At 33.5% G+C, this 57671-nt stretch carries 62 protein-coding genes and 1 riboswitch (1 of these 63 running past the window's edge); of the genes, 28 read left to right on the plus strand and 34 right to left on the minus strand.

Translation table 11 applies throughout. The features are described from left to right. Positions 1 to 185: 185 nt before the first annotated feature. The 3 genes from AC1DCY_RS00930 to AC1DCY_RS00940 all read left to right on the plus strand — a co-directional run bounded on the left by AC1DCY_RS00930 (position 186) and on the right by AC1DCY_RS00940 (position 1484). A complete protein-coding gene (locus AC1DCY_RS00930; protein ID WP_477346602.1) occupies positions 186 to 368 on the plus strand; it encodes a hypothetical protein in 183 nt (60 codons plus the stop codon). A gap of 422 nt (positions 369 to 790) precedes the next feature. After that, on the plus strand, positions 791 to 1282 hold the full coding sequence (locus AC1DCY_RS00935) for an SRPBCC family protein (RefSeq protein WP_477346604.1): 492 nt from the start codon (positions 791 to 793) through the stop codon (positions 1280 to 1282). Positions 1283 to 1337: 55 nt separating this feature from the next. Beyond that, positions 1338 to 1484: a hypothetical protein gene (locus tag AC1DCY_RS00940; protein WP_477346606.1), complete on the plus strand. Its 147-nt coding sequence runs from the start codon at positions 1338 to 1340 to the stop codon at positions 1482 to 1484. A gap of 143 nt (positions 1485 to 1627) precedes the next feature. On the opposite strand, the gene AC1DCY_RS00945 is transcribed toward AC1DCY_RS00940, so the two are convergent. Continuing rightward, complete coding sequence (locus tag AC1DCY_RS00945; protein WP_477346608.1) at positions 1628 to 2026, minus strand: hypothetical protein; 399 nt, start codon at positions 2024 to 2026, stop codon at positions 1628 to 1630. Between the two features lie 158 nt (positions 2027 to 2184). Between AC1DCY_RS00945 and AC1DCY_RS00950 the strand changes: the two genes are divergently transcribed. Continuing rightward, on the plus strand, positions 2185 to 3042 hold the full coding sequence (locus AC1DCY_RS00950) for an endo alpha-1,4 polygalactosaminidase (RefSeq protein WP_477346610.1): 858 nt from the start codon (positions 2185 to 2187) through the stop codon (positions 3040 to 3042). A gap of 71 nt (positions 3043 to 3113) precedes the next feature. Here the strand turns inward: AC1DCY_RS00950 and AC1DCY_RS00955 are convergent, their stop codons facing one another. Then, entirely contained in the window at positions 3114 to 3626 is a 513-nt protein-coding gene (locus tag AC1DCY_RS00955; RefSeq protein ID WP_477346612.1) for a DNA-deoxyinosine glycosylase, read from the minus strand. A gap of 356 nt (positions 3627 to 3982) precedes the next feature. Here AC1DCY_RS00955 and AC1DCY_RS00960 point away from each other — a divergent pair, with 356 nt between their 5' ends. The 3 genes from AC1DCY_RS00960 (at position 3983) to AC1DCY_RS00970 (ending at position 7712) form a co-directional block, all read left to right on the plus strand. Further along, on the plus strand, positions 3983 to 5602 hold the full coding sequence (locus tag AC1DCY_RS00960; protein WP_477346614.1) for an ATP-binding protein: 1620 nt from the start codon (positions 3983 to 3985) through the stop codon (positions 5600 to 5602). Beyond that, the gene (locus AC1DCY_RS00965; protein ID WP_477346616.1) at positions 5571 to 6284 is read left to right on the plus strand and encodes a response regulator; all 714 of its coding nucleotides are present in this window, start codon (positions 5571 to 5573) and stop codon (positions 6282 to 6284) included. Before AC1DCY_RS00960 ends, AC1DCY_RS00965 begins: the two co-directional genes overlap by 32 nt. A gap of 105 nt (positions 6285 to 6389) precedes the next feature. Continuing rightward, positions 6390 to 7712 (plus strand): CitMHS family transporter, encoded by a 1323-nt coding sequence (locus AC1DCY_RS00970; protein ID WP_477346618.1) that lies wholly within the window; start codon positions 6390 to 6392, stop codon positions 7710 to 7712. A 4-nt stretch (positions 7713 to 7716) separates the two neighbouring features. On the opposite strand, the gene AC1DCY_RS00975 is transcribed toward AC1DCY_RS00970, so the two are convergent. Next, positions 7717 to 7920, minus strand: coding sequence for a hypothetical protein (locus AC1DCY_RS00975; RefSeq protein ID WP_477346620.1), 204 nt, complete (start codon positions 7918 to 7920; stop codon positions 7717 to 7719). A gap of 103 nt (positions 7921 to 8023) precedes the next feature. Beyond that, positions 8024 to 8815, minus strand: coding sequence for a DUF2268 domain-containing putative Zn-dependent protease (locus tag AC1DCY_RS00980; protein ID WP_477346622.1), 792 nt, complete (start codon positions 8813 to 8815; stop codon positions 8024 to 8026). Between the two features lie 107 nt (positions 8816 to 8922). Between AC1DCY_RS00980 and AC1DCY_RS00985 the strand changes: the two genes are divergently transcribed. Beyond that, a complete protein-coding gene (locus AC1DCY_RS00985; RefSeq protein WP_477346624.1) occupies positions 8923 to 9189 on the plus strand; it encodes a hypothetical protein in 267 nt (88 codons plus the stop codon). 98 nt (positions 9190 to 9287) lie between these two features. On the opposite strand, the gene AC1DCY_RS00990 is transcribed toward AC1DCY_RS00985, so the two are convergent. Further along, positions 9288 to 10025, minus strand: a complete 738-nt coding sequence (locus AC1DCY_RS00990; RefSeq protein ID WP_477346626.1) for a polysaccharide deacetylase family protein — start codon at positions 10023 to 10025, stop codon at positions 9288 to 9290. Positions 10026 to 10328: 303 nt separating this feature from the next. Between AC1DCY_RS00990 and AC1DCY_RS00995 the strand changes: the two genes are divergently transcribed. Further along, positions 10329 to 10451: a hypothetical protein gene (locus AC1DCY_RS00995; RefSeq protein WP_256469487.1), complete on the plus strand. Its 123-nt coding sequence runs from the start codon at positions 10329 to 10331 to the stop codon at positions 10449 to 10451. Positions 10452 to 10656: 205 nt separating this feature from the next. Here AC1DCY_RS00995 and AC1DCY_RS01000 read toward each other — a convergent pair whose 3' ends face one another. Continuing rightward, the gene (locus tag AC1DCY_RS01000; RefSeq protein ID WP_477346629.1) at positions 10657 to 11544 is read right to left on the minus strand and encodes an RNA polymerase sigma-70 factor; all 888 of its coding nucleotides are present in this window, start codon (positions 11542 to 11544) and stop codon (positions 10657 to 10659) included. Between the two features lie 19 nt (positions 11545 to 11563). Continuing rightward, on the minus strand, positions 11564 to 12745 hold the full coding sequence (locus AC1DCY_RS01005; protein ID WP_477346631.1) for an NAD(P)/FAD-dependent oxidoreductase: 1182 nt from the start codon (positions 12743 to 12745) through the stop codon (positions 11564 to 11566). Positions 12746 to 12937: 192 nt separating this feature from the next. Between AC1DCY_RS01005 and AC1DCY_RS01010 the strand changes: the two genes are divergently transcribed. After that, the gene (locus tag AC1DCY_RS01010; RefSeq protein WP_049663111.1) at positions 12938 to 13240 is read left to right on the plus strand and encodes a YunC family protein; all 303 of its coding nucleotides are present in this window, start codon (positions 12938 to 12940) and stop codon (positions 13238 to 13240) included. Between the two features lie 119 nt (positions 13241 to 13359). Further along, a complete protein-coding gene (locus AC1DCY_RS01015) occupies positions 13360 to 14010 on the plus strand; it encodes an SIMPL domain-containing protein (protein ID WP_477346633.1) in 651 nt (216 codons plus the stop codon). 136 nt (positions 14011 to 14146) lie between these two features. Here AC1DCY_RS01015 and AC1DCY_RS01020 read toward each other — a convergent pair whose 3' ends face one another. From AC1DCY_RS01020 to AC1DCY_RS01035, 4 genes are all read right to left on the minus strand, one after another. Further along, positions 14147 to 14689 (minus strand): histidine phosphatase family protein, encoded by a 543-nt coding sequence (locus tag AC1DCY_RS01020; protein WP_477346634.1) that lies wholly within the window; start codon positions 14687 to 14689, stop codon positions 14147 to 14149. Positions 14690 to 14786: 97 nt separating this feature from the next. After that, positions 14787 to 15659: a DUF4097 family beta strand repeat-containing protein gene (locus AC1DCY_RS01025; RefSeq protein WP_477346636.1), complete on the minus strand. Its 873-nt coding sequence runs from the start codon at positions 15657 to 15659 to the stop codon at positions 14787 to 14789. A 22-nt stretch (positions 15660 to 15681) separates the two neighbouring features. Beyond that, positions 15682 to 16380: an ABC transporter permease gene (locus AC1DCY_RS01030; protein ID WP_477346638.1), complete on the minus strand. Its 699-nt coding sequence runs from the start codon at positions 16378 to 16380 to the stop codon at positions 15682 to 15684. After that, positions 16373 to 17296 carry an ABC transporter ATP-binding protein gene (locus tag AC1DCY_RS01035; RefSeq protein WP_477346640.1) on the minus strand — a complete coding sequence of 308 codons (924 nt, stop codon included), beginning with the start codon at positions 17294 to 17296 and terminating at the stop codon, positions 16373 to 16375. The genes AC1DCY_RS01030 and AC1DCY_RS01035 overlap by 8 nt, the downstream gene beginning before the upstream one ends. Before the next feature lie 157 nt (positions 17297 to 17453). On the opposite strand from AC1DCY_RS01035, the gene AC1DCY_RS01040 reads away from it, so the two are divergent. The 3 genes from AC1DCY_RS01040 (at position 17454) to AC1DCY_RS01050 (ending at position 19695) form a co-directional block, all read left to right on the plus strand. Beyond that, a complete protein-coding gene (locus AC1DCY_RS01040) occupies positions 17454 to 18179 on the plus strand; it encodes a response regulator transcription factor (RefSeq protein WP_477346642.1) in 726 nt (241 codons plus the stop codon). Continuing rightward, positions 18170 to 19264, plus strand: a complete 1095-nt coding sequence (locus AC1DCY_RS01045) for a sensor histidine kinase (protein WP_477346643.1) — start codon at positions 18170 to 18172, stop codon at positions 19262 to 19264. Before AC1DCY_RS01040 ends, AC1DCY_RS01045 begins: the two co-directional genes overlap by 10 nt. A gap of 185 nt (positions 19265 to 19449) precedes the next feature. Next, entirely contained in the window at positions 19450 to 19695 is a 246-nt protein-coding gene (locus AC1DCY_RS01050; protein ID WP_477346645.1) for a group-specific protein, read from the plus strand. A 46-nt stretch (positions 19696 to 19741) separates the two neighbouring features. On the opposite strand, the gene AC1DCY_RS01055 is transcribed toward AC1DCY_RS01050, so the two are convergent. The 13 genes from AC1DCY_RS01055 to AC1DCY_RS01115 all read right to left on the minus strand — a co-directional run bounded on the left by AC1DCY_RS01055 (position 19742) and on the right by AC1DCY_RS01115 (position 34491). Then, entirely contained in the window at positions 19742 to 19900 is a 159-nt protein-coding gene (locus tag AC1DCY_RS01055) for a DUF1540 domain-containing protein (RefSeq protein ID WP_082172635.1), read from the minus strand. 188 nt (positions 19901 to 20088) lie between these two features. Then, positions 20089 to 21351, minus strand: a complete 1263-nt coding sequence (locus AC1DCY_RS01060; RefSeq protein WP_477346647.1) for an erythromycin esterase family protein — start codon at positions 21349 to 21351, stop codon at positions 20089 to 20091. 86 nt (positions 21352 to 21437) lie between these two features. Next, positions 21438 to 22172 carry an ABC transporter permease gene (locus AC1DCY_RS01065; RefSeq protein WP_477346649.1) on the minus strand — a complete coding sequence of 245 codons (735 nt, stop codon included), beginning with the start codon at positions 22170 to 22172 and terminating at the stop codon, positions 21438 to 21440. Continuing rightward, complete coding sequence (locus AC1DCY_RS01070) at positions 22172 to 22882, minus strand: ABC transporter permease (RefSeq protein ID WP_477346651.1); 711 nt, start codon at positions 22880 to 22882, stop codon at positions 22172 to 22174. Before AC1DCY_RS01070 ends, AC1DCY_RS01065 begins: the two co-directional genes overlap by 1 nt. Then, positions 22879 to 23790, minus strand: coding sequence for an ABC transporter ATP-binding protein (locus tag AC1DCY_RS01075; RefSeq protein WP_477346654.1), 912 nt, complete (start codon positions 23788 to 23790; stop codon positions 22879 to 22881). The genes AC1DCY_RS01070 and AC1DCY_RS01075 overlap by 4 nt, the downstream gene beginning before the upstream one ends. 247 nt (positions 23791 to 24037) lie before the next feature. Further along, a complete protein-coding gene (locus tag AC1DCY_RS01080; RefSeq protein ID WP_477346656.1) occupies positions 24038 to 25390 on the minus strand; it encodes a HAMP domain-containing sensor histidine kinase in 1353 nt (450 codons plus the stop codon). After that, positions 25387 to 26055, minus strand: a complete 669-nt coding sequence (locus AC1DCY_RS01085) for a response regulator transcription factor (RefSeq protein WP_477346657.1) — start codon at positions 26053 to 26055, stop codon at positions 25387 to 25389. The genes AC1DCY_RS01080 and AC1DCY_RS01085 overlap by 4 nt, the downstream gene beginning before the upstream one ends. A 288-nt stretch (positions 26056 to 26343) precedes the next feature. After that, positions 26344 to 26790, minus strand: coding sequence for a VOC family protein (locus AC1DCY_RS01090; RefSeq protein WP_477346659.1), 447 nt, complete (start codon positions 26788 to 26790; stop codon positions 26344 to 26346). A gap of 307 nt (positions 26791 to 27097) precedes the next feature. Next, positions 27098 to 28117, minus strand: a complete 1020-nt coding sequence (locus AC1DCY_RS01095; protein WP_477346660.1) for a sensor histidine kinase — start codon at positions 28115 to 28117, stop codon at positions 27098 to 27100. 21 nt (positions 28118 to 28138) lie between these two features. Then, positions 28139 to 28816 carry a response regulator transcription factor gene (locus tag AC1DCY_RS01100; RefSeq protein WP_477346662.1) on the minus strand — a complete coding sequence of 226 codons (678 nt, stop codon included), beginning with the start codon at positions 28814 to 28816 and terminating at the stop codon, positions 28139 to 28141. 72 nt (positions 28817 to 28888) lie between these two features. Then, entirely contained in the window at positions 28889 to 30994 is a 2106-nt protein-coding gene (locus AC1DCY_RS01105; RefSeq protein ID WP_477346663.1) for a peptidase domain-containing ABC transporter, read from the minus strand. 111 nt (positions 30995 to 31105) lie between these two features. After that, a complete protein-coding gene (locus tag AC1DCY_RS01110) occupies positions 31106 to 34225 on the minus strand; it encodes a type 2 lanthipeptide synthetase LanM family protein (protein ID WP_477346665.1) in 3120 nt (1039 codons plus the stop codon). 86 nt (positions 34226 to 34311) lie between these two features. After that, on the minus strand, positions 34312 to 34491 hold the full coding sequence (locus tag AC1DCY_RS01115) for a plantaricin C family lantibiotic (RefSeq protein WP_477346667.1): 180 nt from the start codon (positions 34489 to 34491) through the stop codon (positions 34312 to 34314). A 138-nt stretch (positions 34492 to 34629) separates the two neighbouring features. On the opposite strand from AC1DCY_RS01115, the gene AC1DCY_RS01120 reads away from it, so the two are divergent. The 5 genes from AC1DCY_RS01120 (at position 34630) to lanM (ending at position 38781) form a co-directional block, all read left to right on the plus strand. Beyond that, positions 34630 to 34803, plus strand: a complete 174-nt coding sequence (locus tag AC1DCY_RS01120) for a class II lanthipeptide, LchA2/BrtA2 family (protein ID WP_403028173.1) — start codon at positions 34630 to 34632, stop codon at positions 34801 to 34803. Between the two features lie 146 nt (positions 34804 to 34949). Beyond that, positions 34950 to 35123, plus strand: a complete 174-nt coding sequence (locus AC1DCY_RS01125; RefSeq protein ID WP_403028173.1) for a class II lanthipeptide, LchA2/BrtA2 family — start codon at positions 34950 to 34952, stop codon at positions 35121 to 35123. Positions 35124 to 35249: 126 nt separating this feature from the next. Then, on the plus strand, positions 35250 to 35408 hold the full coding sequence (locus AC1DCY_RS01130; protein ID WP_477346669.1) for a bacteriocin: 159 nt from the start codon (positions 35250 to 35252) through the stop codon (positions 35406 to 35408). Positions 35409 to 35482: 74 nt separating this feature from the next. Then, the gene (locus tag AC1DCY_RS01135) at positions 35483 to 35656 is read left to right on the plus strand and encodes a ComC/BlpC family leader-containing pheromone/bacteriocin (RefSeq protein WP_477346670.1); all 174 of its coding nucleotides are present in this window, start codon (positions 35483 to 35485) and stop codon (positions 35654 to 35656) included. Between the two features lie 377 nt (positions 35657 to 36033). Continuing rightward, on the plus strand, positions 36034 to 38781 hold the full coding sequence (gene lanM, locus AC1DCY_RS01140; RefSeq protein ID WP_477346672.1) for a type 2 lanthipeptide synthetase LanM: 2748 nt from the start codon (positions 36034 to 36036) through the stop codon (positions 38779 to 38781). 86 nt (positions 38782 to 38867) lie between these two features. Here the strand turns inward: lanM and AC1DCY_RS01145 are convergent, their stop codons facing one another. From AC1DCY_RS01145 to AC1DCY_RS01160, 4 genes are all read right to left on the minus strand, one after another. After that, positions 38868 to 39617: an ABC transporter permease gene (locus AC1DCY_RS01145; RefSeq protein ID WP_477346674.1), complete on the minus strand. Its 750-nt coding sequence runs from the start codon at positions 39615 to 39617 to the stop codon at positions 38868 to 38870. A 16-nt stretch (positions 39618 to 39633) separates the two neighbouring features. Continuing rightward, a complete protein-coding gene (locus AC1DCY_RS01150; protein ID WP_477346676.1) occupies positions 39634 to 40467 on the minus strand; it encodes an ABC transporter ATP-binding protein in 834 nt (277 codons plus the stop codon). 213 nt (positions 40468 to 40680) lie between these two features. After that, positions 40681 to 40857, minus strand: a complete 177-nt coding sequence (locus AC1DCY_RS01155) for a hypothetical protein (RefSeq protein ID WP_477346677.1) — start codon at positions 40855 to 40857, stop codon at positions 40681 to 40683. Positions 40858 to 41543: 686 nt separating this feature from the next. Continuing rightward, a complete protein-coding gene (locus tag AC1DCY_RS01160; protein ID WP_477346679.1) occupies positions 41544 to 42161 on the minus strand; it encodes a GNAT family acetyltransferase in 618 nt (205 codons plus the stop codon). Between the two features lie 228 nt (positions 42162 to 42389). Between AC1DCY_RS01160 and AC1DCY_RS01165 the strand changes: the two genes are divergently transcribed. Beyond that, complete coding sequence (locus AC1DCY_RS01165; protein WP_477346681.1) at positions 42390 to 43235, plus strand: aldo/keto reductase; 846 nt, start codon at positions 42390 to 42392, stop codon at positions 43233 to 43235. 81 nt (positions 43236 to 43316) lie between these two features. Here the strand turns inward: AC1DCY_RS01165 and AC1DCY_RS01170 are convergent, their stop codons facing one another. Further along, the gene (locus tag AC1DCY_RS01170; protein ID WP_068985029.1) at positions 43317 to 43700 is read right to left on the minus strand and encodes a winged helix-turn-helix transcriptional regulator; all 384 of its coding nucleotides are present in this window, start codon (positions 43698 to 43700) and stop codon (positions 43317 to 43319) included. A gap of 110 nt (positions 43701 to 43810) precedes the next feature. Here AC1DCY_RS01170 and AC1DCY_RS01175 point away from each other — a divergent pair, with 110 nt between their 5' ends. The 3 genes from AC1DCY_RS01175 to AC1DCY_RS01185 all read left to right on the plus strand — a co-directional run bounded on the left by AC1DCY_RS01175 (position 43811) and on the right by AC1DCY_RS01185 (position 46784). After that, on the plus strand, positions 43811 to 44995 hold the full coding sequence (locus tag AC1DCY_RS01175) for an MFS transporter (RefSeq protein WP_477346684.1): 1185 nt from the start codon (positions 43811 to 43813) through the stop codon (positions 44993 to 44995). Positions 44996 to 45286: 291 nt separating this feature from the next. Continuing rightward, positions 45287 to 45697 (plus strand): YuzC family spore coat inner layer protein, encoded by a 411-nt coding sequence (locus tag AC1DCY_RS01180; protein ID WP_477346686.1) that lies wholly within the window; start codon positions 45287 to 45289, stop codon positions 45695 to 45697. 146 nt (positions 45698 to 45843) lie between these two features. Beyond that, positions 45844 to 45949: riboswitch (SAM riboswitch) on the plus strand. 97 nt (positions 45950 to 46046) lie between these two features. Continuing rightward, positions 46047 to 46784 (plus strand): cyclase family protein, encoded by a 738-nt coding sequence (locus AC1DCY_RS01185; protein ID WP_477346688.1) that lies wholly within the window; start codon positions 46047 to 46049, stop codon positions 46782 to 46784. A gap of 573 nt (positions 46785 to 47357) precedes the next feature. Here the strand turns inward: AC1DCY_RS01185 and AC1DCY_RS01190 are convergent. Both AC1DCY_RS01190 and AC1DCY_RS01195 read right to left on the minus strand, forming a co-directional pair. Continuing rightward, complete coding sequence (locus AC1DCY_RS01190; RefSeq protein ID WP_477346690.1) at positions 47358 to 47960, minus strand: DedA family protein; 603 nt, start codon at positions 47958 to 47960, stop codon at positions 47358 to 47360. A gap of 173 nt (positions 47961 to 48133) precedes the next feature. Continuing rightward, entirely contained in the window at positions 48134 to 48907 is a 774-nt protein-coding gene (locus AC1DCY_RS01195; protein WP_477346692.1) for a Cof-type HAD-IIB family hydrolase, read from the minus strand. A 439-nt stretch (positions 48908 to 49346) separates the two neighbouring features. On the opposite strand from AC1DCY_RS01195, the gene AC1DCY_RS01200 reads away from it, so the two are divergent. The 3 genes from AC1DCY_RS01200 to AC1DCY_RS01210 all read left to right on the plus strand — a co-directional run bounded on the left by AC1DCY_RS01200 (position 49347) and on the right by AC1DCY_RS01210 (position 52023). Continuing rightward, a complete protein-coding gene (locus AC1DCY_RS01200) occupies positions 49347 to 50042 on the plus strand; it encodes a DUF2225 domain-containing protein (protein WP_477346694.1) in 696 nt (231 codons plus the stop codon). A gap of 24 nt (positions 50043 to 50066) precedes the next feature. Beyond that, complete coding sequence (locus AC1DCY_RS01205; RefSeq protein WP_477346696.1) at positions 50067 to 50420, plus strand: hypothetical protein; 354 nt, start codon at positions 50067 to 50069, stop codon at positions 50418 to 50420. Positions 50421 to 50598: 178 nt separating this feature from the next. Then, the gene (locus tag AC1DCY_RS01210) at positions 50599 to 52023 is read left to right on the plus strand and encodes an erythromycin esterase family protein (protein ID WP_477346698.1); all 1425 of its coding nucleotides are present in this window, start codon (positions 50599 to 50601) and stop codon (positions 52021 to 52023) included. Positions 52024 to 52079: 56 nt separating this feature from the next. Here the strand turns inward: AC1DCY_RS01210 and AC1DCY_RS01215 are convergent, their stop codons facing one another. The 3 genes from AC1DCY_RS01215 to AC1DCY_RS01225 all read right to left on the minus strand — a co-directional run bounded on the left by AC1DCY_RS01215 (position 52080) and on the right by AC1DCY_RS01225 (position 55753). After that, the gene (locus tag AC1DCY_RS01215) at positions 52080 to 53255 is read right to left on the minus strand and encodes a DUF4272 domain-containing protein (RefSeq protein ID WP_477346700.1); all 1176 of its coding nucleotides are present in this window, start codon (positions 53253 to 53255) and stop codon (positions 52080 to 52082) included. Positions 53256 to 53273: 18 nt separating this feature from the next. Further along, on the minus strand, positions 53274 to 54548 hold the full coding sequence (locus AC1DCY_RS01220; protein WP_477346702.1) for an SMI1/KNR4 family protein: 1275 nt from the start codon (positions 54546 to 54548) through the stop codon (positions 53274 to 53276). 374 nt (positions 54549 to 54922) lie between these two features. Beyond that, complete coding sequence (locus AC1DCY_RS01225) at positions 54923 to 55753, minus strand: MerR family transcriptional regulator (RefSeq protein ID WP_477346704.1); 831 nt, start codon at positions 55751 to 55753, stop codon at positions 54923 to 54925. Between the two features lie 132 nt (positions 55754 to 55885). Here AC1DCY_RS01225 and AC1DCY_RS01230 point away from each other — a divergent pair, with 132 nt between their 5' ends. Next, the gene (locus AC1DCY_RS01230; RefSeq protein ID WP_477346706.1) at positions 55886 to 56353 is read left to right on the plus strand and encodes an N-acetyltransferase family protein; all 468 of its coding nucleotides are present in this window, start codon (positions 55886 to 55888) and stop codon (positions 56351 to 56353) included. Further along, positions 56340 to 57671: the 5' portion of an MATE family efflux transporter gene (locus tag AC1DCY_RS01235; protein WP_477346708.1), read on the plus strand. The gene runs 24 nt beyond the window's last position; only the first 1332 of its 1356 coding nucleotides appear in the window; the start codon lies at positions 56340 to 56342; its stop codon lies off the right edge, out of view. Before AC1DCY_RS01230 ends, AC1DCY_RS01235 begins: the two co-directional genes overlap by 14 nt.

A 57671-nucleotide genomic window follows, 5' to 3' on the forward strand; every position in this document is an offset into this window, starting at 1 on the left:
CACTTATCCCTATGTTAGTCTTATTTATTACTCTTTTACGCCAAGTAATAATTCATCGGGGAGAAAATACAACCGCATTTTGGTTCTATTTATTCGGTGTAATCTTTTTGGCAATAGTTTTATTATATTCATTATCTGTAACTAAAAGAAAGAAGGAACTTTAGTTTATGAGCGAGGAGGGAACTATGATTAAAAAATTGGAGATGCAAAGATTACTACCATTATTTATATTTTTTTGTATTGCCCTACTTGTAGCAATTATAGAAAATGCATCATTTTTTATTAAACTCCATTCATTGGGAGTAGCTGCTTGTATATTTTCTGGAACACTTATGTATATTAGAGCCAAAAATAAAAACAATAGCTAAACTAAAGACAAAAGGTAGTACTTACCGCTCCTAGCCTATACCACTCTCCTTCTTTTCAAATAAAATCCATTTTCAACGCTTTTATAAACCTTCAGCACATGTCCTTTACGCCTAACAGTTCATAAATCTAGTATAAATTATTCTTCAATTGTTTGCTGTATCACTCCGAGTTCAAGCGTAATTGCTTGATTTGTACATCCCTCCATCATGAACCAGAGTATTTTTTCCCCTGTTATTGAAGCGCACTATTTTTTTTTGATGAAATTTCTGACAAGTCGATCGTCGACATAATATAAAGCTTCTAGGAAATGACATTATTAATTTTCTTCTCAATAATTTTAAAGAAGAATGAAATAGAAGAAGGCGTGACAAGACTATTCCAAGCAGTTTATGATGAGGAAAAGTAAACAAGGAGGATCCCCATGCTCGCTACTATTCAAAAACAGCAAAATAACTATGTCGTAAAATTTAATCGACCACTGTCACATTCAGTTGATGCTGTTTGGGCAGTATTAACGGTGAATGAAAAGCTTCAAAAATGGATGAATAATTTAGAAATCATTGATCTTCGAAAGAACGGCAAGATCCACTTTAATATGAATGATGGAACAAATACTTATAAGGAAATAGTAATTACAGACTATGCTGAGAAGAATGTACTCGAGTTTGATTGGGGCAAAGATACAGTAAGGTTTGAGCTCTCCTCTACTAGCAATGGCTCCATATTAGTATTACTTGAAACGATTGGTGAGCTAACTGAGCATACGCCTAAAGATTTAGCCGGCTGGCATATATGCTTAGACCTGCTTTCGGATTTATTAAACGGAACTGTACATGAAGAATTTCCAATGGAAGAATGGCAAAAAAGGTTTGCAGAGTATACGCGGCTTGTGGATGACTTAGACAAGATTTAAGCATATCACGAATAAAACTCCTAGAGCAGAGATACATGCTCTAGGAGTTTTCATAGTGGTGAAAAACAAATGGGCAAAGAGCTTTGAGGGTGATTTACGTTTCAAGCTACTCACTTTCGCACAGATAAAACCCTTGTTGCTGCCGCTTCGACATGCTAGAAAATACATGCTAAGTAAATTAGTTGATTGGGGTGGAGGCTAGGCAACACCAATCAACCATTTCACATAGCATATCACTCTAATTCAGGAAGATTTCCTCGGCCATTTTTTCAACTCTATGAGCCAATAAAAGTTCCCTATTAATGATGCCTTTAATTCATTAACACGGCTTCTTAATACTCTTAATTACCATCTCGAACATTCATACGAGCGAATATTTCTTCTCGCAATTGTTTGGAAGCGCCAACCACTTCTACTACTCCATCGGAACCCTGCAATAAACTCTCTTCCTACAGCAGTTAGGAAGAACCAAAAGCCTGTTCCATTTAACATCCATATATACGTATTCCTGAATAAGCATGATTGAATACCACTTGTACCTACTCCAAAAGGCGGAAGTGATGGCGCAAAGCTAGGCGGTGGTCCAAGAGGCATTTGCCCTGCTGGTGGTGGACCGAAACTAGGTGGGCCAAATGATGGTGGCGGGCCAAACGTTGGTGGTGGTGGTCCAAAACCAGGTAGTCCAAATGATGGTTCGAAACCGGGTTCTGGCAGTGGCATTATTTCTTCATATGGATTGTACATGATAAACCCCTCCTTTTACATAATTCAATATATGTAAAAGGGCTAATAACCGCTGAGCAGTCGCCTATTAACTTGTGTTCAGCCGGACTAACTGCATTCGTATTTTTACGGTTAGCACCGTATAATAAAAGGGACACTTTCCAATAAAAGGAGTATTTATGCGAAAAATATTTTTACTTATTACTACAATCCTATTGTCCTTTGGGATCTGGCTATTTTTAAACTTAACAAACTCTTCTGCCGAATCAACAATTCAAGACAGGCTAGCCGCTGTTAAGAAGTACAAATATTATTTAGATGCAGGAAACGAAAAGATTGGCAAGGAAATGGCTAAGCTAGATTTGGTCATTGTGGAACCTATCGAAATGCAGCAGAAGTATATTAAACAGGCTCAAAAAAATGGAACATTAATTTATGGCTATATTAACGCAATGGAAGCAGACAAATGGAATTCAGCGTTCTATAGCCAATTGAAAGAAGAGGATTTTTATAAAGACGAGCATGGAGAAAAGATGTATTTCTCTGAGTGGGATTCGTATTTAATGGATATGACCTCTAAACACTATCAAGAACTTTTACTAGGAGAAATTCAAAAACAAATTGTTCAAAAAGGATTGGATGGTGTGTTTTTAGATACTGTTGGTAATATCGAATCCTACTTACCTGAAAAAGAACAGGGCGCGCAAAATGATGCAATGCTTGCCTTTATTAAAAAAATAAAGCAGCAATATAACGATTTGTCTGTTGCTCAAAATTGGGGCTTTCAAACTTTAGCTGATTTTACAGCACCATATATCGATTTTGTTATGTGGGAAAACTTTTCGTATGATGTAGTCGGAGAAGATGAATGGTCGTTAAAAATGATGCAGCAATTAGTTCAGATACGAGAAAAATTCGATACACAGGTGATGACAATCGGATTTAACGATGAAAAGAAAAGTCATACTCTAGCTGAAAAATACCATTTTAAATTCTTTTATAGCCCAGCAGGATCTTACTACAATACATGGCAGTAATCTATTAAATAGTGCTTATAATCCTCTCCGTCAAGTAACACTAATCGGAGGGGATTTTCTTTGTAATGTAATTATCTAGGCAAATAAGAGTGCATCACTCGCCAATCCTCAAGCTTTTCTTCAAAAGATTTAATATTTTTACCTGGTATTGGGCTAGTTGAAGGCATTTTCTGATATGCTCGACCATCTAAAACCTCAAGGCCAATATGCTTTTTAAAAACCTCGAATGCCTTTGCGCCATTAAAAAGCACTAACTCAATATTTGGATAGTGTTCAAAAAGCGTTTTAAAATCATTTGGTTTTTCATTACGAATGGCCGCATCTAAGCTTCCTTTGCGCTCACACGATTCTATTGTATCCCAGAGGCCGATATGATGGTTCTTTAGCAATTTTAATCTTTGTCCATAATCCTGAGGTACATCCACCTCTAATATTTCCCCAATAATCGGCCAAAAGTGATTGCGTGGGTTACCATAATATTGCTGTTTCTCTAACGATTGCTTCCCTGGCATTGAGCCGACAATGAGCACCTTCGTTGATAAATCAATAATTGGTAGTAAAACATTTTTAAGTTCATTCGACATAACCATCACTCCTTCTTTATATTGTAGCGGAAAATTTGTATCAATGTCATTGAAGAGCATGTATCTAATATTCTATGGAGGTGCTTTCCTTGCGTCCGATGAGCCCTCGACCACCCTCCACTATACACGGTATACGTTTTAACAAACATCTTCCACATTTTCAATGATGGTTGTCGCTATCTTAAAATAGATCAAGCTTGATGGCCCTTCTCTATTTGTTGGATATTTATGATAGACTAATCATCAGACAAATGCGCTATTTTTGAGATATTTTTATTTTTCCGCAAAGTTAGCAGTCTGTCACCTTACACAATAGAAAAATCGATGACGAGTATCAAACTACATAGAGGTGAAATATGAGAAGTTGGTTACAATCTCTTACAGCTAGAATGATTTTTTTAATAAGTATCCTGATCATTTTAATATGTGGAATGTTCATGTATCTATTGCAAGAACATATACGGGATACGACAGAAAAACAGATGGGAGCGGAAGCATTAAATATTGCAAAAACCCTCGCATCTATGGAAGAAATCATTATAGCATTTGATAAAGAAAAGCCAAGTGAAATCATTCAGCCAATCGTCGAACCTTTAAGAAAAGAAATTGACGCAGCATTTATTGTCGTTGGAAACTCTGAAGGAATTCGTTATTCCCATCCTTTAAAAGATAAAATTGGAGAGAAAATGGTTGGTGGAGACAATGATGCTGCCTTGCTAGATAGACATGCTTATATTTCTAAAACTATAGGGTCATTAGGCGAATCTATTCGAGGTAAAGCCCCCATCATATTAGACAATAAAATCATTGGTGTTGTATCTGTCGGTTTTTTAACAGAAAATATCGATACAATCATCGAAAGCTATATTCACAAATGGATCAAATACACCGTAATTATTCTTTTAATAGGCATATTAGGTGCAATAGCCATTTCCATTTACATCAAAAAATTATTGTTTAATATGGAACCTATTCAAATCGCTAAGTTATATCAACAAAACAAGGTCATTTTAGAAACAACTGCCGAGGGTATAATAGCTGTCGATCACTTTAATCAAATTACGACCATTAATAGAAGTGCTTATGAAATGCTAGATTCCGCTCATAATAAGTCTCTATCAGATTGGATGGGTGCAAAAATTGAACATATTTTTACGCCTAAAATTGTTGCAGAGAAAAACATTCATAATTTAGAGCTACCACTTGATGAGCATATTATCATTTTAAATAAAACGCCTTTAGTTGAAAAGAAAAGGAAAATTGGTTCACTATACACCTTTAGAAAGAAAGTAGATATTCAAAAAATCATTGATGAATTAAAACAGATGAAACAGTATGCAAATGTTCAACGGGCATATACTCATGAATTTGCTAATAAGCTTCATATCATTTTAGGTTTACTTGTTCATAAGCATTACAACGAAGCAATTGAATTTATTAAAGAAGAACGAAACATACAACTTAAAAATCAAGCTTTTTTAAATAGCAATGTAACAACCCCTCTTCTACTTGCATTAATCCAGGGGAAAATCGCAGAAGCCTCAGAACTAGGCATCAAACTCGAGCTAAACGAAATTTCTTCATCTATCGAATTATCTAAGCAACAAGAAAATGCTATCCTAACAGCTCTTGGTAATGTACTTCAAAACGCTATTGAAACTTTAAAAAGCTGGGAATCCTCAGATAAAGTGATTCAACTATCAATCAACAATTATAAAAACCATTACTTATTTGAGATTCAAGACAATGGACCAGGTATCCATAACAATATTTACGATAAAATTTTTACTAAAGGGGTATCTACTAAAGAAGGGCTAGATCGCGGACATGGACTTGCTATAAGCAAGAAAGCTCTTCAGGAGATAAATGGGGAAATTTTATTGGATTCAGGTGATTTATCAGGAGCATGTTTTTTAATAATAGTTCCTAAAGGAGACATTGAGAATGACAATATCAAAAAGTGTATGGATTATTGAAGATGACTTTAGAGTAGCAAAAATACATGCAGATTATGTTCATAATATACAAGGATTTATCGTTACTGAAAATTTACGTACTGGAAAAGAAACGATTGAAAAACTAAAGATGACTTCTAGCTTGCCAGAAATTATATTAACAGATTTGTATATTCCCGATGTTGAAGGTAGCTCATTAGTAAGCCATATACGCCACCTCTATCCATCTATAAAAATTATCGTAATCTCAGCAGCAACTGAAATAAGTTTAATAAAGGATATATTGGACCTAGGAATTTCAGATTACTTAATAAAACCCTTTGAAGAGGAGCGACTTCAAAGAGCATTTCGGAAATATTTACAGGAACTTCATTTATTTCAAAATAGCAAAAATGTCACTCAAAAGGATCTTGATTCATTATTTTATAGGGAATCCGACAATAAAATAATAGATGCAGAAACGTTTGTAAAAGGCATTGATTTACACACATTACAAATTGTTAAAAGTATTTTCGAAGATCTCAAAACCCAGGAGCTTACAGCCTCACAATTAAGCGAACTCATCGGTTCAAGTCGTTCAACAGCCCGCCGTTATTTAGAATACTTAGTTGGCGAACAGTTTTTACAGACAAAATTGATTTACGGCACCGTCGGAAGACCTGAACGGAAATATGTATATCATGGAACTTATGAACAAAACTAATATTATATTCTTTATTTAACATATGACTATATTGTTTTCCTCTCTTTGGCACTGTGATATTTTTTAAATAATCTGAATGATTGATCACAAAGGGAGGAAATATTTTTGAGTTTAAGTATAATCGGATTTTTAACAATTATTATTATTGTTGCTCTACTTATTAGTGGTCGTGTATCACCACTTGTAGCAATGGTAATACCACCTATCGTAGCAGCATTTATAGCTGGCTTTAATTTTGATGAATTAGGAGAATTCTTTAGTTCTGGATTAAGCTCCGTGATGAACGTAGCTGTTATGTTTATCTTTGCTATTATTTTCTTTGGTATTATGCAGGATGTAGGATTATTCGAACCATTGATCAATAAAATGATTGCGCTTTCAAAAGGAAACATTATTGTTGTTGCAGTAATAACAGTGATAATTGCTGTAGTGGCGCAACTAGATGGTTCTGGAGCTTCAACATTTTTAATTACAATTCCAGCTTTATTGCCTTTATATTTACGTTTACGCATGAATCCATATCTATTGCTGTTATTAGTTGGGGGATCTGCAGCAGTAATTAATATGATTCCTTGGGGTGGTCCATTAGGTCGTGTTGCTTCAGTTTTAGAGACGGATGTAACTGAACTTTGGTATCCTTTAATCACTATTCAAATCATTGGTGTCGTGTTAATGATAGCGTTAGCGGTGTTCCTTGGCTTTAGAGAAAAACGCCGTATTCTAAAACAATACGGTACCCTTGACTTCACAAATGATGATCATACTATTACACAAGGCGTTGTTTCATCAGAAGTAGACACAAGCTTACAACGACCAAAACTATTGTGGATCAATGCAATTGTTACTGTTCTTGTTATTGGAATTTTAGTTGCAGGTATTTTACCAGCAGGGTTAGCCTTTTTAATTGGTGTGGCCATCGCCTTGCCAATCAACTATCGTTCTCCTAAAGAACAAATGGAACGTGTACGAGCACATGCTCCGAATGCCTTAACGATGGCGTCTATCATTATTGCCGCTGGACTATTCTTAGGCATCCTTAACGGTACCGGGATGTTAACTGCAATTGCCAACAACGCCGTACACATTCTACCATCAGCCCTATCATCTTATTTACATATCATTATCGGGGTATTAGGGGTACCATTTGATTTATTATTAAGTACAGATGCATATTACTTCGCTTTATTCCCTGTAGTTGAACAGATTGGCTTATCTTTCGATATTGATTCTCTTTCAACTGCCTATGCAATGATTATTGGTAATATTGTAGGTACATTTGTATCGCCACTTGCCCCTGCTGTTTGGTTAGCTTTAGGCTTATCAGGCTTAGAAATGGGGAAACACTTAAAATTCTCTTTCTTCTGGATGTGGGGATTGAGCATTACTTTACTATTCATTGCTGTAGCAATAGGAATTATTGCTATCTAATAAATTAACTAGAGTACCAGTTGTCGAGTATTGATCGGCAACTGGTTATTTTTCTATCCTCATAGCGTGGGGTTGATTTCCGTTCCGGCTGGGCGCTTTGTTGCTGACGCTTCGCTTTCGCACAGAGCAAAGCTTCCTGGGGGCGTCCGATGAGCCGCTTCACTCGCGATGCTCGCTCCAGGGTCTCATCTGTGACGCTGATCCCCAAGGAGTCGACCAGCCTCCACTACAATCAACCATTCTTCATTATTAACGTTTCAACAAAATGTTATCCCCAACTTTCGGTGATGAACCTTTTACTTAGGTATTGATTATAATGGGAAATCAGACCCAGCCAGTATTTCCTTTGAGCTTTTTACATGCAGGTTATTGGATGAATGATTTTTTATATACGTCCTTACAATTTCATAACCAATACAATACCCTATCCATTGAGGAAGCTTTCCACCATATAAAAATTCAGCATGATTGTTTAAACCCTGAATATTGATTTGATGTAAAAAATGTTCCTTCCAAATTTCTAGCATTTTATCTAATGAGTAGGACCTCAACCATGGCGCTAACCATTTATCACCGTAAATCTCCTCCACTGCACATTCTGCTAACCCCTCTAAAACTATAGAATCTAACAATGTCACTTCGTTTAGAGATTTATCTAAATATTGCAGACGACAAACATGATTATACTCATGTGCAAATAACGCTTTAAGCTCCTGCTTTTCAAGCTCTCCAATATACAAAAACAAAGCATTTGGATAGGCAACACCGTTTTTATTGGTTATTGTTTGTTCCTGTGTTATCGGAAAGATATAGATTGGTATAGTTGGACCGCTCCATCTCTCCTTTAAATATATAAATTCCTTTTGTACTACTTCCCAAACGTTTTGTTTTTTTAACTTGTTAATATCTATTTTTTCATATGACTGAAAAAGCCCCTGTTGCTGTAGTTCAAATTGTATTTCATCGGGAGATCCACCAATAAAAATCTCTACTAAACGATCGCAAAGAATAGAGCGTTGTAAGTCCTCAGGATTTTTACTGTCATTAAGCCTTTGACTAGCTATTAGTTCATTGAGCCACTCATCTGTTGGTATTACTGACATACATTCCCTCCTTACTATAGCTTATGTCTGAAGTAGACAATCGGCTAGTGATAATGATTGCAACCGCATATATTAGCTTATAAGGAAGTCGAAAGGAGGGATAGTTTGTGAATCCAGCTAATACTTATAATCTTTGTTGTGAATATCATGGTAAACGTGTAAGAATTGAAGAACGAGGTGGCAGAGTACATTACGGAGAAATAACTAGGGTGGATAGAAGACAAGTGTGGATTCTACCTGATAGACGATTTGGCGGTTATGGTTTAGGTTACTGGGGTTATGGAGGTTACGGTTACGGAGGAGCAGGTTTTGGCCTAGGAATTGCACTTGGCGCAATTGGCGGAATTGCACTAGCGCCACTATTATTTTGGTAATATCGAAATGACTAATTATACTATCCGCTGCGCGATGACTTACTGTCATCGGGGAAAAAAACAAGCCATTTCATGCTGCTGAGATGGCTTGTTTTTCCTTATTGCACTTGCTCTTGTTGCTGTTTGCTTTTAATCAACTCGGATATTGTGACAAATGTATAACCTTGTTTTTTAAGTTCTGGTAATATTTCTTCCAGTGCCTTAATGGTCTGCGTACGGTCGCCGCCTCCATCATGGAACAAAATAACATCTCCAGGCTTCGACCCCTTCATCACTTTTTGGACAATTTTATTTACCCCCGGCTGTTTCCAATCTTGAGTATCCTGATGCCAAGACCACATAACCACTTTGTATCCATCCTTAACAGCGGAATTGATCATTTGATCATTATAGTAACCACCTACAGGACGAAACAAAACTGGTGCAAATCCAGTAATACCATAAATTATTTCCTTTGTCTTACGTAGTTGTGCCTGTAATTCAGCTACGGAAGCTTTAAACGGATGTGAATACGTATGATTGGCCAGCTCATGCCCTTCAGAATAAGATCGTAAAACAATGTCTGGATATTTTTCTGCATTTTTTCCAATAACAAAAAACGTCGCCTTTGCATCATACTTTGCCAATAAATCTAAAATAGCTGCCGTATATTTGGGATGAGGTCCATCGTCAAAGGTTAGAGCAATTATTTTGTCTTTTGTGTTAATATCCCACACAACTTCCCCTGTCTCCTCATAATAAGGTCGACCTTTATCCGCATAGGTTGTCAGCCCTGTAAAAAATACCGATATGATTAAAAAACAAAGGGATAAAACCAATATATATTTACGTGTCATAAGCATCACCTCCCAAGTTCAAATTCACATAACTCCGTCAACTTACTATTTACGAATTACAATGAATTATACTTGTATAGGTTTGGCTGTTTTCTCCTCTTAACTATGTCAAAATCTATATGCATAAAAATTCAACAAATTACCTATCATATTTTGAACAAAATGTGAAAACAATCACATAGTACTTTATTTTTCCACTGATTGATGTAAAATAAAAAATATAACTGATATATAACAATGAGATAAAAATTAATTACTTAGCCATCTGTTATAGTACAAAAAAGCAAAGGGGGATTTTTCATTATGTGGATTATTACAGTTTTTGAACAAAATACTTATCGTATGTTCGAGTATAAAACTAAAAACGAGGCAACGGTTGCACTAAAAAATTTCAAGCAAACAGCAATGCTTTCTTATACAAAATAAATCAATTATGCCTCGGCATTTCAGCAAATATTTTTTGTACCGAAAGCTTAGCGAAAGGTACAGGTGTTTGGACACCCGCTGAAAAGCAAAGGAAATTCGCATTCATCTCACCACTTATAGAGGTGGGAGACTTCTGCGAAAGAAGTTAAAAAGAAGAATCAACTCTTATGTAACGAGTTGATTCTTTTAACTTTTTACGTATAAATCAATTTCCAGCAACATATCTTAACTTTTCAGGGTTTACCATATAATAAATTGCTTCTATTTGTCCATGTCCAACTTCGAAGCCAATTACTGCCTGAATTTTATTTTCGAATATTAGTGCTAAGCCAGTTGTACCATTAATATTCATCAATTCTAATGTATAATTTTCTTCATTATTTTCAAACTTACAGAAAAGAGCAGATAATAAACGGAAAACTTTTTCACGACCGTAAATAGGATGTAATGCAGCTGTAGCCTTTCCTCCACCATCTGCATAATAAACAACATCTTCTTTTAAAATATGAACAAGCTCATTGACCTTTCCTTGTTGAAAAGCAGACATGAAAACAGTCACTGTATTTTTTATTTCCAACTTGTCTGTAACTATACTATTTTTTCTAACTAGCTCAGGTAATTTCTTTTTTATTCTGCTTAAAATTTTCCTGCAATTTATCTCACTTTTATCAACGATTGCAGCAATTGTTGGGTACTCATACTCAAAAACTTCTCTCAGAATAAAAATAGCCCGCTCAATTGGATTTAGTTCCTCAAACAAAATCATAATTGCTAGTGAAATACTCGTATCATTTAAAATAGTAAACAAAGGATCATCCTCATGTAATGCTAGAGGTTCAGGCAGCCATGTTCCCGTATATAATTCTCTTTTTTTCCTTGAAGACTTTAACAAATCCAAGCAACGATTCGTCACCATTTTGCATAAAAGAGCTTTTATATTGTCCATATGATTTACTCTGGTTTTCCCTATCTGCGCAAATACATCCTGTACGATATCCTCGGCATCTGATACACTACCTGTCATGCGATAGGCAATTGAAAAAAGCAGTGATTTATACTCTTTATACAACTCACTTATTAACTCATTATCCATTGCTCACCTCATAAGCTGTTTATTTTTGAAGACTTGCTAATTCCCAAGTGTAGTTTCTTATTCTTGCACCTATTTTTCCAGTTATCGTAAAATCAAGACCCCATTTTTGTGTCCACATAAAACCGTTATTTGGTCCTAAACTAATACAAAAGAATTTTACGGGATATGATTCGTGTAATATGTTCACTGGTGCTTGGTTTATTGATGCCTTCAATATTTTACTTAGCCTTGTCGCTTGTGGAATAGCTTCCTTACATGTCATACCATCTGGATGGTTATTTTTATAATCTACTACTAATGCGCAATCACCAATGGAATAAATATGTTCCTCATCTTTAACCTGATAGGAATGATTAACAATAATTCGATGTTCTTCTGAGATAGGTAAACCTAATCTAGAAATGATTGGATTTGCTTCTACCCCAGGATTAAAGTTAAAAGTTCCTACAGAATATTTTTGGCCATCATTAGTAGATAACTGACCATCTTTACAATGAGAAACCCTTGTTTTATTTTTGACGACTACTCCAATATTTTTAAGGTGGTTGACGAGTTTTTCACTTACTTTTACAGGTGCTTCTGGTAAAAGTCGATCCTTTGCATCAAAAAGTAAAACTTCCACTAAACTTGGATTAACACCTGCTTCTGCCAACTTTTCTTTAGACCACACAGCAATTTCAGCAGCTGTTTCAATCCCTGCGATACCTCCACCTACAACAGCTACCTTAAATAAACTCTTGCTCTGTTGTGATTTTTTCAAGGTTTTAAATGATTCCATCAATAACAATAGTTGTTCTTTTATTTCTATGGCGCTCTGTCTATCTTTTAATGTGATTCCATTAAAATCTTTAGGTACCTCTCGAATTACACTTCCAAATGTCAGCACCAAGTAATCATAATGTAAATTTATAGTTTTTTTTTTTTCAATCCTAATGGTAATTTGTTGATTTTTCTTCTGAAAAGCTAATGCTTCCCCTTGAATAAATTCTATTCCGTTCTGACAGTATTCTTTAAAGGGTACTTTCAAATTTATGTCCCTAATTGCAGCCCGGACAAGTAATACTTTTTTGAAATGGTAACTATTTTTATCAATTAAAATGACCCTTACTGATTTACCGATTTGTCCTTGAAACTCCTTTTTCAATCCCTCTAATAAATTTATTCCTGCATAACCCCCGCCAATAATAACAATATTCTTCATCATAACTCCTCCTTTTTCCCTTATAACGAATTCACTTAATCAGTTGTGACATCATTTATAAAGTTTTTAAAAGTTACGATTGAGAAAAATACACTTGCGTCATTCGTTTTTAGTAACAAATAATTTTTAATGAAAAGTCGAACACCTTTTTATCTATCGCCATATGTATATAGAGAAAAGGAGTGATTTCGGATGGTGATAATTGAGCCTATTATGATTAAAGGCCATTTTTTCACTGCAGTAGTTGTTCAATTGCCAAAAACAACACTGCTGACAATTTCAAATGATACAGGCTACATTATGTGTGGGGCTTTAGATGTTGGTCTATTAAATGATCGCTTAGCAGACCGAAAAATTATTGCTGGTCGAGCAGTTGGTGTGAAAACAATTGATGAGCTATTGACGGCTCCATTAGAATCCGTAACATATGAAGCGCATCAACTTGGTATTACTGAAGGAATGTCTGGCGTAGAGGCATTATTAAAAATGGTATGACAGATTTTTTTATAAATAAAGCGTCAAGACATTGAACTAGACGCTTTTTCTTCATTTTAAAATTCATATTGAATGATTCTCATCTTGCATAGTATGAACCTTTCGAAAGGTGGTATTCTATGTATTATACAAATGTCGGTCAGCAAACTCCTTATGTACCACGTGTTATAGTTGTGACCGGAAATGGCAAAGTAATAGCTAAAGTAAGCTCTGTCCAGCTTCAAGTAGAGGTAAGTACACAAGCAAAAAATGTACAAGATGCCCAGCAGGAAAATGCGATGATTATGAATCGTGTGATACAATCCATTTTAGCTCTTCATATCCCAAAAGAACATATCCAAACGGCAGGCTACAATATTGCACCTCATTATGAATTTGAGAACAATAAACAAGTTTTTAAAGGCTATGAAGTGACAAATGCCATTTCCGTTAAAGTAACGGATACAAATCAGGTTGGCTCAGTCATTGATACAGCTGTTCAAAATGGTGCAAACCGCATTTCTTCTATCCACTTTAACATTGAAAATACGGATGCCTATTACCAACAGGCACTCAGCTTGGCTCTTCATAATGCCCAATTGAAAGCTAAAACAATTGCTGAGACGATGCGTTTGCCCATCCAGCCTCAGCCAATCGAAATCATTGAGGAACATGAAATTGTACCAGTCCTGTATAGATCCATGTCGACGGTTGATTCCACCATTCCTACACCTATTGAACAAGGTCAAATGACTATTAATGCGACTGTCCGAGTGAAGTTTCAATATTAAATGAGCCTTCTACCTCATACTATGAAGGTTATTGAAGCAGCCTCCAATCCAATCAACTTACACACTGAATACGTTTTAACTAGTGACATCGAACTTTTACTGAATAGGAGGCTATTTATTGCAAAATAAATTTTTATCATTCCCATATACGTTCTAGAGTCACTTCATGATCCTTAACACTTAACTGAAAAACATCTGGGTTACTTAGACGTGTCCAAAATTGAAAGTCAACATCGCTATTATAGTTTTTCAAAAGTAAGGTCATTATATTTCCATGACTAGCGATAATTGTATGTTCAGACTCACTTTTGAAAGTTTCCTCAACGACGTTAACGATACGTTCCATCGCTTCATTACTTGACTCTCCACCCTCAAACCTTAACTCCATATCGGTAAAAGTTGCTCGAAGTTTTTCATACCAATCGGGCAAATCACTTGTGCTTAATATGCGTTCTGAAAGGCGTTCGTCAATTTCAACATTTATATTTTCCCTCTTACTTAGCGATTCTATAGTTTGAATTGCTCGTAAAAAGGGACTAGTAATAATTCGATCAATTTTTTTGTCAGCGAAAAACTCGGTTAAAACTTCAGCCTGCTGAAAGCCCTGTTCTGTTAATGAAGCATCCGGTGACTGTCCCTTGGCTTCGCAATGCCTTACTACATATATATGTTTAGCCATTTCTAACCTCCTAGAGAAAATAGGGAGAATCGATATCATTATTATCTGCTAATTTTGAAACAAGTTCTTTTTCATTAACCTCACAGATTGTAAGTTTTTATTTTACAGTTATTATACCCGCTTTGCTAATTAGTTCCAATTCGTTTGACGCATCCCCAATCTTACCTGTTTTTAATTGATCCGTATGTTTTTCTTTCTGGTAACCTTCTAAATTCACGCTTATGTCCGATGATTCACTGTTTGCTATAATCCCTAATGATATTGGTGCCTCTTTGTATGATATTGTAATATCTCCTGAAGCCGTTTCTACAAATAGTGCTTGTCCTTCGATGATTTCTTTCATTAAGACTTCACCGCTAGTCGAAGTAATTTTCGTTTTCGGACTGTTGACTCTAGTAATATAGCTATCACCGTTTGTAGCAGTTATTGTTAATTCATTTAAAGAACTGTCTACGATACTCAATTCACCATCTTTTGATGTAATTGTACCTTTATCAGCCGATAATCCTTTAATGCTCTTAGCCCCAGAATCCGTTGAAATTGAAAGTTCTTCTGTTTCAATGTTGTTAATTTTGATATCACCGTAACTATTTTTTAATGCAATCTTACTCACTGCATTTTTAGGGATCGAAATGTGAATAGTAGCTTTTTTTCCAAAGCTAAAATTTTTCATAGCCCCTTTTTCAGTGTCTTGTTGAAGTACCTTTACTTTATTTCCGTCTTTCTTAATTTCAACAGGATTGCTTTGCTGCTTTTGTTGTTGCTTACCTTCAAATTCAATTGTTAGTTTATCAGATTCTGTATTTTCTAATGCTATATTCCAGGACTCTATGTTTAGTTCTAGTTCTTCAATTTGCTTAACATCAAAGGACTGCTTCTCAGTGATGCTCTTTTCTCCGTTTATTTTAAGGGTGAAGAGTATTCCTCCTATCGCAATAACGAATATCAAAGCTATGATTGCTTTTTTCACTTTACATCCTCTTTTCTCATTTTTAAGTTAAATCTACTTTGTCGACTTTATAATAGGACAGATAGCCGATAATAAGCCCTAATAGACACATTGTTGTTGGGACAATGATAAATTGAGATAAACTTGTAGATGTATCCCCATTTGAAACCGTTGCATTAATTAAAAATCCAATTAAAACAGCGGATGTAATTGTCGCAGCTGTTGATTTTTTTCGCATACCAAAGTACAAAGGAATTAGGCTTACCCCAGCCATCATAAAAGCAATGATAAAGGTAGACGGTATTGTAGCTACCATCTCCTGTATCTCAACAGGAGCTTCAAACAAGTTCAGCATTGGATTTAAAAAATAAACAGCGATATTCATCATAAAGGTCGCAATAATAATGCTAAAGAAACAGAATCCAAAAACTAAAGACAGCTTAGCAAAAATAATCTTTTTCCTTTTTAATGGATACGTAAATAATAATTGAACTGTCTTATTTTTATATTCATCAATGACTAAACGAGATAGAATTACACTTGAAAAAATGATAAAAACAATGCGAATTAATATATTTGTCAAAGACATAAAATCTGTATAATTTAGAAACATCTTTTCATCTGCAGAACCAACTGCCATAAGTGCAACTGCCGCAAAAATTCCAATAATACAAATGATTAAACCTTTAAAATAGCTAGACATACTATTCTTTTTCCATTCAAGTTTTAATAGTTTAAGCAATTTGATTCCCTCCATTAATAAGATTTAAGAAATACTCTTCTAAATGCTGTTGCTGTTTTTCAATGCCATTGACAGCAATGTTATTGAATATAAGTTCTTTATTAATTTGAGATTGAGAAATGCCATGTTCAAAAATTCGAATACAATGCTGATTGACAATTTCATATTTTCGAATTCCTAACTTGTTCTCTAGCACATGAATTGCTTTCTTCACATCGTCTATTTGTATCTCCAGATACTCCAAGTTCTCTTTTCGAATATCGTCCATTTTTACTTCCTTTAATAATTTCCCATGATGAAGGATGCCAATTGTATCTGCTATTGATTCAATTTCTGACACGATATGACTTGATATTAATATGGTGATACCAAACTTCTCCTTTAGATGTAGCAAGAGTTCCCGAATATCTTTAATACCAATTGGATCAAGACCATTAATCGGCTCATCTAAAATAAGAATTTCCGGTTTGGCAACAATGGCACGTGCGATGCCTAATCTTTGCTTCATCCCCAGAGAAAATTCATGTATTTTTTTATGTTCAACTCCACTAAGACCTACTATTTCTAATGCCTCTTCGGTAGCTCCTTTTTCATAAACCCCAATATACTCACAATGAAGTTCTAAATTCTCCTTCGCTGTTAGCCTATCGTAAAATTCAGGGTACTCGATAATACTGCCTATTTTGCTCAAGTATTGATAGGAAGTAGTAGAGATGGATTGATTCAATATTTTAATATCACCTGAAGTTGGTTTTACTAAATTTAAAATCATTTTCATAATCGTCGTTTTTCCAGCCCCATTCGGACCTAAAAACCCATAAATCTCTCCCTTCTTAACGTTCATATTGACGTTCGAGACGGTTTCGACTCCTTTAAAACTCTTACTTAATTGATGTGTTTGAATAACGGTTTCCATGTTATTGACTCCTTACCACTTTGAATTCGTTACATTAATCTTAATAAGTGAAAGTAAAATCAAAGTAAACTCGATGGAAAATGACAGTAACTTTTTCAAGAGAGTAAGGATATAAAGATCAGAAGCTGTTATGATGAAATTGAAATGAGGGATAAAAATGGAAACTGCTGAAAAAATCCTAATCGTAGATGATGAGATTGGTATCTTAAAATTATTAGAAATTACGTTACGGAAAGAAAACTTTATCAATATTGATACTGCTTCAACAGGCAAAAGTACACTACAGCTTGTAAAAGAAAATCATTACGATATTATTTTGCTCGATATAATGCTACCAGATATAAGTGGCTTTGAACTTTGCACAGAAATACGTAAGCATACAAATACACCTATTATTTTTGTCAGTGCTCGCTCTACTGATTTTGATAAATTAACGGGATTGGGTATTGGCGGAGATGATTATATTACAAAACCTTTTAATCCTTTAGAAGTTGTCGCTCGAATAAAGGTCATCCTTCGACGTCAAAAAATGTATGAAAGTTCTCAGCAACAGCAGAGTATAAAATTTGATTTCGGTCACTTTGCACTTAATCCTGAATCTGCTACATTAACCGTTAACAATCAGCTCGTCGAATGTACAGCTAAAGAGCTAGAGCTACTGCACTTCTTTTGTAAAAATCCAAATCGTATTTTTACAACTTCACAGCTCTATGAATTCGTATGGGGGAATGATGTATATGGCGAGGAGAAAACCGTCACGATTCATATTTCAAAGCTGCGGAAAAAGCTTGGGGATGATACGCGTAAACCTAAAATCATTGTGAATTTAAGGGGCATTGGGTATAAATTCATTCCACCTAAAGAGGATTCTCTATGCGAATAAACACTCGATTTACGTTACACCTTGCACTGGGGATTATTCTGTGGATGCTTTTGAGTGGAATTTGTATTGTTATCGGACTCGAAGGTATTCTCCCACTCTTTAAAAAATCTGTTAGTGAAGCTTATCAGAGTCTACTAGTCGCATGGATTTTCGGATTCAGCACTATTGTTTGTATCGCTGTTTTTGGTTGGTATTTCGGGGGTCCTCTTGGTTTTATAATGTCTTGGATCCATCAGCTATCACAGGAAAACTATACACAACCTGTTGGCCTATCTAAAATCTATACACGCAAAGGAAAGCTCCGTATGCGTTATATGTTATATCGAGAGGTACTTCAACACCTACAATCCTTATCAGGAAAATTAAAAGCTGCTGAAACAGAACGTGAAAAAGTTGAACAAGCAAAACAAGAATGGATTGCCGGTATATCCCATGATTTAAAAACGCCATTAACGTATATTACAGGCTACTCTACCCTACTATTAAACGATCAATACGATTGGTCCAAGGAGGAAGCTCGTTCCTTTATTCAAGAGATTGCAGATAAAGGCAAGCATATGGAGGAACTTATTCAAGATTTAAGTCTCGTCATTCAGTTTAATAATACAGACGGTCAGTTACCCTTACATAAAACCAATCAGGATATTGTGGATTTTACAAAAAGAATTGTTGCTAATATAAGCAACAATCCACATGCCAATGACTATATATTGCATTTTAAAACTGAAACATCTGTTATAAACATTGACTTTGATACGAAATTCATGCAACGCATATTACAAAACATTCTTATGAATGCCATTATCCACAATCCACCTAATACAAATATTTATACACAGATTTTTAATAGGGCAGAGCATGTAGAAATTCACATTGTGGATAACGGTGTAGGGATGTCTCAACACATGATGGAGAATATATTCCAACAATATTATCGAGGAACTACTACAGAATCTTCTTCTGAAGGAACTGGACTGGGCATGGCGATCGTCTATAAACTCGTTCAAGCTCATAACGGCACTATCACAGTACAGAGCGAACCTTCTAATGGGACAACGTTTATTATTACATTACCTAAAAAATAATATGAGAATTGAACATTTCTGGACTCCTCCTGAGCTGTCGGTTGTTGGCTTGAGCAGCTTTGGGGCGTACCCGATCACTTTCGGTGCGGACCTGATCACTTTGAACGACTGCCAGAACCATTCATGAAAACGTATTGTTTGACATATATTTAAGCATCAAAAATTGGCTCAATAAGGAGGATTCCATGCAATCTGAAAAATTGCGACTCAGAAAGATTCAACATCTTGCTCATGAAATTACTGATAAAATGAATAAAGGTGAAGAACTTAATCACTCAGAAACGTTGATTCCTATTATTGATAATTTATCTCGCGCCATTGGCGATTTAACCGATTCCTATGGAAAGTATTCATTAGATTATGTAGAGGAAAAAGTGAAGAATGCTCATGCGCTTTTATTTAACAAGGAAAAAATTAATGTCTATCTATAAAGATATGGGAGAAGGGTAACCATTAATATGGTTACCCTTAAAAAATTTAATGTGTTTCTGGATTAAATGTCTTACAATCTGTTTCTTCACTATTAGATGCCTGCTGTCCCTTTTGACTTACAACATAGATTTTTTCTGCACCACATCTGTTTCCTGAGTTCCAAAATGTACAGTTATTGACTTCACAGAGAATTTCTTGTGCCATCGTTTCCACACCTCCTCTTTTTTATCATTAACAAAATCGAGGAATTCAATACTTATTTAGATGGTTTAATGAAACAGAAGTATACATCTTATATGGATGTTTATTGGCTTCTGGAAAAGAAATTTAAGTTCCATGATTATAAAAAAATGCTATTGCCTTCAGATAGGTAATAGCACTTTTTTCGCATGTTATTCAATAACTTTTGTCGGTGTCGCCTCTTGCACAATTATAATGCCATCAAATGCCTCAGCAGGTGTCATTTTAATCGTATAGAGCATCTGTGTGAATTTGTACCAAAAGCTAAAATCGTCTCCAATATTACCCATTCTTTGTTTTTTTGCTACGATGTCAGCTAACTCCTGAGATTCATTAGCCTTTTTAAAATCAACATAGAAAATATTGTCCTTGACCTCACTAAAAGCGTCTACTAAAGCATTATGATGTTCAATCGTATAATTTTTTCTTTCACCAGACCCATTTTGTGCCTGAAACGTATTGTTAACAAAGTCAGTCCCAATAGCAAAGTATGCATCTTTATACACTTCGTCTAAGTATTGGCCCATAGATTTGTGTCCTGCCACATTTGCAGAAGTTTTCTCTATATGTCCATTATGAGCAGACATTAGTACTTTATCATGACCTTGAGCCGCTTCAAAATCAACAATCCATTGTAAGTTGTTCGCTAAATATTCATCACGAAGATTCATATAATTACTATCATTTAAAAATAATTGCGTTCGCTGCTTCATAATTTGTGCATATTGAGCAGCAAATAAATAAGCTTCTTTCGATGATTGCTTTTCATAAGAGTCTTTATTAGTTTGCAAATCCTTTATGATTGCATCAATATTTTTGTCAAGCTCCTCTAGCTGACTAGTTGATAAATCTCTCATTGTTTTATTCGTCACATCTTTTAGCTGTGCCTTATATTTCTTAGCACCTTCGCTATTAACCACTTCGTAATAATCTAGCAACCCTTTTTTACTATAATCATAGCGTTGCATATCGTTACCGTAAAAATAAATTTTATCTTTCTCATCGGCAGTCATGTTATAATCATGCATCCACTGAACAAACTCAATCATTTGGTCCGTTTTATAGATACCATAATCTAAAGCTTTTACCGCTTCCTCAGCTGTGCCAGTACCATTTAAAATAAACTGATTAATTTGCTGAGCACCACCAAAATCACCTTCTAATACAAAAACACGAACATTTTCATTTTTAATTAGAGCCTGAAATACATCCTTCTTTAATGTTTGGAATTCAACGTTTCCATGTGTCGCTTCACCAAAACCTATTACTTTCACATCATTTGGAATATCGATATCCTCAACCGCAGATGTATATTTTGCAGCATCTTTAACGGCTTCACCCTTTCCGCAGCCCGCTAGAGCTAACAAGAGAAATAATGATGAAATTAATAAAAAGCTCCTTTTAACAAATACCATTTATAAAAATCTCCCTTTATCTATAGAAAAAATTTATCCTTTATAACATGCCGTTAAGAGGGGATGAAGTAAATCCCCGTTTCACTTTATACAGCTTTTCGTTGAAAATATAAATATCCTCCAAGGAAAAACAGTATGAAGCCTCCTCCAACAACTGTTAATAATTGATCCCAAGGCACGAAGAATACATCACCTGTATTGCCACCTACATTCATCATCAAGAAGGGCTGTCCCCATGGATAGTAAGGTCCAAAACGTGCAGAATTGACTGCTAATATAGACGGTAAAGTGAAAATAACATTTACTGCAAATGGGGCAGCAAAACTTTTAAACATGATGGACATCCAAAGCTGCAACGCGACTAATGGCATTGTCGCTAACCATCCACCAAGTATACTTTTCCACACAATTTCCATTGGGAAAGGATCTGAGTAACCTTTCATAAGACCTACTACATATATAGAACATAAATATAGTATCTGCATCGCCATCACAAGGAGCATAATTAATACATACTTTGCAACAAATACTTTCCCTCTTGTCACAGGTAGAGCTAAAAGTTGTTTCCAGCCACCCGATTGATGTTCATATCTACAAATAAGACTCGCAAATACTCCTGAAATTAAAGGTAGGAATAATAATGCATACAATAAATTCATAGAAATTAATGAGCTATACCATTCGTTAATTCCAAAATCTGACACATCACTAAAATTTGATGTTAATCCGATAAAAAGTCCAATTATAGGCCCCGCAAAAATTAATGGCACCATTTTTGATTTGCGTAATTTAAACCATTCAGCGCTCAGTATAGACCCCATTACTTTACATCCCTTCTAGCAAAATCTATCATTCCGATAATATACAGTAAAATACCAATGCCTACTCCAAGCATGACATTAATAACGGGCTCATCCCATTGATTCATTAACGATGGCCATTTCCAAATCATCCAGTCAGGCAATACAAATGATGAATAAGCAAAAATCACGCCGAAAATACCTACTGTAATTGGTATCCCTTGATTATGACAAACGCTCGCAATCCAAAGCTGAAGTGCCAATATTGGCAGCGAAGCAAAAAGTGGATAATAAGCAAATTTAGCAATTTCCGCATATGGTATGCTATCACCTAAATCTAAAAACACACCATAAGCCATTGACAATAACATTAAAATCGTAGAAGACATAAACAATAATATAGCTAGAACAGTGAATTTTGATAAATACACTGTTAATTTAGATACCGGTAGTGCAATTAATTGCTTCCAAGCGTTCGTTTCATTTTCAATGCTCGCCATAAATGAAGTTAAAATAGCAATCCCTAAAACTATAGCAAGTGGTGTAAATGAATGAACGTTTGATAAATAGTAGCCCCAATCGTCCTCGCTTTGCTCTAACAAATAGTCCTTCCTTACACCATAGTTCACCATTTGTAGGGCAACAACACCTATTGGTCCTAAGGCTGTTAAAAACCATAATCCTTTGCGTTTAATTTTCAAAAAGTCAGAAGTTAATAGTTTCCCTATCATAGCGCTTGCTCTCCTGTTGTCATTTGAAGGAAAATCTCCTCTAAAGATCGTTTCTCTTCCTCTACTCGATACACCGAAATACCTTCTTGTACAAGGATTTGTACAATATGTGCTACTTTTTCATCTGAGCATTCATCGAATAAAATAAGGTCATCCTTATGTTCTGCCTTAATGCCATTTGCAACTAGTGAACGCCAGCCCTTTTCACTATCGCTCACTTTAATTACTACCTTCGGCTGAGCAAATCTACGCATTGCTTCAATTGAATCTTGGAAAATCATTTTCCCCTTCGTCACAATGCCCACTTGCGTTGCCATTTGATCTATTTCAGATAATAGATGGCTAGAAATAATAATCGTCATGCCATATTCTTCAGGAAGTCGTTTAATCAAATTACGAATTTCGATAATACCAGATGGATCAAGCCCATTCGTTGGTTCATCTAAAATAAGTAATTCAGGATTATGTAGCAAAGATGCAGCAATACCTAAACGTTGCTTCATTCCAAGAGAAAAGCCTTTTACTTTTTTATCTGCAGCATCCTTCAAACGAACAATTTCTAATACTTCATCAATGCGTGACTTCGGTACACCTAAAATTTTTCGTAACGCTTCTAAATTTTCATAGGCTGTTAAATGTGGATAATAGGAAGGGTTCTCTACTAATGAACCAACCTTTGCTAAAATATTAATTCGTTCTTTCTTTAAATCTTTTTGGAAGATTTTGATTGTCCCAGAAGATGGCTTCATTAATCCAAGAAGCATACGAATCGTCGTAGTTTTCCCCGCTCCATTAGGTCCTAAAAATCCATATATTTCACCTTTACGTATTTTTAAATTTATATTTGATACAGCTTGCTCTTTACCAAAGTTCTTTGATAAATTTTCTGTTTGTACGATATATTCCATTGTCCTCACCTCTGTAATTATCTTAAGCAATGAAGGTTAAAAACAGGTAAGGTTCAAGTTTAAATTTTGTTTAAAAAAGATACTTTATCATAACGTGGGTTGATTTCCGTTCCGGCTGGGTGCTTTGTCGCTGACGCTTCGCTTTCGCACAGATAAAACAATTGTAGCTGTCGCTACAGAAAACATTTGTTGTTGCTGTCGCTAATTACTGAAATGAAGCATGCCTTAGCATGCTTCACGAATTATTCTATTTAAAATGTTTAATTTTAATCTTTGTGCCGGATTCGCTGGACTCAATATCCCAGTCTAAATTCATGCTCTTCACCATAATATCAACAATCGATAAGCCGATACCCGCACCTTTGGCATTGGATTCATTTTTCATTCCTTTTCCGTGATCCTTTATGATAAATGCATCATAGTGCTCCGTCGATTCAGTTTCGACGCCAATATATTTCCCGCTGCTCGCATGACGTAAAATATTTTGAAACAAATTATCAAATATACGACCAAGCCAAATCGGGTCAATTTGCCATTCATTTTTCTCAAATGAATGTAGCTCAATATCGATTTCAAAGTTTTCCTTTTCAAACACTGGATACCATGTAGTCATTTGCTCACGTACAAAACGTATAATGTTGATGTCTTTCGGTTCAAATTTATATTTACTAGCCATCAGTAATGTATAGGACATTAAATTTTCTATTAAAGCGTCGATATTAACAATCGATGTTTCCATTGCCTTAATCGCTAGCTTTCCATCCTCTGATAATACCTCTTTACTAACTGAATATGATTGCGCTCGTATTTTCGTTAATGGCGTTCGCAAATCATGTGATAAATTAGCAATTAATTCACGTCTTAGCTGTTCCTCCTGCTGCTCACGATTTTTACTTTCCCTAAGCTCACATACCATGCGATTAAAGCTATGTTCAAGCTGACCGATTTCATCCTTCTTCTTGACCTTCGTTTCAACAGGTAAGCCATCTACATCACGAATTTCCATCGCTTCCTGAAGGTGCAATAGTCGTTTTCGAATCCCTCTGAAGAATAAAAAAGATATAGCAATGAAAAATAAAATAATCACAATAACGCCAACAATCAAAAGGTTCCCATATTGTTCATAAACATTGTTGAGAGGTGGATTAAACACTTCTCTAGGAATCTCAAAAACGATAAACCCATTCGATTCGTCCTGTCCTAAAAAAGCTATAACTGTAAACGGATCTTCTCCATAATGATCTTTTATAAATTTTGTCGTAAATGCTGGTGTCCATTTTAATGGTAGTTGCTCCGTCACATTCAATGTTGTAAGTAATGTACCGTCCTCACTTACCCAGAACATGGATGATTTAGGGTATTGACCCTTCCAATCTTTAAAATGTTGAGCAATGGTTTCCTCTGTGACATTTTTTATACTCTTAGCTTCTTCAAGCCATTTTTCCTCTACTTCACTTTCCGCGAGAACTTCACTTGAAAAATCAGTTTTTCCTATTCCAAACACAAAAGCGGCAATAGCAAAATAAGAAAATTGAACAATAAAAATGGCTAAAAAAATAATTAACATATACTTTGCTAATAATGATCGAAAAAATTTCATAGTTTCACCCTATATCCAATGCCACGAATGGTTTCGATAATCGTCGGCTTAGCTGGATTTACTTCTATTTTTTCTCTTAAGTATCGAATATGCACCATTAATGTTTTATCGCCTTCTATGTAACTTTCACCCCAGATACCTTCATAAAGCTGTTCCTTCGTTAAAATTTGATTTAAGTGGCGGATAAAATACTGTAATAGATAGAACTGCTTACCGGTTAATTGAATTTCTTCATCTGTCTGATTATTAATAATCCGCATATCTTTTGTATAAATTTTTAGATGCTGAAGATCTAGCACATCATCATTCTTTTGATATCTTCTTAGTAAAACCTCCACACGAGCTATAAGTTCATCTGGGTGAAAAGGCTTTGTCAAATAATCATCTGCGAAGTTTAGACCCTCTATTTTATCCTCTACAGCAGTTCGTGCTGACAGCATTAAAATCGGGATTTCTTTATTTTCTCGCTTAATTCTTTTGCCAATTGAAAAGCCATCTAAGCCTGGAAGCATCACATCCAATATAGCGATATCCTTAGAGGCTATGTGCTGATCGACCTCTTCACCGGATTCCAGCCATGTAACCTCATATCCTCTTTCTGTTAAATCCTTTGAAACCCATTGGCCAATCTCTTTTTCATCTTCTATGTATAAAATGCGATGCAATGGTAATCCTCCCAATCTAATATATATTTTAGAAATAAATGTTATTCTGTATTATACGACTTCATAGATTTGTACTCAATCGTTGTCTGTAAAGTGAGAGATTCATTCAATAAACAATCAAACATCACATCTAGAGAGAGGTATGTCGATAAAATTAAGAAGTTAGGTGATAAAATCAAAAAGTTAGGAGATAACTTTAAAACTTCATCGATAAAATAACAATATTTCTTGATAAAACAAGCTAACAATTAAAAAACGTATTTGGATGTCCCAAATACGTCTATCTTTTTAATTATTAGTAATAATCAACATATCATTATCATCAAACTGCCACATGTCGCCATAAGCAACTTCCCAATAGTAGCCGTTTGGATCTTGGAAATAGCCACTATAGCCACCCCAGAATACTGTTTCAGGTTCCTTTACAATTTTCGCTCCTGCCTCTTTAGCTAAATTAAACACTTGATCCACTTCTTCTTTAGACTTTCCGTTATAAGCAAGTGTAATACCGTTAAAGCCCTTGGCTATTGCCGGTGGATTTGCTTCGTTAATATCTTTTACTAAACGGTCAATCGGAAACAGTGAGATTTTTGTCCCTCCATTATTAAAGAAAATAACATCCGGGCTTGTTTCCTCGCCATAAAAAATCACTTCAAATCCCAGACCTTCACGATAAAATCTAAGAGACTCAACCATATCTTTTACACCCAATGTAATTAAATTTAAACGGTTCATCCCACTCTCTCCTTTATAAAAGTATCAATTACTTATTCTATTTCAAGCATTGAATCCCCTTCTAACTTCCACAATCCACATCTTATTTTGCTACAGACCAAATACTATACTTTTTGTATAAGCCATTTTTTCTGTATCGTTTCTTATTATTTAGGCTAATGGATGCAAATTTTGCGTGACCTATCATTAAAATCACAACTTTGTTCGAAAAGTTCTTTAATACAAAACTGTACTAAAGCTTATTTGAATCCCTTGATAAACGGGCAATTGGTTAGCTTATGCAGATGAATCTTCAAAGTGAACTAAACTAACTTTTTTTAAACATTTGTATATGAGTACCTTTGTTGGAAGAAGTATAATTTACGGTAATACCTATTTTTTCTGAAACATTATTTATAATTTTGAGTCCTGTATTCTCATTTTTACGCATTTCCTTTTCAAAATCAAAACCTGAACCAAAATCTATAATAGATATACATTCGTGTACTTCCCCGTTTGAAGGTACATAATTAATTATAATTTTATCGCTATCTGATGCATGATTTATAATATTTTGGAAGATATTATCCAAAATTCTTTCAAACCATAATTTATCAATTTTCCAAACTATTAAGTGATTAATATTGTTAAAAATAGTTATATTTTCTTTCTTAAATAAATAATTCCATTTATTTAGTGATTCCAATATAATTTCTTGAATATTTTCTTCTATTAAAGGAATGTCTACATCTTCTTGTTTTATAAAAGTTTCATCATACATATGATCAATTAATTTAGTTAAATAGTTAATATTATAATTAATTTTTTGGATAGCTTGTGTAAGATTTCTTTCATTCTCAATATAATACAGTTGGGTTTTTATTACTGATAAAGGCGTTCTAATATCGTGAGATAATTGATTCATATATTCTTTTCTTAGTTTTTCTTGTTGAGCAATCTTTAATTGATTATAGATTAATCTATCTAGTAGCCTATTTATTGCTAAACTAAGTTTCGATATTTCATCTTCCCCTTTAACGGGAAGCTTAACGGGTGGTATTTTAGAATTACTGTAAATGTTATCAATCACATCTCTAATATTATTAATATCATCTGTTAGCTTATCGATTACTTTTGAAGATAAATATCCGTATAAGAAAACTATACATAAAAAGAGTATTATAATATATGGATATGCATCTCCAGAGTTAAATCTAGAATATTCTTTCGAAAAAAAATTACTCATTATGAATAATAAGTAAAAAAGGTAATTTGATATTAAAAACAAAAATGGCATACTTAATAAGGATAAATACAGGAATAACTTATATTTTTTTCTAAAGCTCACCTTTTCTCATTCCAATCAAGGTTAATAATTTAAACGATAACCATAACCGTATATTGTTTCTATAATAGTTGGGTTTTGTGGGTCAATTTCAATTTTATCTCTTAAATGCTTTATATGCACCGATAAATTCCCATAAGTACTGTAATTTTCCCATAAGTAAGACATAATTTGTTCTTTTGAAAGGTTAACATTTTTATTATGAATGAAGTATAAAAATAGATTCAGTTGTTTATCAGTTAATAATATCTCTTCATTATTAGTTTTATTATGTAATCTTTTGGTGTGTTTGTTAAATAATAAGTGTTTGATTTCAATAATGGAATGGTATTTTTTGTTTGCTAAGGAGTTTACTCTAGCTAGTAATTCCAATGGATCAAAGGGCTTTACCAGATAATCATCAGCCATGGTTATTCCCTTTATTTTATCGTCTATATTATTTTTAGCTGTTAAGAAAATAATGGGTAGTTCTGGATTTTGTAATTTTATCCTAGAACATAAACTAAATCCATCTTCAAATGGTAACATAATGTCTAGTATTACAATATGTATATTATTAAATATTGATAAGTTACATGTTCCATCTTTAAAACAAATGACACTTTTGAAGTAATCAGAGAAGAAATCCTGTAAAAATTCGCAGATATCTTCATTATCTTCAATAATTACTAAGTTTAGATGTTTTAGCATTGCGCAATCCAATTTTTATCTCCCCTCTCCAAAATATAGTCCACGTAAATAATACTATTACGAGGACTATAGTTAAAAACTTAATTATTGAAGTGAATATTCTATTTCTTTTTGCAACAATCCATTTTCAAGTTTATAAATATGATTTACACCATCGATATTTTTATGTCTATGTGAAATAAAAAGTATTGTTTTGTTAGTAGAAAATAAATTTTTAATTACTGCTTCCTCAGTATTAATATCTAGGTTACTTGTGCCTTCATCTATTAATAACATTTCAGGGTTAGCGGCAAGGGTTCTAGCAATTGATAATCTCTGTCTTTGTCCACCCGATATTGTCGCCCCATTGTCTCCTAACACTGTATTATACCCCATTGGAAATTTCATGATTTCTTCATGGATACATGCCATCTTGGCAGCATGTACAATATCCGAAGATGAAACATTATTATTATAGAAGCGAATATTATCTTCTATTGTCCCATTAAATAAAGATACCTCTTGAGTGATAAATCCAATATTTTTTCTCAGATCCATTATTTTCAAATCATCATAAGGATGAATTCCGTATTTTATGCTTCCAACTGTTGGTTCATACAGTCCTGCAATAATTTTAAATAAAGTTGTTTTACCAACTCCGGTTGTCCCTTTAATTAAATACTTTTCTCCTGGCCTGATACATAGATTAATATTATGAAGAATATTCTTTCCACTATATCCAAAAGAAATATCTTCCAAAACAATATCTTTGTTAATTGTACCGATATGAACCTTGGGATTTAAATTAGTTCTTTCTTCTTCTTCCTCTAGCACGGAGTCTATTCTCAAATATACCTCTTCCACTAATTTTATAGATTCTAAGCTCCCGATTATTGAACTAATTGGGGATAGTAAATTCATGGACATTGTAGAAAACGCTACTATTTGACCCAAAGAAAGCCCTATTTCATTTTCATATTGTAGTCCTAAAAACAATAGTGCAACAGGTAAGATTAAATTAATTGAGCTCGACAATCCACCTAGAACTGCGGATAAATTCATTCGCTTAGCAAAATTAAGCAATTGATTCTGAAATGTATCGTTTAATTTCTTTTTTATTTCAGTGTTCACGCCTATAGTTTTAATATAATTAATCGATCTAAGAACCTCAAATAAATCTGTCTGGAATGCGGCTTGACCAGCTACCTCTTGATTTGTAAAGATGGAAATTTTAGGTAACATAATTTTCACTAAAATAATTTGAATTAATACTGCAGTAAATACTACTATAGATAAAGTGACGGAATATTTGACTAATACTATACTATAGATTACGACTAATGTTATATCCAAAAGTAAAGTAGTGGTAAGACTAGAGATTATTTCTCTAATCATTGTAATATTATTAATTCTACTTGCAATATCCCCAGCAGAACTACGATCATAAAAAGACAGTGGAAGTTTGAATAATTTATCAATAAACTTTGAAGTCATTGTAGAATTTATTACTAATTGGGTTTTTGTAATAAAAAATATTCTTAATAAATGAAGCATAAAATATATTATGAAAATACTTAATATACTAATTAAAAATGTTTTTATACTAATATTAAATAATTTATTATTTGTATAAGTATCTATTAAAAATTGTGTCATAAATGGAAATAATAAATTTAATGATTGATATAAAAATGATAAAAAAATTACTATATAAATATATTTTTTGAATTCAACAACTAATTCAAATAACTTCTTGGTATAATGCTTTTCTTTTATGAATACTTCTTTATTTCTGCTATTCTTTTTTAAGGTCGCCACAAATCCTGAATAATGCAGCATTAATTCTTCATAACTAATTTCTGATATTCCTATTTCCGGATCAATTATTTCTGCTTTATTATTGTGTATTTTTGTAATAATAATAAAATGATTATTTTTCCAGTGAATCATTATAGGCTCTATTACTTTTCTTTGCTGTATAAATTCTTTAATATCGTCTACTTTATAAACTGTTAGTTCAGCATTAAACTTTTTAGAAATTCTCTTAAGCTCTAGTAAAGTTACACCATCTCTACCAGCTCTAAATTTTTCTTCAGTAAGTAACATATTTGAGGAAATTTTACTATCATCATAACTAAATAACATCGCTAGACAAGCATATCCACAATCATATTTGTTTCTCTGTAGAATTACTGGAGTTTTTTTTCTCAATTTTCTCAACCTCTTATTTTTATAGAACTTAATATGAAAAGGCCTCTGCAAATTAAAAGAGGCTAGCTCTTTGAATCCTAACTCAACATCATTTTATACTTCTATATTAATTTATGTTTCTAAAATTAAAATATTTGGTACTTCATCAGATGAAAGAAATAATAAAGCATATGCTATACCTGATAAACCAACCATTAATTCTGGCGTCTCCACGTCTAATTCTAGGCCTAATCCTAATCTGTAGTCATACGGTTCTCTGTCTTCTACAATCATTCCAGCTATTACTTTTGAAATATTCGACCAATACTCATCTTTATTGAATTTAGAAAATTCCTTTAAAATCATCGCGTTTCCTAAGTCTCCATGACATACACTTTGATTCCTCTTGAAACCATTTTCCAAGATATCTTTTGCAATCATTTTGTTATTCACACTTAAATTTAAGTTATAATCCTTTGATAAAAACAAACGACTTAATAATATACCCGGAGAACCATGACACCATGCGTATGGTATATGATAGTCTATATTTAAATCATGCTCTCTTAAGTCGAACCATATTAAGCCTTCTCTCTGTTTTTCTTCAAAATATAAAGCTTTCTCTATTATTTGCTTTAATTCTAAATCATCATCACCCAAAAGCTGACGATACTGATCTAAAGCATATACAATTCCTGCACTCCCATGCGAGAATCCAGATAACGGGTTATTTTCAACACCAATCCAGCCAACTTCTTTATCATTAATAATATGTACGTTCTTAATTAAATGATTTTTACATTCCATCATTAAACTTTTAACTAACTCACTAGAAGTACATTTATAGAGTTCTAATAAAACTAATAATATACCTGCCGAACCACTAATAATGTCATATACTTTATCTGTCTTAATTTTATCCTGGTAGTTTTCACATAAATTTAAGGCGCGTTTTATATAAACCTCATCTCCAGTAACCTTATAAAAATTAATTAATAGATAAATTACTGAATATATTCCATCAAAAGCTCCTAAGGATCTATTTACCTCTATTCGATTCCGTTGATAAATATCTTCCAAGATATTTGAAGCTATATTATGATACTTTTGGTTTCCAGTTACCTTACCGAGCCATAAATAATAAAAACTCATGCCTGATAGTCCGTCATATAAACAATCATCCATTGCAGCAACATGCCATTTTTTAGACTCAACATGTTCTATTACTGTGGAGCATATCCAACTATATGTGTTTTTATATTTATCAGAATTAGAATATAAATACTCTCCAATTTCAGTAGATTTCCATATTAATTTATTATTAATATTATCTATTGAAAAATTATTTAGTTGATTTATAAACTCTTGGTCTACTTCCTGATCCTTAGAAGGTCTTTTAATTTCTTCTTTTATTAAGGACCCTTTTATTAGACTGATTTGAAACTTCATATCTTGTTCGGATAAACTATTCACTTTATTTATCCAGAAATCCAAAGGAGAATTATCAAAGTAACTATTTATTTCTTTGTTATTATTTACAGATGAAGAATATAAGCTTTTTTTATTTAGGTAATAATAAAAATAAGGTACCTCTTGATTAATAAGATCTTTATATTCTTCTTTTAATACTTTTCCATCCAAGTCATCTGTAAATAATTTAGTAAAGAACAATTCTCGGTCAATCTGGTTTGTCATAAAGACTGGATGATAACTTAAATCTAAAAGATTTGAATAGTACATGGTAGGTTTGACAATATGCCTAATTTTGATTTTTGAGATATTTTCTTTGACTAGACTAATTATTAAATTTCTCTTTTCTTTAGCAAATGTATATCCTTTTATAAAACCCTGACAGACATCTTCTATATACTCTGTTTCATCTAAATATTCATCCTTATATTTTGGATGGTTTTTAGACTCCCCAATATCTAAATATTCTCTTGTAATAGACATTTTAGAAGTTTTTTGATTTACTATAGTCGGTATTTTTATAAAAGACTTGGTTTCCCCTTTTCTACCAATCCCGCTAATATCAGTATTATTGTTATCTCCAAACACGAAAGGTAATAAACCAATTGATCTTACAGAAGCATTTAATTTAAATATTGTGATATTCGTTGCATTTTCAATAAGATTATTCTTATGAACATTAAACAAACTTTCTAAATCAATCAGAATAGGGTCCTTTCCACTTGCAATAAGATTATCCGAATGAAAATCTACTGCATTAAGAACATATAATAAAGCCATGTGAATCCCCAGTTTATAATAGAATTCATTGGCTTCTGAATGAGAGCTTAAAGGTGTATATGAAACTGATTGAACCCAGCAGTGATCCGCATTCGAAAGCAAATTATATGATTTCAAAAAGTTTTCTTCCCCGATAAATCTATTAAATTCTTTTAGTATATTTTGATATAATTTATCAATTTCACCATCTCTAGGTTTAAAGTAACAGCGTAATTCATTATCAAAGTGGACGCTTATAACAGTTTGACCATTATTGTGACTATCACCTTGACCAAGTTCTAAATATGAAATTTTAGGTGATTTAGTTATATTAAGTACATTTTTCAAAGAATCTATATTCTTCATATATGATTCTGAAAAGAACTCTAGATAATGCCATGTTTTAATTGCCTCTTGAATAATCAACTTGAATAATAATGGGTATCGATTATATAGCACATAATAATATTCATCTGTGCAAACATAATCTCTTATATATTCTTCAAACTGCTCATTTTCATTTTCCGTAGAAAATAAACGCTCTAATCGTAAACGGTTAATTTCTAAAGTTAATGTCCTATATGCAATCTTCATAACTTTTTCCCGAAAATTTTCTTCTAATTTTTCTTTTAGAATATTTACATCCTTAACATATTGAGTATTAAATAAAATTTCTTTAGTTAAATTAGATATATTACTTATAAAGAAATAAGAAAATTTTCTTGAGAAGGAATACAAATTCAAAGAAGCATCTTTATCATCTTTATTGAATATTTTTGATTCTAAAACTTCATTGATACAAAATTCTAAATTTTCGGAATCCCCACCTTTAACATAATCATTACTATTATATTTCTTTTTAATATCATCTAAGTCAAAATTAAATTTATCTTTAAGTAAATTACTGAATTCGTTAATTTTGCCTTTAGATAAAAGATTAATAGTTTCTTCAAATTGACTGTTTCTCTTAGTAGATTCAGAAAAATTTTTTTCAGTAATACCATATAAGGTAGCAAATTGCATATAAATTCTCCTTCTATATAAATATACAAACCTCCCTATAAAGGGAGGTTTGTTCTATTATTTTGCTAAAACTATTAATTAACTAATTAACAAGACCAGCAAGTTTTCGTAGGACAAATACTACATTCCCACGTTAATGTACACCATTTACCGTCGTTTCCATGAGATATTTTTTTAGTTTCTACTCCACCATAAATAGTTTCTAATGATGCATCCTCAAGTTCTTTGTAAATATCACCAGCAGTTTTCATTAGTTCTTTCGACATTTTTCTTCACCCTTTTTAAATTATTATTTACTTTTTATTACAGCAATGGTAATCTATTACCAGAAACACCCTACACCCATATATTATATTAACTGTAAAAAAATATCAACTAAAATCCAAATTAAGGGAGAAATAACAATGAAAAAGAACTTTAAAGCTTTTGAACCTATTACTAATGAAGAATTAAATGAAATTGCTGGTGGATCAGAAATTCAACCTAAATGGACTCCACTTACAGTAACTATTCCGATTTCACTGGCTGGATGCCCAACTACAAAATGCGCTTCTATTGTTAGTCCTTGTAAAGGCTAATAATAAGAAAAAAGGCGCTTTTGATTCTAATTACTATTAAGAATTAAATGAGATTACTGGTGGTTCAGTTGCCACCAGTGATCCTTCAACAAATAAATATTAAAAATCTGTCTAATTAAAAGATATTAGAAAAAGGAGATTGAACAATGAAGAAAAATTTTAAAGCTTTTGAACCTATTACTAATGAAGAATTAAATGAAATTGCTGGTGGATCAGAAATTCAACCTAAATGGACTCCACTTACAGTAACTATTCCGATTTCACTAGCTGGATGTCCAACTACAAAATGCGCTTCTATTGTTAGTCCTTGTAAAGGCTAACAATAAGAAAAAGGGAGCTTTTGAGCCTAATGAGGTAGCTGGTGGTTTAGTTTACCACCAGCTATCTTTCTATAAATAACTATTAATATCTACCAAAATACGACACGACAAAGAGGAGATTGAACAATGAAAAAAAACTTTAAAGCTTTTGAACCTATTACTAATGAAGAATTAAATGAAATTGCTGGTGGCTCGTCGGTACCACCTGTGTCACCCCAGATTCCAACAATAAGTGTTAGTATCTGTCTAACAACAAAATGTATGATAACAACAAAAAATTGCTAATGGATTAGAAATTCAACCTATAAATAACTGTTAATATCTACCAAAATACGACACAACAAAGAGGAGATTGAACAATGAAAAAAAACTTTAAAGCTTTTGAACCTATTACTAATGAAGAATTAAATGAAATTGCTGGTGGATCAGGATCTAATTTAACAACATGGACTCCACCTCCAATGACCACTACAGTGATGCCTATTTCACAAGCAGGTAATTGCATTACTTACGCAAAACTATGTAGAGGTTAAACTATGAAAAAACTTTAAAGCTTTTGAATCTATTAAAAGTTAGTTGAAATTACTGGCGGTTTGACGTGACGGCCACCTGATGTCCATCCAAATATCACCATCTGTATTTGTTTAACTACTAGATGTATGATCAAATGAAATTGCTTTTGACTCAGAAATTCAAACTAGATGGGTGCTAATTACAAAAATGATAGGTTATCTAGCTGTGAAATGATTTTCTTTTATGGGTTTTCGCAAAATTCAAATTATCAATAATATCCTTTGAATATGCGTAAATACCCAAAAGGCATATATACTCAACCATATAAGAAATACCTTAATTGGACTTGTAGTATCTATGCCTTTTTAAAAAATACATATAATAAAGGAGTTATAAAATGGATAATTTATTGTTAAATAGTTATTATATTAAATTTCATAGTAAGCAAGTCGAAGATTGGTTTACAAATGCTGAGATTGTCTATGAAAAATATATAGATATAGTAGCCCTTCACGATTCTATTGTTAAAATTATTAAAAATAAAATATATGAAATAGGCTTTAAAAGTATTTTAATTGATTTTCATAATACTTTTGACTATCTAGATGAAGTAAATGAAAAAAAGAATTTGGAGGAATATATTCAAACCAGTAATCTTCAAGAAAATAAAATCATATCTTCCAAAATAGATTCGGTCATTGAAAATACACTTAATTATATTACTGAAATTATAAATCATTATATGGAAGACTATAATCAGATTAAGAATATGTTTAATATTAAAAATGATAAGATAACATCTATACTAATAAACGAAGGGGACACACATAATAATGGAAAATCCGTTGCTCGAATTAATTTAAATGAAGAAATCATAATTTACAAACCAAAAGATTTGGGACCTGATATTTTTTATTATAAAATGATTGAACTTTATAATGAAAAATCCAAAAGGAATCTTTACATTCCAAATTGTTTAAATAAGAAGAAATACGGGTGGCAAGAATTTGTTGATCATACAAAATCCACAAGTACTGAAGATGTTACTAACTACTATAATGAATTAGGAATACATTCATGCTTTTTATACTTACTCCAGGCATCAGACATACATTTTGAAAACATTATTTCAATGAATAGACATCCAGTCTTGATAGATTTAGAAACTATCTTCCAATCTGAATTAAATCTAAGTAATACTTCTGAAGATGTTACTAATTATAGTTTTATTACAAATACTATTTTAGGTACTTTATTATTCGATATTGCAACTTCGCCCTTTGAAGATATGGTTTTATTCATTGGTGGAACCACCAACCCAAATAGACAAACCTATAACAAAGAATTATTAGTTGATATAAATAGTGATAAAATGAGGTTAATTAATTCAATACATCGAAATACTGATGTTTCAAATATTCCTTTATTAAATAATGCTTATCAAGAAATATATAATTATATTAATGATTATTCTGATGGTTTTGTAGAATGCTATACTTTTATTCTAAATAACAAAGATTTTTTAGAAACATTTATTATGGACGCAGAAAATTTCTCAATACGTTATGTGTTAAGGCCAACTTATATATATGCTAAATTTATTGACGCCCTAAAAGATCCCAATAGATTAATGGGTAAAAATCAAAATGATCTATATGATATATTAAATAAAGCCAATGCCAGTCTAATTCAAAAAGACACAATACTAGAATTGGAATTTTCAGACATCCAAGAGTATGATGTTCCACTATTCAATAGTGACCTTGATTCAAAAGCTTTATTACATTCTAAAAGTGGCGTAAAAATTGATCAATTTTTACTAAAAGAACCTCGCAATAAAGTATTAAAAAAGTTACATACATTTTCAGAGAAAGACTGTAATTATCAACTTGAATTAATAAACATGGCCATCTCTAGTTATTATGAAAATGCAGATAACGATAGCAGGAGAATTCATAATATAAGTAAAACACATCTAAAAAAATATATATCTAACAAAGAGATACTCAGTAGTAAACTATCAACGGTAAAAGATAAATTAAAGGTAAATCATGATTTTATACAAGCACTTTCCCTTAGGCACGATAAAAGAGGAAATAATGTGTTAAGTACTATGCCTATGGGCATTTATGATGGCTTAGCTGGATTAGGATTATTATTGGCGGCCGAACAAAAAGTTCTAGGGACTAAAAATGAAAAAGAAATACAAAAGCTAAATAATACTATTAATATGTTATATGATTCAGATTTAGGAGATAACATATTTTCCATATATCATGGTAAAGCTTCTTACTTTAAGTATTATTTAGAATTAAATAAAATAAACAATTTTTTCACTATCAATTTAAAAGCGAGACTAATCGATTTTTGCAAAGACATTCTCCAAAGTAATATCAGTCAAGCCCCTCTTGATTATATTGGTGGCATTGCCGGATTATTAAGCTTACTTATTGATTTTAAGGAAGAAGTTAATGATAAAATATTAGATGAATGCATTCTTTTTTTAAAGAACAATATTTTCAGTAGATTAAAAGCAGAAGATGATTTACTATATTGGTCTTCAGATTTTAATGATTCTATAGCTTTAGCTTGCTTCTCTCATGGAATAACAGGAATAAATTATTCTCTTTCGAAAATCATTCACATCTACCCAGACTTAAAAGATGAAATTATAGATGTAATCTGTAAAACTTCTTTATATGAAGATACGATATTCAATAAAGATATTAATTGCTGGATGGATAATAGAGAAATTGGGCAGAAATCCACTAATACTTGGTGTAACGGAAATTCTGGGATTCTTTTAGGGAGAAGTTTGATTGAACAGAATACTGGATTATCGTTAAATTATATTAATGAAACTGAAAGTTTAATTCTAAAGGAAAATCTCCTTTATGAAATAGATCATAGTATTTGTCATGGCTTAGCAGGGAATTTAGTTATTCTTAATAAACTAAACAATTATAATGATACTCTTCAATCGAAAGAAATAAGAAACACTTTATATTCTGCATTAAGTACCGATTCAATAAAATCAGGATATAAATATAATACCAATACTTTAAGCTTCTTCTTAAGTAATGTTGGAGTCATCTATAGTTTATTACATGACATTGATCATACATTACCACCCATATTAATTTAATGGATTTATTTCCAATTACCAACAGTAGCATTAATATAGAACATTCAAAAGATCCTTTTCTGATCTTTTGAATGTTACTCTTTTTTCTATTTTTCAATAATTAATTTTCTTGAAGTGAAAAATACATATAAACAATATAAAATTAAAATAGTACTACACCAAGCTATACTTCCCACTATTGTGGCAGACATAGTATTATCAAAATAGTATTCTTTATCTATTATATACAAACCTAATCTATAAGAGAATGTTGAAAAAATAGTATAAGCAAAGGGTGCAGCAATTAGAATCATTGAGAATAGTGAAAATACGATAGAAATAATGCTACATATAACAATATTTCTAGACCAGACCATTACAATTGTACTTAAAAATAAAATAGGCACACTTAAAGAAAAAATCATAATCAAATATGAAAGTGTGATATCAAAAATATTCTTAATAAAATTTCCTTCTCCCCAATCAATAACTATCCCATAGATCAATAATAATATATAATTTAAAGCTACTAATAAAAACAAACAGAACGAAGCAGTAATAATTTTTGCCCAGAAAAGTTTATTTTTTGAAAAATTATATGTTATCCAATTTAGATAGGTGCCATTTTTGTACTCTATATAAAATACCGAACTTACTAAAATACCAACAATGATAGGGAAGAACATAAAATATTGATTATAGAAAATAAAATAAACATCTTTAATATTCGAATCTTTGCTGTTAACAATGTAATTAATTACATTCATCGCTATAGGTAATAGATTTAATGCCAGTAGAAACCAAATAAACTTCTCTCTTTTTAATTTTAACAACTCATTTTTAAATAATATTTTCATTTTAATAAGCTCCTTCTTAAGAACACATTATTTCCTCATATAAATCCTCTAAAGTGTATTTTTCAAAAGTATAATTACCATCTTTAATCAACTTTTCATCATCCCCACTATAAATATATTTATTAAAGTTTGATTCTAAATGCAATTTAGAAACATATGGGTTTTCTAATAAATCGCTAGCAAGACTCTCTTTATTTTTTAAGGTAACAATATAGAATAATTTATTATTATTGTTCTTAATTTTTGTAATAATTTTCCCTTTTTTTATAAATATTAATTCATCTGAAATTGACTCGATTTCTGTAAGATTATGGCTGGAAATCAATATACAATTGTTAGGCTTTCTTAATGAGTTTTTAATCAAATTCCTTACAGATTTAATACCAAGTGGATCTAACCCATTTGTAGGTTCATCTAATAAAATAACTGAAGGATCCCCCATAATGGCCCTAGCTATTCCTAATCGCTGTTTCATCCCTAAAGATATTTCCGAATATTTTTTATCCTTAGCTTCATAAATGTCGAAATTACTAAGAATTTCCTTATAATCTATATTTTCAAGGTTCGTGTATGCTCCATGAAGCTTCAAATTTTCTAAAACAGTTAAATTATTATAAAACATAGGATATTCAATCAATTTACCTATATGTGTATACTTTATAGGTCTATCATTATACAATATTTCCCCGTCATAATTAGTTAAACCTAATATAGATTTAAATAAAGTTGTTTTTCCCGAGCCATTTGGACCTAACAAACCGTATATTTTCCCATCTTTAAAGTTAAGATTAATATCTTCTAATATTATTTGCTTTTTTGTTTGTAAATTTAAATCAATAATTGAAATCATTTACACATGCCTCCTCAAAATATTTTTAAATAACTCATAATGTTCGATAAATACCCTAAAAAAATAAACGTCAGAAAGAAAAATTAGTGTATGATAGAATTTTTCTACACGTAGCAACAGCAAACAGTATGCTACTTGAACAATTCAAAAAGAACATGTAGTGTCTCATATACTCATCATCGATTTACGCAATGATATTCCTGATTTAGAAACTTATTTAGAGTTATAACCAATCACAAAAACAAAAAAGAAAACAACATAAACGACCAATAAAATTTTTACTAGTTTAGACTCAAATACCAATTTACCATTTTTTATAAATTCATAAAGAAAGACAACAAATGTACCTAACAGGGCACACATAGAAATGACTAAAGCGATTTTTTCCATAAAAACACCCCCATCTATAATGCGTTATTGGTTTTAACTATAAACTTTAAATGAGTAAATACCCTTCATTAATAAAATTACAGCATAATGTTTTTGGGTAGAATGAGAAAGCTCTCATCAAAATGTTTAACTAAATCATATCAATATCATATTCTGAAACGGATTTGGATCTTACTCAATTCGTTTACTAACAAATTGAAATGATCTTTAAATTATATAAAATACATGTATTGGATTTTTTGAGAATTTTTGTTTCAAAATACTCTTATTTATAGAATAAACAATAATTATTAAAAAGTTATTAATTATCATCAAATGTATTAATTGTATCCTCTAAATTTAGAAGAACTGCAATTAGATCTAAGTATGTAGTCTTTTTAATAATTGCTGGGCATTTTCATATCTCACTGATTTCGCATAAAAACCTTTTATACAAAATTGGTGGTAGAGACCTATCTGAATCCAAAAAATGTAATATCCCTAAGAATTAAATCCCTTTCTAACTTCTGTAACCCTCTCATTTTACTTCTATCCATATACTCTTTGTATAAGCCATTCTTAATCCACAGCGCTCCATATTATTTTGGCTTATGGATGCAAATTTCGCGTGACCTATCATTAAACTACAATTTTGTTGAAGAGCTTCGTTGATACGAAACTGTATTAATGCTTGATGAATCCCTTGATTACGGGCTTTTGGCTTTACAGCGGATGCGGCTATACAAGGAGCCGATACCAACATCCTCACCTTGAAGAGTAGCAATATAAAACGACCAACCAGGCTTGTCACACAAAACTTGATTATTCGCTGTAACACTTTCTGCTAAAAATGCTGGCATATCAAAGCCCTCAACGTAGATATTTCCGTAACGATCAAATTCGGCTTCATTAATTTGTCTTATCTTAATGGACGAATCCTTTGTTCTCTCTACCATCTCTTCATTTAGCTCACAATATAATGTTGCATGAAAATCACTCTGATAAAGACCCGCGTTATGTAATTTTTGTAGTGAAGTAGTATTTGCGTATTGTGGAGCTAAATCAAAACGAGCTGGTATTTCTCTTGCTCTATAAAAGCTAAGGATTTTATCTATCGTATTCTCCGAACTAAAACTGTCACCCTTTACCACATTGTAAGAAGGACCGGGAATGTTTTTAATGGCGAAAGCATAGGCACCATCAAATTGACCAACCTCCACTCCCATTGCATTGTTCTGAATTTCTTTAATTGCATTCAGCCTTGATTCGAACATCTTTAATTCGGTCTTTTCTAAGTGATTTGCAAAGTTTTTTGTTATTACCATACGTTCACCAACCCTTTTCGAAGATTCAATTTTCTACCATTAATTGTAACCCATCTTAAAGACCGAACCACGTAAACTAATAAAAATTTCTTACAGCGAACCATTGATATCTCACAAAAGTTACCTCCACGTTTCTATGAAACTAAAAAGTGCGTACTTTTTTTTGCAATGGCATGGAAGCATAATAAGAAAGCAACAAAGCACAAACGAAAATTGGAGGACAGAAAAATGATTAATCATTTACAAGATAAAATTACATTAAATAATGGCTTACAAATGCCTGGTATGGGTCTAGGCGTATTTCAAGTACCGAATGATGTTACAGCAGAAATGGTGAAAAATGCGATTGAGGTCGGTTACCGTAGTATCGATACTGCTGCTATTTATGGTAATGAAGCAGGGGTTGGTGAAGGTATTAGTCAGGCACTAGCAACTACTGGTTTAAAACGTGAGGATTTATTTATTACATCAAAAGTATGGAACGATGGCTTGAGCTATGAAGAGACAATTGCAGCATACGAGGACAGCTTAGAAAAATTAGGGCTAGATTATTTAGACCTTTATCTCATTCATTGGCCAGGTAAAAATAAATTTGCAGAAGCTTGGAGAGCACTCGAAGATTTATACGAGCAAGGGAAAATAAAAGCTATTGGGGTATGTAATTTCCATGTATCACACTTACAAGATCTTCTTAAAATGGCTCGTATCACACCAGTTATTAACCAAGTGGAACTACATCCACGATTGCAACAAACTGAGCTACGTTCATTCTGCGAAGAGCACAATATACAAATGGAAGCTTGGGCACCATTAATGCAAGGTGGACTTCTTGAAAATGAAACTATTTCAAAAATGGCTGAAAAATATGGGAAATCAAATCCTCAAGTTATCTTGCGCTGGGATATTCAAAATGGTATCGTCACAATTCCAAAATCTGTGCGCAAAGAACGTATGATTCAAAACGCTGATATTTTTGATTTCACACTAACTGATGAAGAGATGGCGATCATTAACGCCATGAATCTAGATCAGCGCGTTGGACCAAACCCAGATGAGTTTGATTTTGTCATGTAAACGATAGCTATGTAAACGTGAAAGAGACTGTCTTATTTTCTTAGTATAGAAAACTTTTTAGACAGTCTCTTTCCAATCTATTTAAGATGTATGCTTTATCGCGATATCTTCATCACGTTGCATTAACAGTACATCTTCACCTTTATCTTGTAGCACTTCGATATGTTTTTCACCCCAAGTGCAAAGCATGTTCAGCACAGGGTCCATCTCTTGACCATAAGGTGTTAGCGAATATTCAACTTTTGGCGGTACTTGATTGAAAACCTTACGATTAATTAATCCAGACTGCTCTAATTCACGTAATTGGCTCGTTAGCATTTTTTGCGAAATGCCTGGAATCAATCGGCGAAATTCATTCGTACGAATCTTACCATGGTGGTTAAGATGACAAAGAATAATAGGTTTCCATTTCCCTCCAATTACTTCAAGAGTGGCTTCGACACCAATATTATAAACTTTTTTCATTGTAAACCCCCTGTAATATTCAAAAGTAACTAAAAGTACCCTATATAACTTTTAGATGTATATGAATATTACTATATACTATAAAAAAAATCAAAGGAGATATTATTAGAATGAAAGATACAAAAGTGCCGAATGCCAAACTAACATTACTCGCACTTGCAATCAGTGCATTTGGTATCGGCTCTACAGAATTTATAAGCGTCGGATTACTTCCATTAATTACAAAAGATTTTGATATAACATTAAGTACTGCAGGCTTAACCGTATCCATATATGCACTAGGTGTAACTATTGGTGCACCACTTTTAACAGCATTAACATCGCGCCTTAGTCGCAAAAATGTGTTACTGCTCGTTATGGTGCTATTTATTATCGGTAATTTACTTGCAGCCTTAGCGCCCTCATTCTCATTACTACTAACTGGGCGTGTTATATCAGCATTGGCACATGGTGTGTTTATGTCCATTGCCTCTGTGATAGCTGCAGATGTTGTGGCACCTAATAAACGAGCAAGTGCAATAGCTTTTATGTTTACAGGACTAACATTAGCAACTGTGACTGGTGTCCCACTAGGAACTTTTATTGGACAAGTAACCGATTGGCGAATGTCGTTTATTTTCATAGTTATCATAGGTATTATTGGATTAATTAGTAATGCCCTGCTTGTGCCAAGTCACTTAGCGAAAGGCAATCCAATATCCATTCGAGATATTGGTAAAGTATTAGGGAATATTCGAATGTTATTAATCCTCTTTATTACTGCAATTGGGTATGGTGGCGCATTCGTTGTATACACCTATGTTTCTCCTATTTTAGAGCAGTATATGGGCTACTCACCGAAGGCAATTGTCGTGATTTTAGTTGTGTATGGTATTTGTGTTGCCATCGGTAATACATTAGGTGGTCGTTTTGCGAATAATAACCCTTTACGTTCTATCTTTATTATCTTTATAGGCTTAGCATTGGCACTACTCGGCATCAACTTCTTTTTAGAATCATCAATCGTTGGATTAATAATGGTCTTTATGATGGGGCTATTTATGTTTATGAATGTACCGGGATTACAGCTTTATGCCGTTCAGCTTTCAGAAAAATATATACCATCAGCTATTTCAATGGCTTCAGCATTAAATATTTCGGCCTTTAACATTGGTATTTTTCTAGGATCATACATTGGAGGAATCATCGTTCGCCACCAATCATTAGCTCATACTCCTATATACGGATTCTGTATGGTGATGATTGCCGCAGCGACTACGTTCCTATGGTTAATCTTTGATAGAAACAAACAATAACCTTTGTGAATGTGTGGATTACCGTTCCCGACTATTGCTTTCACTACAAAAGTCATTTGTTCATGTTAATGAAGTGACCGGTCGGAACGGAAATCAACTCCACGTTATTGCGATGAATTCATTTTTATATAATTACTTTGTAGATTTATCGGAACAATTTTAGCTTTTATCGGAATCTTTTCTCGTTTTATCGGAACAATTTCAGTTTTTATCGGACGACTCCACCATTAACACCTAAAGTCTTTGTTGTACATAATATAAGGTATCAGCTATAGGATAGGAGGAATTTAGTTGCATTACAATCCTTATCCATATTTTGTCTATCCTAATTATTATCCGGCATGGGTAATGGCGAATCAACCAACAATTCAACACCCTTCTAGCCATCTAGCAATGCCGACAAACCCAACGAATAGAAGTCCATTTCCGATTGTCAATACAAAGAAATTGAAGACTTCCGCGAATCGGATCAAGGTTATTATGCAGCAAGCACAATTACTTACGGATAGAATTGATGAATCAGAGCAATTTGCGCATGATCTTATGAACGCAGCACAACAATCAAATAAAACGGAAGTTGAAAAGTTAATTACGTCAACAGGCATTACTATAAAATTCGAAACTACCTATACACCAGATGGATTTCGTATAACATTTACTGAAAGTAGCTGTTGTAAGCTAACACTAATTTTGGGTTGGTGAAGAGTTGGTCCTTTGAAGAGGGCCTCTTTTTTGTTTTTAGTATCTTTATGAATTTTAACCTTGTATCCCTATCGAACTTGTAAACTATAAATAAATATGCTAAAGTGTTTGTAATCGTTGTTTCTGAAAATTCTTATATTGTTTTTTTCTTATCAAGAGAGACGGAGGGATTGGCCCTATGAAGTCTCAGCAACCAGCCTATAGGTATGGTGCTAATTCCAATTGGCAAAATTCAGCCTTGAGAGATGAGAAGACTTACTTAGTTGCTTTGCACAAGAGTCCTCTTCTTCAAGGAGGACTCTTTTTTATTGTTGTAATCAAAATAATTAAAAGAAAGCAGGGAAATATTATGGCAAATGAACTTTTACAAGCAATTCAACTATTGAAAACGAAAGAATGGGTAGATTTAACACATACATTTGGTCCAAATTCTCCACATTTCTTTATGTTTGATGATGCAAAATTTGAAACATTATTTTCGCATGATGATGGCTTCTTTGCACAGCAATTCACTTTCCCAGGGCAATACGGAACCCATATCGACCCACCTATCCATTTTGTGCGAGATACACGCTATTTAGAGGAATTGGAGCTAAAAGAACTAGTGCTACCACTAATTGTTATTGATAAATCGAAGGAAGCCGAAGTTAATAACGACTTCACGTTAAGTGTTCAAGATATTCTTAACTTTGAAGCTGAATATGGAGAAATTGAAGCAGGTACCTTTGTTGCGCTACGTACCGATTGGAGTAAACGTTGGCCAGATAAAGAGACTTTCAGCAACAAAGACGCTGATGGCAATAATCACATTCCTGGCTGGGGATTAGAAGCATTACAATTTTTATTCAACGAACGAAAAGTAAGTGCTATTGGCCACGAAACTTTTGATACGGATTCAGCAGCAGATTTTCGTAAAAATGGTAAGCTAGACGGCGAATATTTTGTGCTAGAGCAAGATACTTACCAAATTGAGCTTATGACAAATTTAGATAAGCTACCTTCAAAAGGGGCCGTTATATTCAATATTGTGCCGAAGCCTGAAAAAGCATCTGGATTCCCTGTCCGCTCATTTGCAATATTACCTTAATATAGGATTAGGCACGATTTGAAATGTATACGTACACCACTTTGTTTTTCATAGAGCTGTATGGTAATTCAATCGACAGATTCTGCCATATAGCATTTTATGATGAGCATCTAATCTTGTTTTACTCGAGTAAATCTATGTGGTGAGGATTTCCTAGTATAGTATTTTAACCATAGCTATAATTACTATTTTTGTTTCGCTTGTCGACTCATTCTATGATGAGGAACTGTTGATTTTCGCGGAGAGTGGCGACTCCTGCGGGATGAGCTTGCGCTGAAAGCCCCGCAGGAACGAAGTGACGAGGGAAATAATCAATTATGCCTTGGCATAATTGCGTCCGGAATCGGCTTTGTGCTTGCACAAAGAACTCCTTTTCGATTCTGTGACATCCGCCGGAGGCTTTAACTTCTTTAAGCAGGTGTTTGGACACCCGCTTAAAGAAGTTGAAGCCAAGCCCGCGGAAAGCGCCAGCTCGGAGTGAAAATCAACCTTTGTTTTTTGATACACTTTAATTTTTAAATTATTCTCAATAAAGAAAGGTCTGATTCAATAAATATTGAACCAGACCTTTCTTTATAAATTATTTGATGAATTCTTTCTTTTGAAAACAAAATAAACGACCAACATAATTATGATGAACAATATTATAAGATAAATACTGTAGCGGGAAAAATATAACCCAACATAATGCCATTTCTCTCCAAGTACCTTCCCTAAAGTAATAAAAGTAAATGTCCATATAGTTGCTCCCGTATAAGCAAAGAATGCAAATTTTTTATAAGGATAATTATTAATAGCTGCAATATATGCAGTAAGATGACGTACACCAGGAATAAAAAACCCTATTAATAATAATATTGGTCCAATTTTATCAAATAATTTTTTAGTAAAATCAATTTTCTGTTCAGTAATATGGATTTTAGAACCGTATTTATGCAATAAAGGTAACCCGAATTTATAGCCTATATAGTAGCTCAAGGTAATTCCCCCAGCTGCACCTATCATAGCGCTGATTAAAGCTGGAATATGTGCAAGAGTTTCACGATATACGCTATACCCTACATATGTCAAAAATATTTCATCAGGAAGTGGCAGCCCGACAATTCCTCCTACTAGGATAAGAATGATGCCAAAATATCCATAATGTTCAATAAGAGATTGCACGTGATGCGCCATAAATCCATCCCACCTAAAGCGTAATAATTTTTAATAGTTAGCTTTATAATAACTCAAAGGAGACAACATTATGAGTATTATGAATTTAATACAATTTTCTCCAATCAATTATGCCGAGGCATAATTGTACCTGTCACTTCGCTTTCGGTACAAAAAATATTTGCTGAAAGGAGTTAAATTATTTGTAGCTCACGTAGAGCAAAATCAATTCCATCCTCAGCTGATTTTTTCGTTACATAATCAGCGACTTTTTTTAATGCTTCGCTACCATTACCCATTGCAATACCAAAACCAACCTGCTCCAGCATGTCGATATCATTATCTCCATCCCCAAAAGCAAGCGCTTCCTCAGGCTTCAAGTCGAAATAATCTAGTACAGCCTGGACAGCAATAGATTTGGAAACATCATGTTGCAAAACATTTGTAATGTAAGGGTGCCATCTTTTTAATAATAAATGAGGGAATTTTGAAGTATACTTTTTCTCTATATCCTCATCACCATATAAACACATTAAATAAACCTCTTGCGCTAAAATATCCTCATTAATATTAGGAAACTCTTGCAAAGATAATGTTTCTTGCATGGCTTTTAATGTCTTTTCTTCTTGGACGTTATTCATTGACAATTGTTCTGTAAAAAAAGATAGACTTTGTTTATTTTCATCTGCAAAAGCTTTAACTGCCTGGACAATTTCTTTTGCAACAGGTATTTTATGTATTACTTGATCTTGATGCTTAACATATGCTCCATTAGCTGTAATAAACGTCTCTATTCCTATATTTCTTAACTCCTGGCACATTGATAAAGGTCTTCCTGTAGCAGCAACAAGATGAACCCCTTTGTTTTTTAAATGCTTAATAGCGTTCCTTGTACTTTCTTCAATACGACCATCTTCATAATTAACAAGCGTTCCATCTACATCAAAGAATACAATTTTATAATCCATCGTTCTCTCCTTATCGTTTTATAATTTTTGTCTCTTCTTTATCGGTCAATCATAACCCTATTTTCCCCAACCAACACACTTATAATTTTACATTAAAAAATATCTTTATATCAAAATTAAATATAGGTATTATTATCTACACATCTGCTTTATAACATGAAATTAGTAGTTATTACATTTGTACGTATTTTGACAAACTAAAACGAGTGTATAACTTACTCCAAATACACCGATAAATACTATTACGGGTACATATCGAAATTTCAAATAACTAAGAAAGTAATGAACATTTTTATTTTAATAATTCTAAAGGAGTATACCAAAGAACATAGAATTGTTAAAATAAAGGTAACTAAATTAAATACATTGAACGATACTATCCATCATATAAATAGAACAAAAGAAATAATAATCATCTGGATGTAAAGGAGTGATTCTTATGGCATTTAACATTTACTACTATGAAAGTAGTGTGGATTGCAAGTTTTGCAAAAAGCATTTTACCACATATAAAGTCCGCCCTAATCGATATAAAGTTATCGAAGAACAAACAGATTTCATGCCAGTTTACGAAGGTTTAAACCCGTTATTGTATGAAGTTGCCGTTTGTCCACATTGCGGCTATGCTTACCACAAATCTATGACAAGAACATATGGGCCATTCATGCTTCTTATTGATGAGCTGTACATAAAAGAGCTACAAAAACCAATGGATATTTGCAAGGAACGTACGATCGACGATGCCATTGTAAGCTTTAAATTAGCTTATCTTGTATCAAGAGCATCCATGGAAGAGTCACTTCTTATGGCCAATTTCGCATTAAAAATAGCCTGGCTATATCGCTTAAAAAATGATAGTGAATCGGAAATGCGCTACCTTTTTGCTGCTAGAGATTTTTACAGTAAATCTTTTGCATCCAATCAAGAGGGCGGCGAGAGAATTCAATTTTTACATGCAGAATTAAGCCTCCGACTTGGAGATATTGCTGAGGCGAAAAAAGGATTCTCTCGACTAATAGCAGATCGAAATGTTTCCAATAAATATCGAAAACTCGCACGAAATCGCTGGGAAAACTATAAATATGATGAGCAACCGAACAACGCAAATAAAACTATAGAAGAAGTCATTAATTGAAGTAAAACGAGGAGAGTAATAATCATGCAGTTATTTACCAAAAGGATTGATGTGAGAGAAGAAGATATTTTTTCAGAACTACATCATTTTTTACTGAGAAAAAATAATCGCTATTTAACGAATGATGAAGTAGTTGCATTAACTGGGGTTTCATCTGAACTACTCTATAAATGGGTAAAAGCAGGGAAATTAAAAAAATCGATATTCCCTAATTTAGGCGCACCTTGTGAGCGCTGTGGACAGATTACTCAGGCAAAAATCTGTATTAGCTGCTCATCAACCATCGTTAATACATTAAAGCAAGAGGAAAAGGATCGTACATGGTTCAATCAAATACAGCGGAATAATCAAAGAGCTAGCACGTATCACTATAAATAAAATAATTAACATCTCCACAGTGGACTTAATTTGGGTCACGCTTTGGAGATGTTTTTACTTTCTAATCCATAATAATGTCGTGAAACCAAATTTAAACAAAATTTAAACAAAGTCCCCTTTTACTTTAAACTTTATTACTTATAATTAGTCTTAACATATAGCGAAGGACTGATAGAAAGTGACAAAAGGTAAGAAACGTAAGGTTTTATTATCATTAAGTATTGCACTAACAAGCTTTGCAGCGTTCAGCGGAGTATCAAATGCATCGGCAGCGGTTCCAGCGATAGAAGAGCGCGTAGCTTTGGAGAACAATTTTGAAGTAAAGCAAGCTCGCACATCCAATGAAACACTTCAAGAGTGGAAAAAGTGGACAAACGACCATGCTTACAGCTTAACATCCATTCAACCTGAAGCAATTGGTCAGCAAAACATTCCATCCACTAAATTTGAAGATTTAGAGATGCTAAAGCCTTTATTGCATGATAAGCGCATCGTTTTTTTAGGGGAAAGTTCACATGGCACGGCAGAATTTAGCCTAGCGAAAACACGTTTAATTCAATTTTTACATCAAGAAATGGGCTACAATGTCCTAGCTTTCGAAAGCGGTATGGGAAATGCCATGAATGCTCAAGGACAAATTGATAAACAAACAGCGAAACAAACGATGAAGAATGCTATTTATCCTGTATGGTGGTCAAAAGAAACACTGCCGTTATTTGAATATGCTAAAAAAACACAGAAAACAGATAAACCATTAAAATTAGCAGGCTTTGATATTCTACAGCAAAATGCATTTACGAACGGTGACTGGCTACAAAATAGTGAGCTTGCTAAACAGTTCAGTGAAGTAGAGGAGCAACTTGCAGATTGGACCTACGGTAAGGATTTACAGGGCTATCAAAAGGTAAAACCAAGCATTATCGAAGTGTATAAACAAGTAAAATCACAAGTACAGCTTAAAGAAAAAGAGTTAAAAGCGGCATATCCGAGCGAGCCTCATATTGTAAAGCTTATGGAACGTACTTTAGCTGACCGTATCCGTTTTGCAGACGAATATGTAGAATTATCAATTCAATCCAACATTGAAGTAGAACAAAATAATTACGATTCTTATTTTAAGACAATGGAATGGCGTGACCAATCGATGATGGAAAACTTACTTTGGTTAGCAGAGGAGATTTATCCAACTGAAAAATTTATCGTCTGGGCGCATAATGACCATATTCGTAAAGCACAATCCGAAGTAATGGGTTCTCCTTTTCCGGTAAAATTGATGGGTGAACGTCTACCAGATATCTACAAGAAATATAGTTATGTACTTGGTCTTTATATGGCTAGTGGGGAAACAGCAAACAATATGGGTGAGCCTATGTCCGTTTTACCGCCAGTGAAAGGATCAATCGAGGATATTGTTTCATCTTCAAATAAACCGTACACATTTATCGACATGCGAAACCGTCAAAATGAGCGAGGAAACTCATGGATGTTTGAGCCACGTTTATCATATAGCTGGGGAGTAATTCAGGAAAGTCTTGTTCCACGGGATCAATATGATGGCCTTCTGCTGATTGATAAGGTAAGTAAGCCGAATTATATTAAATAATATTGTTAAAATAGCAAACTAGTTTCTACTTCTAGTTTGCTATTTTTCTTTTATGTTCAAGTATCCATCGAAATTGTATCCCATTCTTCATTGCGATGCCCTATCATCCAGAACAATCCTCTTCGTCTTTCCATAACGATGCTTTCATTCATCCCGGCCGGAGCCGCTTGGTCTTTTATCCGACTATCTACACAAGCCCAATGGTATCTGTAAATCTTGTCGGCTTCATCCAATATCTCTTCCTGACCACGCAGAGCAGTTTGAAGATAAAATTGTTCAAACGTTTCGCAGTTAGAAACAACTTGAATGGCATACTCGCAATCGCATACTTCATCAGGAAAATCGAGCTTCTCAACAAATCCGAGTGCCCAAATAAGCGTCCAATAAGCCTCGTATTGCCAAGAAATATTAATGGCTTCTTGCCCATTTGGTTCTGACGTATGTAAAAAGTCTCTTTCATTGCTAGTTAGATAGTCTTCCACTTTATAGGTGCGTAACATATTGATGAAAAAGTCTCGCGATTCTTCTACATTTCCACCTTGCGCCACATCACAGGCAAATTGAATGACAATTAACAAGGCTACAGCTCTTCTAGCAATGTCTTCTTGGGTTTTAAACTGACAAGCCTCTATTGTTGGGAGTTGAGGAAGGGAAGCTGTATAAGGAATAGCTTTCTCTTTTAAATATGCTATCGTTTTATTTTTTCTTTGTTCGCCTTCTTCTGATGACACCTCTTGTCCCCTTACCTTTCGTGTACAAGCGTGTGGTCTAAAGTCAGATGGTCCTGATTGCCCGTCAGGATAAACAATAACGATCCCTTCATCGTCTAGTAAAGTGCCATTCGGTAAAAAGCCAATCCCCCCTATATTTGATAGCAGGTTCGTAAATAACTGCATCTGTTCATCATTTATCTCTTTTTCTGATTCGATTGCAATCACTGTATTTAAAACAGATATTTGAGTCAAAACTAATTCTTTTAAATTGTCATCTTCAAAAGGAAAATTGTCGTAATACCCCATCATCCCAGGGATATTATTAGCAAAATAATCTGGATTCGTATCTTCAGACATGACTCTAATTATTAATTTATATTTTTTAAACAGCCCCTTGGATTTTATTACATACTCATTGTCATTGTTATCGATAGCAAAGCCTTTTGCAAAAACATCAGAAATTTTCACTTCAATATCATCAATGTTGTTCTTAGATGCAAATATAGTGAAATAGTTCAATCTTCTCTCCCCTTTTATTCACCAACTATCTAAGCCTGCAAGAGCTTGGCTAAACAGCTGCTTATTTTTTCGTAGTATTTCGTTTTCCTTCCAAAAAGCAAGCAATTGTCTCCAATTGTCTTTATCTACACATGTTGTTGGCGCGATTTCTTGCTGCATCATTTGCCATACCGCCCGTATCGCTGTAAGCCTTTCCACTTCACTGCCACTCAACCATTCAAATAACATCTCTGCACTTGGCTGTGATTCTGCAAAAAGTGTAGACCATCCATCTATCGGAAATGAAACATAAGACTTCATCCAAGCTATAGTTTTCGGATTATGGAAATGACGTAGTCGGTGTAAAGCTGTATAGGAATCAATCGTCTTTTTCTCGATATCTTGAAGAACAAGTGATAAACCTTCTTCTGCTGGTAGACAATTTGCTGTTAAATAATCTCGAATCCGGCTAGGAATATCATTTTTGTCACTCCAAAGCGTCCTTACCCAATCACTTGCCTTCACCGCACAAACCTTTGCTAGCACTTCACTCCATGCTTCTTTATTTGCTGGTGGCTGCGATTGTTCAATTTTATTGCGAAGAGCATAAAACACCGTACTAGAATCAAACTGTGCAAATGCTTCCGGAACTCTATCTTTCACTCCATGCATCGATACATATATTAATAAGGATTCTAAGGTAGACATTGCTTGCTTCAGAGTTAGTGTGAAATATTGTTCTAGCCAATTCAACCATATTTCAGAGCTAGTCAGTCTCAAATCCAGACCATCCTCACTACAAAACTGTCGATGCTGGCCACAATCTGCACCTATACAACCTAAAGCTGTGGCTCGTTCAGTATAGATTTTAAAACTCCCAGCAAGTAGGTCGAACTCATCTTCCTCATGACTCCAATACCAAACGGAACCATCCTCAATTCTAATAAGAAGTGCATCACCGTTGTTAGCCGTGTGAAACTGTAAATATAGTTGTTCATCTAGATTTTCACCGTCACCGCCGAAATCAGGGAATTCAAGCTCTTCCAAGCTCCAACCAAAATCACCTGATGGCGTCTCTTCTAGTTCAATAGGGAGTAAGGCCTCATCTGGCAAAGACCAATACATCCCCACTTGTCGCGAACAATGTAGTAATAAAATACGTAACTCAGAAGGAATACGAACGCCAAGTCGCTCCTCTACTATTGATAGCTCTTGTTCGGTAGCTACAGGTGCTATCTCAAGCGGATGCACCCAAGCTCCTTGCTGTTCAAACTGTTTTATTAATTGCGTCCATCGTTCAACCCATTTTTGCATGACGATCCCTCCGTGTTAAGAAAATAGTCGAATAATTGGGCTTTAGTAGTGCAAATACTGTTCCATTAACGATAGTCGATATTAAGTGGTATCGCTCAGTTGTTTAACGAATCATGCTCTCATCATATTTAATCATGTGTTACGTTCTACTTTAAATTCATAAAATCTCCTCGCTCATCTTTCTTTTGTATCGTCATGAAATCATTTACTTATTAGAACTAGGCTTAATTTATGTTAAAATGCTAATATTTTACTTCCTTCAAAGCTTAAAATACATGATAAATTACCTTACTATTTTTATTTCCTAGACCTTTTTCAGTATCACTATTTAAAGATATACATTTGAATGTCACTATAAAGTGATAATTTACTTATCAACAACCTTTTTTAATTTCTATCATAATTTTCGTTACATAATCCTCTTCACGATTTTTAATAACGGCGTCATAAATATATTCCTCATATACGTATTCCCCTAATTCAAAACCTTTTTCTCGCATGACCTTAAATAATCGCTCGTAAGATTCACCAAGTGTAGTGGAATTTCCTACATGGTATCCTACAATAAAATCCCCTTCAATCGCCTCAAAATAAGGATGACCTTCTCGTAGGTGTGGCTGCTCTATATACAAGAAACTATAATTATCAAAGTTTCCAGCTAATACTTGCTCTCTTCTTGTAATCCCTCCAATGGGATAACCTGTGTCTAATTGGAAACGATCTAATTCATCTATAAAATCTGAAACAGCCTTCGTAAACTGTTCTTCCGTTGAATCTTCGATATTTTTACTTAAATACAATGTGGCCACTGGCAGATGCTCAATCGTAATGCTGTTAAAATCAAGGTGTAAGGATTCCTCTGTTAAATCGATTTTTACATCAATGATGCTTTCAATCATCTCCAGCTCTCGACGTTTTTTCGCTACAATTTCCTTTTGCTGATACATTAAGTCTAAGAAATTTTCAGGTGATTTTTCTGCCATATATTTTTGAATATCCTTTAAAGACATGCCTACCGCCTTTAATAGCTCTATCACACTGAAAAAATCATATTGTGCAATGGAATAATAACGATAGTCTTTACTATCCTTCATAATTGGTGATAGTAAACCGATTTGATCGTAATAAATTAACGTTTGTTTATTAACCTTACAAATTTTAGCGAACTCACCAGTTGTAAAATATTTTACATTTTTGTTAAACATTTTTAAGTTTCCCTTCTTGACTATATAGTTACTATATACATTAGATTGTAGCTAATCACAATCAATTATGCCACTGCATAATTATGTCCGGAATCGGCTGAAAGAAATTAAAAATAGAAAGGTTTTGACATTATGTTCACGGAAATTCGTGACATTACAGCTTTAAACAAAGAAGAAATATTGGCATTACGTATTGCAGAAAATCAGCAAGATTTTATTGAAAGTACAACGCAATGCTTAGCGGAGGCAGCAATAGATGAACGCTTTATTCCTGTTGGATTGTATAGGGAAGATATTGCAGTCGGCTTCGCTATGTATGGTGTGTTCCCACATGAGGACAATACACAACGTGTTTGGTTAGATCGCTATTTCATTGATGAGTGCTATCAGCACAAAGGATTAGGAAAATACTTTTTACAGCAGCTTATAAATTATTTAGTAGCTAAATACAGCTGTCAAAATATATATTTAAGCGTTTATGACAACAATATTGTAGCTATTCAGCTATATAAAAAATTTGGATTCGCCTTTAACGGTGAGCTAGATGTCCAAGGCGAAAAGGTGATGGTAAAGGAGGTACATGCTCATGACTACCCTTAATCCAATTGAAACAAGACCACTGAAGCCCTTGTTTTTATCATACTTATTCCCGGCTATGATTGGTATGTTGCTGATGTCCGTTAATATTTTAGTGGATGGTATTTTCGTTAGTCACGGAGTTGGGCCAACCGCTTTAGCAGGCGTAAATATCGCTGTACCAATTTTCTCGATTTTACTATCTATTTCCCTTTGGATTGGTATGGGTGGGGCAACACTATTTTCAATCTCTCTCGGTGAGGGCAATAAAAAAAAGGCGAACCAGCTCTTTACATTAGCATTTACAACCATGATCGTTGTCGTTATGACACTGATTCTAATACTTTTATTAAATTTAAAGGAAATCTCCTATATATTCGGCGCAAGTGATGCTACCTTTCCTTTTGTCCAAGAGTACTTACATGTCATTTTAATTTTCGGCGTTTTCTATACAATTGAAAACTTACTAAGTATTTTTATTCGAAATGATGGCAATCCAAAGCTTGCGATGATGGGCTTAATCACTACTTCTGTGTTAAACATTATTTTAAACTACATCTTTATTTTCGTGCTCAATTACGGCGTAACTGGCTGTGCCCTGGCTACAGCACTTTCCACAATAATCGGTATGTCGGTGCTTTGCCTACATTTCTTCCGAAAGCAATCCGAATTAAAATTTGTGCGTAATTTTATCAGCCTATCTGATCTAAAAAAAATATTCGCTATTGGGCTCCCAAGCTTTATCGTTGAAGCCTCCGTCGCTGTTATGGTTATTTTATATAATGTGACATTTTTACACTATTTGGGCTCAGATGGAGTGACCGCCTACGCGATGATTAACTATATTCATACCGTACTATTAACAGTATTCCTTGGTATCGGCATGGCCCTGCAACCCCTCGTTAGTTATCACCACGGCGCAAGATTAATAGAGAGATTAACAGCGTTATTGAAAATCGGTATAGCCACTGCATTAATTCTGGGTTTAACTACTGTCATAATTGCTACGTTATTCCCTTCTCAGCTAATAGCATTATTCGGTGATAGTACATTTGAAATTCGCAATATGGCAGCACAAGGCTTTGTACACTTTGCAATTGGGTATGTATTCCTTGGAGTAAACATGGTATTTGCAGAATTCTTCCAATCCATTGAAAAAATACGTCTTGCAACAACTATTATGTTACTTCGTAGTATTATATTATTTATCCCTGCTCTCGTATTATTGCCTAAATTACTTGGCCCACAAGCTATTTGGTGGACATTCCCTGTCGCAGAAGGTATTACCGCATTGCTCATTTTTATATTTATGAAGAAAAAAACACATACAATTTTCTCAGAA

Source organism: Lysinibacillus sp. 10T31, from assembly GCF_056394365.1.

Excerpts from the sequence above, each read along its gene's own strand:
- AC1DCY_RS00930 (WP_477346602.1), top strand. The coding sequence starts at position 186 with ATGATTAAAAAATTGGAGATGCAAAGATTACTACCATTATTTATATTT.
- AC1DCY_RS00935 (WP_477346604.1), top strand. The coding sequence starts at position 791 with ATGCTCGCTACTATTCAAAAACAGCAAAATAACTATGTCGTAAAATTT.
- AC1DCY_RS00945 (WP_477346608.1), bottom strand. The coding sequence starts at position 2,026 with ATGTACAATCCATATGAAGAAATAATGCCACTGCCAGAACCCGGTTTC.
- AC1DCY_RS00950 (WP_477346610.1), top strand. The coding sequence starts at position 2,185 with ATGCGAAAAATATTTTTACTTATTACTACAATCCTATTGTCCTTTGGG.
- AC1DCY_RS00955 (WP_477346612.1), bottom strand. The coding sequence starts at position 3,626 with ATGTCGAATGAACTTAAAAATGTTTTACTACCAATTATTGATTTATCA.
- AC1DCY_RS00960 (WP_477346614.1), top strand. The coding sequence starts at position 3,983 with ATGAGAAGTTGGTTACAATCTCTTACAGCTAGAATGATTTTTTTAATA.
- AC1DCY_RS00965 (WP_477346616.1), top strand. The coding sequence starts at position 5,571 with ATGACAATATCAAAAAGTGTATGGATTATTGAAGATGACTTTAGAGTA.
- AC1DCY_RS00980 (WP_477346622.1), bottom strand. The coding sequence starts at position 8,815 with ATGTCAGTAATACCAACAGATGAGTGGCTCAATGAACTAATAGCTAGT.
- AC1DCY_RS00990 (WP_477346626.1), bottom strand. The coding sequence starts at position 10,025 with ATGACACGTAAATATATATTGGTTTTATCCCTTTGTTTTTTAATCATA.
- AC1DCY_RS00995 (WP_256469487.1), top strand. The coding sequence starts at position 10,329 with ATGTGGATTATTACAGTTTTTGAACAAAATACTTATCGTATGTTCGAG.
- AC1DCY_RS01000 (WP_477346629.1), bottom strand. The coding sequence starts at position 11,544 with ATGGATAATGAGTTAATAAGTGAGTTGTATAAAGAGTATAAATCACTG.
- AC1DCY_RS01005 (WP_477346631.1), bottom strand. The coding sequence starts at position 12,745 with ATGAAGAATATTGTTATTATTGGCGGGGGTTATGCAGGAATAAATTTA.
- AC1DCY_RS01010 (WP_049663111.1), top strand. The coding sequence starts at position 12,938 with ATGGTGATAATTGAGCCTATTATGATTAAAGGCCATTTTTTCACTGCA.
- AC1DCY_RS01015 (WP_477346633.1), top strand. The coding sequence starts at position 13,360 with ATGTATTATACAAATGTCGGTCAGCAAACTCCTTATGTACCACGTGTT.
- AC1DCY_RS01020 (WP_477346634.1), bottom strand. The coding sequence starts at position 14,689 with ATGGCTAAACATATATATGTAGTAAGGCATTGCGAAGCCAAGGGACAG.
- AC1DCY_RS01035 (WP_477346640.1), bottom strand. The coding sequence starts at position 17,296 with ATGGAAACCGTTATTCAAACACATCAATTAAGTAAGAGTTTTAAAGGA.
- AC1DCY_RS01040 (WP_477346642.1), top strand. The coding sequence starts at position 17,454 with ATGGAAACTGCTGAAAAAATCCTAATCGTAGATGATGAGATTGGTATC.
- AC1DCY_RS01045 (WP_477346643.1), top strand. The coding sequence starts at position 18,170 with ATGCGAATAAACACTCGATTTACGTTACACCTTGCACTGGGGATTATT.
- AC1DCY_RS01050 (WP_477346645.1), top strand. The coding sequence starts at position 19,450 with ATGCAATCTGAAAAATTGCGACTCAGAAAGATTCAACATCTTGCTCAT.
- AC1DCY_RS01055 (WP_082172635.1), bottom strand. The coding sequence starts at position 19,900 with ATGGCACAAGAAATTCTCTGTGAAGTCAATAACTGTACATTTTGGAAC.
- AC1DCY_RS01060 (WP_477346647.1), bottom strand. The coding sequence starts at position 21,351 with ATGGTATTTGTTAAAAGGAGCTTTTTATTAATTTCATCATTATTTCTC.
- AC1DCY_RS01065 (WP_477346649.1), bottom strand. The coding sequence starts at position 22,172 with ATGGGGTCTATACTGAGCGCTGAATGGTTTAAATTACGCAAATCAAAA.
- AC1DCY_RS01070 (WP_477346651.1), bottom strand. The coding sequence starts at position 22,882 with ATGATAGGGAAACTATTAACTTCTGACTTTTTGAAAATTAAACGCAAA.
- AC1DCY_RS01075 (WP_477346654.1), bottom strand. The coding sequence starts at position 23,790 with ATGGAATATATCGTACAAACAGAAAATTTATCAAAGAACTTTGGTAAA.
- AC1DCY_RS01080 (WP_477346656.1), bottom strand. The coding sequence starts at position 25,390 with ATGAAATTTTTTCGATCATTATTAGCAAAGTATATGTTAATTATTTTT.
- AC1DCY_RS01090 (WP_477346659.1), bottom strand. The coding sequence starts at position 26,790 with ATGAACCGTTTAAATTTAATTACATTGGGTGTAAAAGATATGGTTGAG.
- AC1DCY_RS01110 (WP_477346665.1), bottom strand. The coding sequence starts at position 34,225 with ATGCAATTTGCTACCTTATATGGTATTACTGAAAAAAATTTTTCTGAA.
- AC1DCY_RS01115 (WP_477346667.1), bottom strand. The coding sequence starts at position 34,491 with ATGTCGAAAGAACTAATGAAAACTGCTGGTGATATTTACAAAGAACTT.
- AC1DCY_RS01120 (WP_403028173.1), top strand. The coding sequence starts at position 34,630 with ATGAAAAAGAACTTTAAAGCTTTTGAACCTATTACTAATGAAGAATTA.
- AC1DCY_RS01125 (WP_403028173.1), top strand. The coding sequence starts at position 34,950 with ATGAAGAAAAATTTTAAAGCTTTTGAACCTATTACTAATGAAGAATTA.
- AC1DCY_RS01130 (WP_477346669.1), top strand. The coding sequence starts at position 35,250 with ATGAAAAAAAACTTTAAAGCTTTTGAACCTATTACTAATGAAGAATTA.
- AC1DCY_RS01135 (WP_477346670.1), top strand. The coding sequence starts at position 35,483 with ATGAAAAAAAACTTTAAAGCTTTTGAACCTATTACTAATGAAGAATTA.
- lanM (WP_477346672.1), top strand. The coding sequence starts at position 36,034 with ATGGATAATTTATTGTTAAATAGTTATTATATTAAATTTCATAGTAAG.
- AC1DCY_RS01145 (WP_477346674.1), bottom strand. The coding sequence starts at position 39,617 with ATGAAAATATTATTTAAAAATGAGTTGTTAAAATTAAAAAGAGAGAAG.
- AC1DCY_RS01150 (WP_477346676.1), bottom strand. The coding sequence starts at position 40,467 with ATGATTTCAATTATTGATTTAAATTTACAAACAAAAAAGCAAATAATA.
- AC1DCY_RS01155 (WP_477346677.1), bottom strand. The coding sequence starts at position 40,857 with ATGGAAAAAATCGCTTTAGTCATTTCTATGTGTGCCCTGTTAGGTACA.
- AC1DCY_RS01160 (WP_477346679.1), bottom strand. The coding sequence starts at position 42,161 with ATGGTAATAACAAAAAACTTTGCAAATCACTTAGAAAAGACCGAATTA.
- AC1DCY_RS01165 (WP_477346681.1), top strand. The coding sequence starts at position 42,390 with ATGATTAATCATTTACAAGATAAAATTACATTAAATAATGGCTTACAA.
- AC1DCY_RS01170 (WP_068985029.1), bottom strand. The coding sequence starts at position 43,700 with ATGAAAAAAGTTTATAATATTGGTGTCGAAGCCACTCTTGAAGTAATT.
- AC1DCY_RS01175 (WP_477346684.1), top strand. The coding sequence starts at position 43,811 with ATGAAAGATACAAAAGTGCCGAATGCCAAACTAACATTACTCGCACTT.
- AC1DCY_RS01185 (WP_477346688.1), top strand. The coding sequence starts at position 46,047 with ATGGCAAATGAACTTTTACAAGCAATTCAACTATTGAAAACGAAAGAA.
- AC1DCY_RS01190 (WP_477346690.1), bottom strand. The coding sequence starts at position 47,960 with ATGGCGCATCACGTGCAATCTCTTATTGAACATTATGGATATTTTGGC.
- AC1DCY_RS01195 (WP_477346692.1), bottom strand. The coding sequence starts at position 48,907 with ATGGATTATAAAATTGTATTCTTTGATGTAGATGGAACGCTTGTTAAT.
- AC1DCY_RS01200 (WP_477346694.1), top strand. The coding sequence starts at position 49,347 with ATGGCATTTAACATTTACTACTATGAAAGTAGTGTGGATTGCAAGTTT.
- AC1DCY_RS01205 (WP_477346696.1), top strand. The coding sequence starts at position 50,067 with ATGCAGTTATTTACCAAAAGGATTGATGTGAGAGAAGAAGATATTTTT.
- AC1DCY_RS01220 (WP_477346702.1), bottom strand. The coding sequence starts at position 54,548 with ATGCAAAAATGGGTTGAACGATGGACGCAATTAATAAAACAGTTTGAA.
- AC1DCY_RS01225 (WP_477346704.1), bottom strand. The coding sequence starts at position 55,753 with ATGTTTAACAAAAATGTAAAATATTTTACAACTGGTGAGTTCGCTAAA.
- AC1DCY_RS01230 (WP_477346706.1), top strand. The coding sequence starts at position 55,886 with ATGTTCACGGAAATTCGTGACATTACAGCTTTAAACAAAGAAGAAATA.